Here is a 54,756-nt window from a genome sequence, read left to right on the forward strand (position 1 = left end):
GAACCGGGGATGCGGGTCGAGACCTTGAGCCGCTGGGGCGACACGAGCTGGATGATCGAGGGGGTCGTCAGCATTGAAGGGATTGCCCATGCCCGACTGATGCCGGTTGATCCGTCGCGCGATTCGATCACCATCGCGGTGTCGGCACTGGCTGACAAGCAGCGCTTCCGGGTGCATCCGATGGCAGCCCTCGCCGGCTGAAGCCGGTACTTGCCCGCGCAGGCTTCCATCGGGCCCTTTCCGCCGTCTGTACGCCACAGGCGGCACCCCGGCCGTGTTCCGCTCGCTCTCGCTTCGGCGGGGACTTGATCAGGTATTTCCCCTCTCCTACATAAGGCATGGCGGCGCCAATCGGGCCGCCGGCTTCAGGCGCCGCTTACCGGGCCTTCTGAAGCCGTCTCAAGACCGTCTCGCTCATCGGGAGGAGAGGAAGGTCGTATGACGCGCATGCCTGCATTCAACAGCCCGTTCCTTCTGGGCTTCGATCATTTCGAGCGGGCGCTGGACCGCATCAGCAAGGCGTCCACCGAAAGCTATCCCCCGTACAATATTGTGCAGACCGGCCCGAACGAGCTTCGGATCACGCTGGCCGTCGCGGGTTTCGGCCCCGAGGCGCTGGAAGTGCTCGTCGAGGGAAACCAGTTGCAGATTCGTGGCCGGCAGGTCGAGGAGACGGAGCGGGTCTTCGTTCATCGCGGCATTGCCACCCGTCAGTTCCAGCGCAGCTTTGTGCTTGCCGAGGGGCTGAAGGTCAGTGCGGCGACCCTGAACAATGGCCTGCTGCACGTCGATCTGGAACGCCCGGAGCCAGAAGCGGCGGTCCAGCGCATCGCGATCAAGACGGTATCTTAACCAATCATCAGTGATTTGCCCCCACTATGGGGCGTCCGGACCGGGCGCAGGCTGCTTGCCACAGGCCGCCCGGAGGAATATGGGATAGTGACCATGAACATGCTTCAGAAATTCCACCCGATGTCGCATCAGGATCTGGTCATGCTGGGTCTGAACGATGTGGCCTATATCCGCAGGGTCTCTTCAAAAGAGGGTCCGGCCAGCTTTGCCATCCATGCGGCAGATGGCACCGAAATGCTGGTCGTGGACAATGTCGCGCTGGCGATGGCGACGATCCGCCAGAACGACATGGAGCCGCTGCTGGTTCATTGATCGGGCCAGGGGATCGAATCAGAGCGCCCTTGCGGCGCCCGGTTCCAGCCTTTTAGGGCTCTCCGCTTCTCAGGCGGCGTGGCTGGCCGGCGCCTGGGTCAGCACGGCATAGAGCCCGTCCGCCGTGTCGCAGCCGCGCAGCTTGCTGCAAATGGTGCGGTCGCGCAGCAGGCGGGAGACGCGCGCCAGCGCCTTCAGATGATCCGCACCTGCCGATTCCGGCGCCAGCAGCAGGAAAATCAGATCGACCGGCTCGTCATCAATCGAATCGAAATCGATCGGCTTGTCCAGCCGGGCGAAGATGCCGTAGAGGCGCGTCAGCTCCGGCAGCTTGCCATGCGGAATGGCGATGCCATTGCCCACGCCGGTGGTGCCCAGGCGCTCGCGCTCCAACAGCACTTCGAAAATCCGCCGCTCCTCCAGACCGGTGAGGTCGGCGGCCTTGCGCGCAAGCTCCTGCAAAGCCTGCTTCTTGCTGGTCGCCCGCAGAGAGGCGATCACGGCATCTGGCGAGATCAGGTCCATAATTTCCATGATTGAAACGGCCCCGTTGTGTCTGTTGCGGGGCGGGCACGGCCCGCCCGTTCCTACATCTGGGGATCGATCCACCCTATATTGCCGTCCTCACGCCGATAGACGACGTTCAGCCGGCCGTTTGAAGCAAGGCGGAACATCAGTACCGGCTTGCCGCCAAGATCCATCCGCATGGCCGCATCACGCGGCGTCAGCGTGGGAATTTCCGTCTTCATTTCGGCGACGATCAGCGCGTCATCGCCGACAGGCTCCGCCCCGTCTTCTTCCGGTTCGGGCGCCAGAACATAGTGCTGTGCCGACAAGGCGTCTTCAGCCCTGGCCGCGTTCTTGTGGTGGTCGCGCAGCCGGCGCTTGTAGCGCCGCAACTGCTTGGCGATCCGGTCGCAGGCATTGTCGAAGGCGACATAGGCGTCATCCGCCTGGCCGCTGGCCTGCACGTCGATGCCCCGTCCGACATGCACGTCGATATCGGCGGTGAACATCACCGCATCGCGTGACATGACGACATTGGCTTCAAGCGCCGACCCGAAATACTTCTCGATCTCGGAACGCAGATTGCTGTCGATATGCTGGCGCAAGGCGTCGCCGACATCAATCTGCTTGCCCTTGACGGTGAGCTGCATCGAGCACCCCGTTTCTTGTGTTTATCCACTCCGCCGGTCCGCCGCCGATGCGGATTTTATCCGGCAAGAGGCGCGGACCATACTGCCCCCGCCTGAAGAGTCAAGCTTAGCCGCGCCGGCCTGGCAAGGCCTTGACAAAAGCAAAAATTGGGTTTGCCGGATCACAGTCCAAGGCTTTTTTCCCGACGGCGCTGGACCGATGAGGGAATGCGCATGGATTCCCGATACTTGGCGACCGTTCTTCGGGCGATATCTATGCCGCCATTCTGCAAGATCTCGACAATCCGGTCATCCGACAGCACGCCATCGGCGGGCTCCGCATCGATCAGCGACTTGATGCGGAAGCGCACCGCCTCGGCGGAATGGCTCTCGGCACCGTCCATCGCCGAGATCGCGGCGCTGAAAAAAAACTTCAGTTCGAACACGCCACGCGGGCCGGCGATGTACTTGTTCGCGGTGACGCGGCTCACTGTACTTTCATGCATGCCGATGGCGTCCGCGATGTCGCGCAGCACCAGCGGGCGCAGATGGCCAATGCCATGCCGGAAAAAGGCATCTTGCTGGCGGACGATCTCGCCCGCCACCTTGACGATGGTGGTGGCGCGCTGGTGCAGCGACTTCACCAGCCAGTTCGCCGATTGCAGCTGCTCCGACAGGTAATCCTTGTCCTCCCGGCGCAGGCCGCCGCGGCTGATCGCGGCATGGTAGCGCCGGTTGACCAGCACGCGTGGCAGGGTGTCGCTGTTCAGCTCGATCTCCCAGCCGCCATCGGCGGCCGGGCGCATCAGCACATCGGGAATCAGTGTCGGCGGTGCTTCATGCTCGAACCGCTCGCCCGGCTTCGGGTTCAGCGCCTTGATCTCCCCCACCATGTCGGCGAGGTCCTCATTATCGACGCCGCAGATCCGGCGCAGGGCTGCGAGGTCACGGCGCGCCAGCAGCTCCAGATTGTCGAGCAGCGCCTGCATCGCCGGGTCCAGCCGGTCCTTCTCGCGCAGCTGCAGGGCCAGGCATTCCTTCAGCGAGCGGGCGAAGATGCCGGGCGGGTCCAGCCGCTGCAGCCGGTCCAGCACAGACTCCACCTGTTCCAGCGTACAGCCGAGCGAGTCCGCCACGGTCTCGCAGCCGGCAGTGAACCAGCCGCAATCGTCCAGCAGCCCGATCATGTAGCTGGCGATGGCACGCTCCACCGGGTCGGCGAAATCCGCCCCGACCTGTTCGTTCAGATGGTCGGACAGGCTTTTCTCCGAGGCCAGCGTGCGGTCGCGCTGGTCCTCCTCGTCGCTGAAATCGCCACCGCCGCCGCCGGAGGTCTTCCAGTTCAGCGATTCGCCGTCGCTGCCCTCGCCGGTATATTCGTTGCTGCTCCAGAGATTCTGGTCGCCGGAGTCGGAATCCAGCGGCCCGTCGCCCTCGCCTGGCAGGGTGCCGCTGCCGGTCAGCAGGGAGGTGTCCTGCCGGTCGGAGGAGGCCAGGGGCATATCGTCGCGGTCGAGATCGGCGTCTATGCCACCCTCGATGCGGATGTCGCCATCGCCATCGTCGCGCTCCAGCAGCGGGTTCTGCTCGATCTCGCGCTCGATAAAGTCGGCCAGTTCCAGGTTGGAGAGCTGCAGCAGCTTGATGGCCTGCTGCAGCTGCGGCGTCATCACCAACGCCTGCGACTGTCTCAGGTCTAACCGCTGCGCCAATGCCATGACCGTTCCGCCCCGCCCGACCGGTTATGTACGCATCACAAGCTGAACCGTTCCCCGAGATAGACCCGGCGAACGTCGGCATCGTCCACGATCTCGGACGGCACACCCTCCATCAGCACACGCCCGTCATGCAGGATGTAGGCGCGGTCCACGATCTCCAGCGTCTCGCGCACATTATGGTCGGTGATCAGCACGCCGATCCCCCGGTCCTTCAGGTGCGAGACAAGGTCGCGGATATCGCCCACGGCGATGGGGTCGATGCCGGCCAGCGGCTCGTCCAGAAGGATGAAGCTGGGGCGCGAGGCGAGCGCGCGGGCGATCTCGACACGGCGGCGCTCGCCGCCGGACAGCGCCATGGACGGCGTGCGGCGCAGATGGGTGATGGAGAATTCCGCCAGCAGCTCGTCCAGCTGTTCCTCGCGCCGCGCCGGGTCGGCCTCGACCACCTCCAGCACCGCGCGAATGTTCTGCTCCACGGTCAGGCCGCGGAAGATCGAAGCCTCCTGCGGCAGGTAGCCGATACCGAGGCGCGCGCGCCGGTACATCGGCAGGTCGGTGATGTCCTCCCCGTCCAGGGCGATGGTGCCGTAGTCGGGCGCGATCAGCCCGGTGATGATGTAGAAGCAGGTGGTCTTGCCGGCGCCGTTCGGGCCCAGCAGCCCGACCGCCTCGCCGCGCTGCACGGAGACGCTGACGCCGCGCAGAACCGGCCGCTTCTTGTACTGCTTGCCGAGATTGACAGCGGACAGCCCCCGGTTGTCGGCGACCAGGCGCGGGCCTGCGCCGGTGCCGGTGGCCTCGCTCTCGGCGGCGGATCGGGGACCGTGCTGGTTCATCGCCATCCTTTCTTGCCCTTACTCTGGGGAGGGGCCTATTGCGTCCTGCGGCCGGGCAGCGAACTGCCCTCCTGCGGCACGAAGATACCTTTTACCCGGCCATCCCCGCCTGTGCCAGCCAGCAGCCTGCTGACGCCGGTGCGCAGATTCACCTCGGCGCGCTGGCCATTCAGCTGGTTCTTGCCCTGGGTGATCTTCACATCTCCAGACAGGACTGCCGTCTCATTGGCCACAGTATAGACGGCTTGCCGGCTGCGTGCGATTTCGTTCGGCGTGGTGATGACGACATTGCCATCGGCATCGACACGGGAAAGCTGCTGCTTGCCGGCCTTGTCCTCGGTGAAGCGCGCGGTCAGCGTATCGGCCCGGATTGTCCGGTCGCCGCGCTTGGCGACGGCATCGCCCACCGCGACGGCCCTCTTTTCCTGCTGGAAATAGTCGATGCGCTCGCGCGCCGTTACCGTGTCCTCGGCCGATACCAGCCGCAGATCCTGTCCGGTCAGGCGCATCCGCTGGCTGTCGATGTCATAGACCGCGCGGTCGCCATAGGCGGTTTCCGTCGGCGAGGCAATGCGCACATTGCCGTCGGCCTCCAGTTGGAAGATCTGGGTGCTGCCATCCGCCGCCTCGCGGTAGCTCGCGATCAGCCGGTCGGCGCGCACCGTCACCTCGCCCTGCGTCGCCCTTGCATTGCCACGCGCGATGTACTGGCGCGCATCGCGCAGCCATTCGATGCCGTTATCGGCCTCCACCGTCACCGGGGCGTTGCCGCCGCCAAGGGTGGACAGTGCCTGCGCGCCGGCCGGCGTGGCGGCGGGCAGGGCGGCAAGGCAGAGCAGCGCGGTGATGAGGGCGGCGGGCAGGACGGCGGGCAGGAGGGCGGACAGGAAGGACGGAAGGGAAAGCCTGGCGGATCTCGGCATTGTCGGGGTCATCCTCCCGCCGCGGGATACATGACGAGGCGCGACTTGCCGGTGAACAGGATGCGCGCGCCACGGTCGAGAATCTGGAAGCCTTCGGCCTCGATGTCGCCGCCGGGACCCTGCCCGGTGACTGTTTGCTCGCCGGCAGCCGTGCCGGCCTTCAGATCGATCAGGGCCGATTCCGAACGGAACTCGTAGCCCGAATCGTGGAAGATGTTCACCGCCCCCTTCAGGTCAATGGATTGCCGGTCGCGGTGATAGAGGCCGTCGCTGGCGGTCAGTGCGACCCATGAGCCATCCTGCAGCGCGATATCGGCCTTGGGATGATCCAGTGTCACTAGGTTGGAATTGCCGCTGGATTGCGTGGCGACGTCGGCGGTGACGTTGAAAGGCTGGTTGCGGTCGTCGGTACCGACATAGCGCGGGTTCACCATGCGCAGGGTTTCGGCATCGCGCTGATCGATGCGTACCGCGTTCAGCCGGAAGCGGCCATCGTCGGAGATCAGTTCCGGCCAGGCGATCACGAGCCCGACCAGGACCACCGCGATCGACGGCAGCAGCACCTTCATCAAGAAGACCATGCGGCTGTAGCCGGCGAGCGGCAGACGGCGCGCGCGCCTGCTCTTGGGCGGCATCGGGGCCGGCCAGTCGGCGTTTGCGTCCTGCGGAATGTGCGTCTGGCTGCTCACTGTCTCCCCTGGGGGATTTCCCCCGGTCTTCTTAATGCCGGTCTTCTTGCGCCCGTCTATCTTATGCCTGCGGTATCGGCGTGGCGCTCTGGCATCATGTTTGCAGGGCGCCGCCCGCGGATTATGGGCGGCAGACTCCTGACGGTCAACGAAACCGCGGATGTCCCTGTCAGATATGTCGGCTCAGATATGTGGACTCCGGCCCCCGAGGCCAAGAGTTATGCCAGGCGCAAGGCGCTAATGCGCGAAGATATCCTCTTCCGCCCAGCCGCCGAGATCGAGTGCGGCACGGGTCGGCAGGAAGCGGAAGCAGGCCTCCGCGATTTCCGTGCGCCCCTCGCGCGCCAGGCGCTCGTCCAGCACTGCCTTCAGCTTGTGCAGATGCAGGACGTCGGAGGCGGCATAGGCCAGCTGCTCCTGGGTCAGCTCATCAGCACCCCAGTCGGAGGATTGCTGCTGCTTCGACAGATCGACGCCCAGCAGCTCGCGGCACAGATCCTTCAGCCCGTGGCGGTCGGTATAGGTGCGCACCAGCTTGGAGGCAATCTTCGTGCAGTAGAGCGGTGCTGTCTCGACGCCCAGATAATGCCGGAACACGGCAATGTCGAAGCGGGCATAATGAAACAGCTTGGTGACCTTGCGGTCGGTCAGCAGCCGCTTCAGGTTCGGCGCGTCGTACTGGCCGGGCGCGAACTGCACCAGATGGCTCTCGCCATCGCCGGCCGAAAGCTGCACGAGGCACAGCCGGTCGCGGCCGGGGCGCAGGCCCATGGTCTCGCTGTCGAGGGCAACGCAGGTGCCGAGGTCGAGGCCGTCGGGCAGGTCGCCTTTATGAAGATGGATTGTCAACAGTACCTCCGGTCTCTGTCCGGCTGGCGCCGGTATGATGACCGCCGGCCTGTTTATGCCAGCTGCTCTTGCGACATGGTGCAAGAGATGGTGCCCAGGAGAAGACTCGAACTTCCACGACCTTTCGGCCACAGGTACCTGAAACCTGCGCGTCTACCAATTCCGCCACCTGGGCACGGCTTGGAGCGCCGTAAAATCGAGAAGAGACGGGCTTCTGTCAACACGATTCTTCATGGTTTTGAAAAATCTTTCGCGCCCCGTGCCCGCTTCCCGTGCCCGCCCCGGAAAAGAGCCGCTAAATAGATGCGCCGGGTCGATTTACCTGCCATGACCGGTGTAGTATGAGAGGCGCGCAGGCAATGTCGCGGGTGCACCCGCCAGGCTGAGGATTGGGCAATGAGCGATAAGGTGGTGACGGTTTTCGGCGGTTCGGGCTTTATCGGCCGCTATGTCGTCCAGCGGCTGGCCAAGACCGGCGTGCGCGTCAATGTCGCGGTGCGCCATGTCGAGCGCGCGAAATTCCTGAAGCCAATGGGCAATGTCGGCCAGATCACGCCGATCAGCTGCGACATCACCGACGCGGAGTCGGTTGCGCGCGCCGTGCAGGGCGCCGATGCGGTCGTCAATCTGGTCGGCATCCTGTATCCCTCGGGTCACGGTCACGGTTTCGATGCGGTGCATCACCAGGCGGCCCGGACCATTGCCGAGGCCGCGAAGGCGGCAGATGCCAGGGCGCTGGTGCAGATCTCTGCGATTGGTGCCGATGCCGAGTCCGACTCCGCCTATGCGCGTTCCAAGGCGGCGGGTGAGGCAGCTGTCCGTGAGGTTTTCCCGGAAGCCACGATCCTGCGCCCCAGCATCGTGTTCGGGCCGGAGGATGGCTTCTTCAACCGTTTCGCCGCGATGGCGCGGCTGTCGCCGGCCCTGCCGCTGATCGGCGGCGGCCATACGCTGTTCCAGCCGGTCTATGTCGGCGATGTCGCCGATGCGGTGCTGCGTGTCCTGTCCGATCCGAAGGCTCAGGGCAAGATTTATGAGCTGGGCGGTCCGAAGACCTACAGCTTCAAGGCGCTGATGGAGCTGATGCTGGCCACCATCGGCCGCAGCCGCCTGCTGGTGCCGGTGCCGTTCGGCATTGCGGAGCTGCAGGCCAGCGTCCTGCAGCTGCTGCCGGTGCCGCCGCTGACCCGCGATCAGGTGACGCTGCTGAAGCGCGACAATGTGGTTTCCGAAGGCGCGCTGACCCTGGCCGATCTCGGTATCGAGCCGACCACGGTCGAAGTCATCCTGCCGGCCTATATGGAGCGCTTCCGGCGGGGCGGGCATTACAGCCGCTACGCAGCGTAAGCCTCAGAGATAGATCAGCGCCAGCAGGGCCGCACCCAGCAGCATCCGGTAGATCACGAAGGGCGTGAAGCTCGCCCGGCGCAGCCAGCGCATCATCAGGGCAATCGCGATCAGCGCCGAGATGAAGGCGAGGCCGGCGCCGATCAGCGCATCCTCGGTCAGCCGCACATCGCCTGCCTCGACAAGGTCGAGCGCGCCCAGCAGCCCGGCGCCGGCGATCACCGGAATCGACATCAGCATGGAAAAACGCGCCGTGTCGGCGCGCTCATAGCCCAGGAAGCGGGCCGCCGTCATGGTGATGCCCGACCGGCTGGTGCCGGGGATGAAGGCCAGCACTTGCGCGAGGCCCAGCAGCAGGGCGGTGCCGATGTTCATGTGTTCGATGCGGCGGACCGTCATGCCGATCTTGTCCGCGACATAGAGCAGCACGCCGAAGCCGATGGTCGCCCAGGCAATGATCGCCACGCTGCGCAGCGCGTCGCCGGCATATTTGTGCAGCAGATAGCCAGCCAGGATGGCGGGGATGGTGGCGATCACCAGATGCACGATCATCCGCTGCCCCGGCGAGCGCTTGCCGCGCAGCGCCAGCATCAGGCCGCGCAGCATCTCCCAGACATCGCGCCAGAAATAGATCAGCACCGCCAGCAGCGTGCCGACATGCACCGCCACATCGAGCAACGGGCCCTGATCCTGCCAGCCGGTGACATAGGGCACCAGAATCAGATGCGCGGAGGAGCTGATCGGCAGGAATTCGGTAATGCCCTGCACCAGGGCGAGAACTATCAGATGAAGCAGCGGCAAGACAGCACCATGCAGGCGAGGAGAGGAGGCGCGGCCAGCCTGCCGCGGCCCTCAAGCGGCTGTCTGTATAGCATTTTGCGAAGGCGCCCCCCATCGTCAAAATAGGTCACTTGTGCGACCTATTTACAAATGACCTTCGCCGGATCAGAATCCGCTCTGATCGGGAAAGAATGAAATTCCTGTTACATAGGTAACAATTCGGCCCTAATCCTGATTTTTTACTCGCCATATGCGGGTTTCATGCGTATAGCAGTCCTCCGGACGGCCTCCGCGAGCAGGCCGGCGGAGGTGCGCGCGCCCTTCCGGCCCCAAAACGGACCGGAAGATGTGCAACGGGGGCAGCGCGCGCCGGAAATGAAGCAATAGGGAGCCAGCCCGATGGCAAGCAAGATGCTGAAGTTCGTCACCGTGCCGCAGAACATGCCCGAAAAGCGGGGTGTCGAGACGCGCCGGCAGGATTTCCAGGAAATCTATTCCCGCTTCGAGCCGAAACATGCCGCCGAGCAGGCCGCGCGCTGCTCGCAGTGCGGCGTGCCCTTCTGCCAGGTCCACTGCCCCTTGCAGAACAACATCCCCGACTGGCTGATGCTGACCGCCGAAGGGCGCCTTGAGGAGGCCTATGAGGTTTCCTCGGCGACCAACAACATGCCGGAAATCTGCGGCCGCATCTGCCCGCAGGACCGGCTGTGCGAGGGCAATTGCGTCATCGAGAAGGGCTTCGAGTCGGTCACCATCGGCTCGGTCGAGAAGTACATCACCGACACCGCCTGGGAGAAGGGCTGGGTGAAGGTACCGAAGCCGCGCCGCGAGCTGGAGCAGTCGGTCGGCATCATCGGCGCCGGCCCGGCGGGCATGGCGGCGGCGGAGCAGCTGCGCAAGAAGGGCTACCAGGTACATATCTACGACCGCTATGACCGTGGCGGCGGGTTGATGATCTACGGCATTCCCGGCTTCAAGCTGGAAAAGGAAGTGGTCGAGCGCCGCACCAAGCTGCTGCAGGATGCCGGCATCATCTATCACTTCAACTGCGATATTGGCCGCGACGTCACGATGGACGAGCTGCGCGAGCGCCATGACGCGGTGCTGATTGCCACCGGCGTCTATAAGGCGCGCGACATCAAGCTGCCGGGCGTGGGGCTGGGCAACATCGTGCCGGCGCTGGATTATCTGGTCGCCTCCAACCGCAAGGGGCTGGGCGACGAGGTGCCGGCCTATGACGATGGCTCTCTGAATGCGGCTGGCAAGAATGTCGTGGTGATCGGCGGCGGCGACACCGCGATGGACTGCGTGCGCACCGCCATCCGCCAGGGGGCCACGTCGGTGAAGTGCCTCTATCGCCGCGACAAGGCGAATATGCCGGGCAGCCAGCGTGAGGTGCATCACGCCGAGGAAGAGGGTGTGGAGTTCGTCTGGCTGTCGGCGCCTGAGGCCTTCATCGGCGACGACACTGTCACCGGCGTGCGCGCCATCCGCATGCATCTGGGCGTGCCGGATGCCACCGGCCGGCAGACGCCGCAGCCGATCGAAGGTTCGTCGGAGACTCATCCGGCCGACCTCGTCATCAAGGCGCTGGGCTTCGACCCGGAAGACCTGCCGGCCTTGTTCGGCGAGCCGGGGCTGGAAGTGACGCGCTGGGGCACGGTGAAGGTCAATCACCGCACCATGATGAGCAAGCTGGACGGCGTGTTCGCTGCCGGCGACATCGTGCGCGGGGCCTCGCTGGTGGTGTGGGCGGTGCGCGATGGCCGGGATGTGGCGGAAAGCATCCACCGCTATGTCCAGGCCAAGGCCGGTGCGGAAACCGAGAAGAGCGCGGGCGGCAAGTCGCTCGCCATGGCATCCTGAGGGAGGGCCGGATAATGGGTATCGAGAAGATCACGCAGGACAGCGGGCAGCAGTTCGTTTCCGAATATCGCCGCAACGCCGAAATCCTGGCCGAGACCGGCCTGTATGATCCGGCTGACGAGCATGATGCCTGCGGCGTCGGGTTCGTCGCCTCGCTGGATGCGACCGCCCGCCGCGACGTGGTCGAGGCCGGCATCAACGCGCTGAAGGCGGTGTGGCACCGTGGTGCTGTCGATGCCGATGGCAAGACCGGCGACGGCGCCGGCATCCACATCGAGATTCCGCAGGATTTCTTCCGCGAAGTCGTCGAGCGTCTGGGCTTCAGGACCGACAGCACGCGCATGGCGGTCGGCCAGGTGTTCCTGCCGCGTACCAGCTTCGACCAGCAGGAGACCTGCCGCTCCATCGTCGAGACCGAGATCCTGAATTTCGGCTATACCATCTATGGCTGGCGCCAGGTGCCGATCAGCATCGAGGTGATCGGCGACAAGGCGAACGCGACCCGCCCGGAGATCGAGCAGATCATGATCTGCAACTCCAAGGGCGTGCCGGAGACGACTTTCGAGCGTGACCTCTACATCATCCGCCGGCGCATCGAGAAGCGGGTGCTGGACGCGCACATCACCGAATTCTACATCTGCTCGCTGTCCTGCCGCTCGATCATCTACAAGGGCATGTTCCTGGCGGAGCAGCTGACGATCTTCTATCCCGACCTGCTGGACGAGCGCTTCGTCTCGCGCTTCGCGATCTATCACCAGCGCTATTCCACCAACACCTTCCCGACCTGGCGCCTGGCCCAGCCGTTCCGCGTGTTGGCGCATAATGGCGAGATCAACACGGTGAAGGGCAACATCAACTGGATGATGTCGCATGAGACGCGCATGGCCGCGCCGGCCTTCGGCGACCATGGCGAGGATCTGAAGCCGGTCATCCAGTCCGGTAGTTCCGACTCGGCAGCACTCGACGCGGTGTTCGAGCTGCTGTGCCAGGGCGGCCGCGAGCTGCCGATGGTGAAGACCATGATGATGCCGGAAGCCTGGGGCGAACATACCGACCTGCCGCAGGCGGTGAAGGACATGTACGCCTACTGCAACTCGGTCATGGAGCCGTGGGACGGCCCTGCGGCGATTGCCGCCTGCTTTGGCGACTGGGTGATCGGCGGCATGGACCGCAACGGCCTGCGCCCGATGCGCTACACCGTCACTGGCGACAAGCTGCTGATCGCCGGCTCCGAGACAGGCATGGTGAAGGTCGATGAAAGCCGCGTCCTGGAGAAGGGCCGGCTCGATCCCGGCGAGATGATCGGCGTCGATCTGGCCACCGGCCGGGTGTTCCATGACGGGCCGCTGAAGGATCATCTGGCCGGCAAGCGCCCGTTCGGCGACTGGATTGCCGGCTCGGTGAAGCTGGACAAGCTGATCCGCGGCGACCAGAGCGAGCCGGCCTACCTGTCGCGCGAGGAGCTGCGCCGCCGCGAGGTGGCCTATGGCTGGTCGCTGGAGGATTTGGAACTGATCCTGCAGCCGATGGTCGAGGACGCGAAGGAGGCTGTCGGCTCGATGGGCGACGACACGCCGGTCGCCGTGCTGTCGCAGACCTATCGCGGGCTGCACCATTTCTTCCGGCAGAATTTCAGCCAGGTCACCAACCCGCCGATCGATTCTTTGCGCGAACGCCGGGTGATGACGCTGAAGACCCGCCTGGGCAATCTTGGCAACATCCTCGACGAGGACCCGACGCAGTGCCAGCACCTGCTGCTGGAAAGCCCGGTGCTGTCCAGCGCCGAGTTCGAGGCGATGCGCGCCTACATGGGCGACATGGCGGTCGATATCGACTGCACCTTCGATGCCGGTGAGGATGGTGAGGAAGCGCTGCGCCAGGCCATCACTCGCATCCGCCGTGAGGCGGAGGAGGCGGTGCGCGGCGGCTGCGCCCATGTGATCCTGTCCGACGAGGCGATGAACGAGGATCGTGCGGCGATCCCGATGATCCTAGCCGTCGGTGCCGTGCACAGCCATCTGGTGCGGCAGAATCTGCGCACCTTCACCTCGCTGAATGTCCGCTCCGGCGAATGCCTGGACGTGCATTACGTCGCGGTGCTGATCGGCGTCGGCGCCACCACGGTGAACGCCTATCTGGCGCAGGAGGCCATTGCCGGCCGCCATGCCCGCGGCCTGTTCCCGGGCATGAGCCTTGAGGAATGCGTGCGGCGCTACAAGAAGGCGCTGGACGAGGGCCTGCTGAAGATCATGTCCAAGATGGGCATCTCGGTGCTGTCCAGCTATCGCGGCGGCTATCATTTCGAGGCCATCGGCCTGTCGCGCGCGCTGGTCGCCGAATTCTTCCCCGGCATGCCCAGCCGCATTTCCGGCATCGGCCTGCCCGGCATCCAGCGTCAGGTGCTGGCACAGCACGGGCGCGGTTATGCCGAGGACTTCACCGCCCTGCCGGTCGGCGGTTTCTACCGCTTCCGCCAGCGCGGCGAGACGCATGCCTTCGAGGGCTCGCTGATCCATATGCTGCAGCACGCCTGCGACAATGACAGCTACTCGACCTACCGGAAGTATGCCGAGACGGTGCGGCAGATGCCGGCGGTCAGCCTGCGCGACCTGCTGGATTTCCGCCCGCAGAAGGAGGCGATCCCGGTCGAGGAAGTCGATTCCATCACCGAAATCCGCAAGCGACTGGTTGCCCCCGGCATCTCGCTGGGCGCGCTCTCGCCGGAGGCGCACGAGACCCTGTCCATTGCCATGAACCGGATCGGCGCCAAGTCCGATTCCGGCGAGGGCGGCGAGGACCCGGCACGCTACAAGCCACGGCCGAACGGCGACAATCCCAGTTCCGCGATCAAGCAGATCGCTTCTGGCCGCTTTGGTGTGACGGCGGAGTACCTCAACAATTGCCGCGAGATCGAGATCAAGATGGCGCAGGGCGCAAAGCCCGGCGAGGGCGGCCAGCTGCCCGGCATGAAGGTCACCGGCCTGATCGCCCGGCTGCGCCACTCCACGCCCGGCGTGACGCTGATCAGCCCGCCGCCGCATCACGACATCTACTCGATCGAGGATCTGGCGCAGCTGATCTACGACCTGAAGCAGATCAACCCCGAGGCCAAGGTGTGCGTGAAGCTGGTGGCGCGCAGCGGCATCGGCACCATCGCCGCCGGCGTGGCCAAGGCGAAGGCTGACACGATCCTGATCTCGGGCCATTCCGGCGGCACTGGCGCCAGCCCGCAGACCTCCATCAAATATGCCGGCATCCCCTGGGAGATGGGGCTGTCGGAGGTGCACCAGGTGCTGACGCTGAATCGGCTGCGCCACCGCGTGACGCTGCGCGTCGATGGCGGCATCAAGACCGGTCGCGACGTGGTCATCGCTGCGATGCTGGGGGCGGAGGAATTCGGCCTCGGCACCGCCTCGCTGGTGGCGATGGGCTGCCTGATGGTGCGGCAGTGCCACTCCAACACCTGTCCGGTCGGCATCTGCTCGCAGGATGAGGAGCTGCGCGCCAAGTTCGAGGGCACGCCGGAGAAGGTGGTGAACCTGTTCAGCTTCGTCGCCGAGGAAGTGCGCGAAATCCTCGCCTCGCTGGGTGTGAACACGCTGAACGACATCGTTGGCCGGTCCGACTTGCTGGCCCAGGTCAATCGCGGCTCGTCCGACGTGGACGCGCTGGACCTGAACGCCATCCTGGCGCAGGCCGACCCCGGCGATTATCCGCGCTACTGCACGCTGGAAGGCCGCAACGAGGTGCCCGACACGCTGGACGCCAAGATGCTGGCCGATGCCAAGCCGTTCCTGAAGGACGGCGAGAAGATGCAGCTGACCTACAACATCTCGAACACGATGCGTGCCATCGGCACGCGGCTGTCCAGCCACATTGTGCGCAAATACGGGATGACGGGGCTGCAGCCCGGCCACCTGACGGTCCGCCTGCGCGGTTCGGCCGGCCAGTCGCTGGGCGCCTTCGCCGTGCAGGGCATCAAGATGGAAGTGTTCGGCGACGCCAACGACTATGTCGGCAAGGGGCTGTCGGGCGGCGCCATCGTGGTGCGGCCGATGACCTCCAGCCCGCTGGTGACCAACGAGAACACGATTATCGGCAACACCGTGCTGTACGGGGCGACGGCGGGCACGCTGTTCGCCGCCGGCCAGGCGGGCGAGCGCTTTGCCGTGCGCAATTCCGGCGCCGAGGCGGTGGTCGAGGGCTGCGGCTCGAACGGCTGTGAGTACATGACCGGCGGCACCGTCGCCATCCTGGGGCCGGTAGGCGACAATTTCGCCGCCGGCATGACCGGGGGCATGGCCTTCATCCATGACAGCGACGGTTCCTTCGAGCGCCGGGTGAATCCGGAGACGGTCATCTGGCAGCGTCTGGAGTCGCCCTACTGGACGGAGGTGCTGCAGTCGCTGATCCGCCGCCATGCGGAGGAGACACATTCCGCTTTCGCGCAGCGCCTGCTGATCGACTGGAAGCTGGAAGCCGGCACCTTCTGGCAGGTCGTGCCGAAGGAGATGTTGAACAAGCTGCCGCAGCCGCTCTCGGCCGAGCCGGCGGAACTGCGGGCCTGATGCTCCGGCTGTACGACTATCTCGATTCCGGCAACGGCTATAAGGTCCGGCTTTTGCTGGCCAAGCTGGGGCTGGCCTATGAGCTGGTCGAGCTGGACATTCTGAAGGGGGCGAGCCGTACGAAGGACTTCCTGGCGAAGAACCCGAACGGCCGCATCCCCGCGCTGGAACTGGAGGATGGTACGGTTATCGCCGAGTCGAACGCCATCCTCTTTTACCTTGCGGAGGGAACGCGCTTCTGGCCGGAAGACCGGCTGGCGCGCGCCCAGGTGCTGCACTGGATGTTCTTCGAGCAGTACAGCCACGAGCCCTATCTCGCCGTGCTGCGCTTCTGGTACCGGCACGGGCCGATGGACGCGGCCCGCCGGCAGCAGGAGCCGGACAAGCGGGAACGCGGCGAGGCGGCGCTGGAAGTGATGGAACGGCACCTGCTCAGCCGCTCCTACTTCGTCGGCAATTCCATGACCATCGCCGACATCGCGCTCTACGCCTATACCCACGCGGCGGAGGATGGCGGTTTCACCTTGTCGCGCTATCCCGCCATCGGGCTCTGGCTCGACCGTATCGCCAGCGATCACGGCCATGTGCCGATGCTGCCGGAGGGCTATGTGCCGGAACGGCTGGGCTGAAGTCTAGCGTTCGGCCAGCGTCCGGCCGGTGGGGCGGGCATCGGCGATTTCCCGGATCAGCTTCTTCAGCAGCGCGCGGTTCAGGTCGGCGCGGCTTTCCGCCACTTCCACGAAGGCGCCGAAGCCGCCGATCACGTCGCGCCGGTAATGCTCGTCCAGCGGCATGCCGCCGGGACCGCGCAGCATGCCGTCCTTGTTGTTGATCGCCAGCGCGTTGATGGTGATGTCCTCGTCGATGGCCTCGTTACGGATTCGCTCCAGCGGCATGCCGCCGATCTGCGGCCCGTCGCCCGAGACATCGATCACCTTGCGCGGCGCCTTCAGCCCGCTTTCGCGCATCAGCGTCGCGGAATAGGCGATGGCGTTGGAGATCGAGTTATAGCCGAAGGCCTTGCGCGGGGCGGCCAGGATGGCGGCGGCGAATCCATCGGCGCTGGCCTGATCCCGGATCACCGTCCATTCCACGATGATGTGTTGGGAGGTTGGTGCGCCCCATTCGATGAGGGCGACGGCAATCGCGCCGCCATAGCCGGACTGGATCGCCTGCACGACGCGCGGATCGCTGATTGCGGCGGCATAGCCCTCGCGCTGCAGCTTGAACTCGTCCTCATCAATGGAGCCGGAGCCGTCGGCGGCCAGCACCAGCAGCAGATCCAGATTATCAGCGCGCGCTGGTGTCGATGCTGGCGGGGCGGCGAGGAGGCAGATAAGGGCCAGCAGGGCGAGGAAGGTCCGTCGGGCAAAGCGGATCATGCGGCATCTCCCCCTCTGCATGTCCCGAAGAATGATGGCGTGCATATTAGCAGATGGCGCGGGGCCGGGGCGGGTCAAGAGGCTCACTGGCGTTACCTTGCGTGGTGATTGGCGTTTATCCACTCCGACCGTCATTCCCGGGCTTGTCCCGGGAACCCAGGGTTCAGCCCACTCGACCGACGATCCAGTAAGCGGAAGCCTGGACCCCCCGCAATAAATGCGGGGGTGACGGACGGTAAGGCGCGGTCTCTCTGCATCGGACCTGCGAAAGGAGGTCGAGCACCATGCTTTGACCTTGCGCTTTGGGAGGCCTATATCCGGCGGTAAGAAACCGGGGCCAGGCAAAACGGGAGAGGCGCGATATGGTGGTGGTACTGTTCGAGGTGTATCTCGACCCGGCGAAGGGCGACCGCTATTTCGAGATTGCCGCCAGCCTGCGCCGCGAGCTGGATCAGGTGGACGGTTTCATCTCGGTGGAACGCTTCAAGAGCCTGGTCACCGAGAACAAGTATCTGTCGCTGTCCACCTGGCGCGATGAGCAGGCGGTCGAGGCGTGGTATAAGGTGGCCAATCACAAGAAGGCACAGCAGGAAGGGATCGAGCTGCTGTTCACCGATTACCGCATCCGTGTCGCCGGCGTGTTCCGCGACTATGACATGGCCGCCGGCCGGCCCCGCGTGACGATGCCGTAAGGAGCCCTTGATGAGGATTGTCGCCGCCGCCCTTCTTACGCTTGCGCTGTCCGCCGGCATGGCGGTCGCACAGCAGCGCGAGCCGAGGCCGCCGGTGTACGATACCGGCAGCAATGTGCTGCTGCGCTCCACAGCACCCTACTGGCAGGTCGGGCGGCTGTCGGAAATGCATTCCACCCTGTGCGCCGCCGGGAGGTTCAACCAGGTCCGCAAGCATGCGCGGGTGCTGGAATTCATCGGCCGCAACGGCAATACCGTTTTGGGGGTGGCCAAGGGGACAGGCTGGAACCTGTACGACCCCGAGGGCCGCGCCGAGCGGGAGGCGGATTATTTCTTCCGCAATGACGGCACGACCAGCTGCGAGGTCTATTACTATAAGCCGGACCCGAACCGCCCGAGACAGAACGATCCCCTGCAACGATAGGCTGTCTCAGCCGGCGCGGATACCGTAGGGCGCGGCCCAGGCAAGCCCCGCCGCCGTGCCCTCCGGGCAGCGATATTCGAAGCCGATCCAGCCGCCATAGCCAAGTGCGTCGATTTCCGCCAGCAGCCAGGGGTAATTCACCTCGCCCTGGTCCGGCGACACCCGCGCCGGCGGCCCGGCGATCTGGATATGGCCGACGAGGTCGAGCACGCCTTCCAGCCGGCGCAGCACATCGCCCTGCTGCACCTGCGTGTGGTAGCAGTCGAATTGCAGGCGCACGGCCGCATGGCCGATGGCCGCCACGATCTCCGCCCCCTGTTCGGCGCGGTTCAGGAAATAGCCCGGCTGGTCGCGCCCGTTCAGCGGTTCGATCAGCAGCGTGATGCCGCGCTTCTCCGCCTCCGGCGCGGCGCGCTTCAGATTGGCGATCAGCGTGTCGCGCGCCGGTGCGCTGTCGGGGTCGATGCGGCCGGACAGCACATGGATTCGCCCCGCCCCGATGGCGGCGGCATAATCCAGCGCCTGCGCGATCTCCGCCTCGAACACCGCCTCATTGCCGGGGAGGGCGGCATGGCCCATCGTGCCTTTCTCCGGGTCGGTCGGGCTGTTGATCAGAACCGCCTCCACGCCTGCCGATGCCAGCGCTGCCTTCACTTCGGCGGCGGGCGTGGCGTAGGGGCGCAGCATCTCCACCCCCCTGAAGCCGGCCTTCGCCGCCGCCGCGATGCGGGAAGGCAGGCCGTCCTGCTCCAGGAACAGATAATCGAGATTGGCGTCGAAACGGGGCATGGCTCTCCTCATCGCAGGGGCGGGTCAGCATAGGCGGGCTGCTCCAGGGCTTCCAGCCCGCCATTGCCGGGCGCTTCCTCCCTCCGCTAAGCTGCCAGCCGAAAAGCAGAAATGCCGCAAGGGAGTTACCCATGTCCGCGCCCGTCTGGCCCGTTACCGGCATCGACCATATCCTGATCGCGGTGCGCGATCTGAAGCAGGCCCGCACGACCTATGAGGGGCTGGGCTTCCGGCCGACGCCGATGGGGCGGCATACCAAGCTGGGTTCGGTCAATCACTGCCTGATGCTGGAAAACGACTATCTGGAGCTGCTCGCCATCGACCCGGAGAGCAGCGTGCCGAACCGCTGGGCCGGGCTGCTGGAAGTCCGGCAGGGTGTCGGCGCGGTGGCACTGCGCAGCACGGATTCGAAGGGGGCGGCGGTGGCGCTGCGGGCCGCCGGGCTGAACCCCGGCGATGTCAGCGAATTCTCCCGCCCCGTCGAGCGGCCGGACGGGGTGAAGGATGCCTCCTTCACGGTGCTGCATATCGACCATGCCGCCACGCCGGGCCTGCGCGAATTCCTGTGTCAGCACCATACGCCGGAACTGGTCTGGCTGCCGGAATATCAGGGGCATCCGAATGGCGCGAAGGCGATCTCCGAGGTGATCGTGGTCGCCCCCGACCCCTCCGCCGTCGTCGCCGCGCAGGAGCGCATGTTCAACACCCGCGCCATGGGCAACAGCCCGCATGCCCGCGTGATCGAGACCGGCACCGCGACCATGATGGTGATGACGCCGGATGCCTTCCTGAAGCGCTTCCCGAAGGCCTCGCTGGTGAAGCCGGCACTGCCCTATGTTGCCGGCTTCTCGCTCAGGCTGCGTGACACGATGGCCAGCGCCGGCTGGTTTCGCAAGCAGGGTATCGGCTTCGAGCGCAGCGCCGATGGCCGCGCCTATCTGCCGCCGGAACGCGCCTGCGGCGTGACGCTGCAATTCGAAATGCCGGCCTGAGGGTAGGGGATATGGCGCTGGAACTGGGGATCGACCGCCGGCCCGTACTGCCGCCCTCGCTGTGGGCGAAAACCGCCGTACCCGCGCCGGATACAACGGTCCTGCAGGGCGATGTGCGCGCCGATGTCTGCATCATCGGCGGCGGCTATACCGGCCTGTCCACCGCGGTGCATCTGAAAGAGCGCGACCCGTCGCTGTCCATTGTCGTGCTGGAGGCGGCGGAACCGGGCTGGGGGGCGTCCGGCCGCAATAACGGGCAGGTCATCCCGGCGATGACCCGGCCCGACCCGACCGACATGCTGCGTGAATACGGGCCGGATCGCGGGGCGCTCTACGCTGCGATGATCCGCGATTCGGCATCGCTCACCTTCGACATGATCCGCCGCCACGGCATCGCGTGCGAGGCGGTGCAGAATGGCTGGGTGCAGCCGGCGCACACGCCGGGCCGCATGAAGATCAGCGAGAAGCGCTTCCGCGAGTGGGAGGCGCTGGGCGCGCCGGTCGCGCTGTATGACCGCGACGCCATCGGGAAGCTGGTCGGCAGCCCGCATTATGAAGGCGGCTGGGGCAATACGACCGGCGGCCATATCAACCCGCTGGGCTATGCGCGCGGGCTGGCGCGCGCCGCGCTTGCGGCAGGCGTTGCGGTGCACCGGATGAGCCCGGCGACCGGGCTGGAACGCCATCACGACGGCTGGCGCGTGACCACGCCGGGCGGGATCGTGACGGCAGGGTCGGTGGTGCTGGCGACGGCGGGCTACAGCCGCGACCTCTGGCCGCCGCTGGTGCGCTCCTTCGTGCCGTTCCGTAATTATCAGGCGGCAACCATCCCCATCGGCGAGAATCAGCGCGCCGGCATCGTGCCCGGCAACCAGGCGGTGTCCGACACGCGCGGCGACCTCTATTTCTTCCGCTTCGATGCGTTGGGGCGTCTGGTTACCGGCGGCAATTTGATCCTGCCCTTCTCCAGCACGGAGCGGCTGGAACGCATGCTGCCGGAACGGCTCGCCTGGCTGTTCCCGCAGCTGGCGGGCATCCGGATGGAGCATGTCTGGCACGGCCATTTTGCGGTGACAATGGACCGCTATCCGCGCCTGTTCGAGCTGGGGCCGGGTCTCTATTCCTTCATCGGCTGCAACGGGCGCGGCGTGGCGCTCTCCACCGCCATGGGCGGGGTGCTGGCCGGGCTGGTGCTGGGCGACGACCGTGCCAGCCTGCCGCTGCCGGTGACAGCGCCGCAGCCCATCGCCTTCCACGCCGTGGCCCGCCGGGTCGCCCAGTCGGCGCTCGCCTGGTACCGCTGGAAGGACCGACGGGAGGTTTAACGGGGGAGGTTTACCTCTTCCCTTCCGTTGATGGCGAAGAATTTGCGATTGCCCAAGGTGCCGCTTCTTTCCGACGTCATTCCCGGCCTTGTGCCGGGCATCCAGGGTTCAGCCCACTCGACAGATATCCAGCAAACGGAGGTCTGGACCCCCGCAACAAGTGCGGGGGTGACGGGTGGAGTGAAGGGGAATAGGCCCAGCTCTACTTGCCAACTCTTCTTGAATGCTTGCTCAGCAAGAGGAAATCAGCGCGACCGCCTGACCGCATGCGCGGTCCATAGCGCGGCGGTGAACAGCAGGAAGGCGCCGCCCTGATGCGCGGCCCCCAGCGACACCGGCACATGCGCCAGCAGCGTCATGATGCCCAGCAGATACTGCCCAACCACCGCCAGCGCCAGCAGGTTGGCCGGCAGCCGCACGGCAGGATCGGCATGGCGGCGCAGCTTCCACCACAGCGCCAGCGCGGCCAGCAGCGTCAGCGTCGCCACCAGCCGGTGGTTGAACTGGATCGCCGCCGTATTCTCCAGCAGGTTCATCCAGTAGGGCGTCAGCACGCCATAGGCTTCCGGCACCAGATGCCCGTCCATAAGCGGGAAGCTATTGTAGGCGCGGCCCGCATCGGTGCCGGCGACGAAGGCCCCGGTCACCACGACGAACAGGATCCATAGGGCCAGCGCCAGCGACCAGCCGGCGAGGGGCACGGCGGTTGCGGAGTGTGTTTCCGCGCCGATCCGTCCGCGGATCAGGTCCAGCGCGGTCCACAGCACCACGCCATGCAGGATGAAGGCGACGGTCAGATGCACCGCCAGCCGGTAGTGGCTGACATCCGGCTGGTCCACCAGCCCGCTCTTCACCATCCACCAGCCGATGCCGCCCTGTACCGCGCCGAGGGCGAACATCAGCAGCAGCGCCGGCAGCAGCGGGCGCTCGATGCGGCCCTTCACCAGGAACCAGAGGAAGGGGATGAGGAACAGCAATCCCAGCCCGCGTCCCCACAGCCGGTGGATATATTCCCACCAGAAGATCGTCTGGAAGTCGGACAGGGTCATCCAGAAGTTCTTGTGCTGGAACTCCGGCGTCTCGCGGTACAGGTCGAACAGCCGCTGCCAGGCGGCCTCGCTCATCGGCGGCACGGCGTCCAGGAAGGCGCGCCATTCCACCATCGACAGGCCGGATTCGGTCAGCCGCGTGATGCCGCCGATCACCACCATGACGAAGATGGCGGCCGAACAGACCAGCAGCCAGCGGCCAATCTGGCGGCGATGCGCGGTGCGGTCAGGCGCGAAAGCGGTGTCGGCGGCGGCGGTCATCGGGCGCGGCATCCCTGGCTGGACGATAGGGCTCTGGTCGGGACGGAATGTGTCGCGCCCGGCGCTTCCCGTCAAACCCCTGCGACCATTGGCCCCCTCGACCTTTGGGTGGGGCCTCAGGAGGCCAGCTTCACCGCCCCGTCCTCGATGGCCAGCGGCACGCGGGTCAGGCTCTCGCCCTGGCACGGTCCGGCGACGCATTCGCCATCCTCGATCTTGAACAGCGCGCCATGGGTCGCGCAGATGATGAACTGGCCGCTATCGTCGATGAAATCGTCGGGCATCATTTCCAGCGGTGTGAACAGATGCGGGCAGACATTCACATAGCCGAAGACCGCGCCGCCCTGGCGGACGAGCAGGATATCCCGCCCGTCCTCCAGCGTCAGGCCCTTGGAATCGCCGTCCGGAATATCCGTCAGCTGGCAGAGAAGATCGCTCACAGGCTGGTCTCCCCCATCTCCAGCAGGACATTCCAGTGTTCGTCGCTGACCGGCTGCACCGACAGGCGCGACTGGCGCACCAGCGCGATGTCGGTGAGGCGCGGATCTTCCTTGATGGCCTTCAGCGGCACCGGCTTCACCAGCTTCTTCACCGGCGCCACATCGACCATGCCGAACTTGCCGGCGGGGTCGCTGGGGTCCGGATAATATTCCTTCACGATCTTTGCGATGCCGACGATCTCCACCCCCTCGTTGGAATGGTAGAAGAAGGCGAGGTCGCCGACCTTCATCGCCTTCAGATTGTTGGCGGCCTGGTAGTTGCGCACCCCGTCCCAATGAGTGCGCCCGTCCTTCACCAGCTGGTCCCAGGAATATTTGAAGGGCTCCGATTTCATCAGCCAGTGCGCCATCGGCTTACTCCGCGAGGGCGGCGTTGAAGAACACCTTGCGCCAGGGCTTGATCTCGACATGCGCGAACAGCCCGGCCAGCGCATAGGGGTCGTTGGCGGCGAAGGCACGGGCTGCCTCGATGTCCGGCATCTCGACGATCAGGTGGCTGCCGGTCGGCTCTTCGCCATTGGCGCCGCCGCCCAGCACCGGGCCGCCGACCAGGATCTTGTCGGCCCGCTCCTTCAGATACTCCAGATGGGTCGGGCGGGTGGCCATGCGCAGCTCGACGCTGTTCGGCTTGTCCTGGCACACGATGGAAAACAGCATGGGGTATCTCCTCCGGGAAAGATAAATCGGGCGAGAGGCTAGCCGGTCAAGACCGCGCTGCCAATGGCGCGCTTTGGGCCGTCTTGACCGGCCGCGCTGTGGCACGCGGCTGCTTCGATATCGCATCCGGGTCCAGCGGCCAGCGCGGGCGCGGCGCGAAGTCGAGCCCATCGGTCAGGCCGAGGCGCAGCCGCTCGATGCCGGCCCAGGCGATCATCGCCGCATTGTCGGTGCACAGGCGCGGCGGCGGGGCCACAAAGCTGTAGCCATGATCGGCGCACAGGCCGGTCAGCGCTGCGCGGATGGTCTGGTTGGAGGCAACGCCGCCGGCCACCACCAGCGTGCGTACCTCGGGATGGCTGTCGGCCAGCGCCGTCATCGCGTTGCGGCAGCGGTTCACCAGGCTGGCGGCGGCGGCGGCCTGGAAGCTGGCGGCGAGGTCGGCCTGTTCCTGCACCGGCAGCGGGCGCGGCAGCGCCTCGGCGATATGGCGCACGGCAGTCTTCAGGCCGGAGAAGGAGAAGTCGCAGCCCGGCCGCCCCAGCATCGGGCGCGGCAAATCGTGGCATGTGGCGTCGCCCTGCAGTGCCGCCTTTTCCAGCGACGGGCCGCCTGGGTAAGGCAGGCCCAGCATCTTCGCGGTCTTGTCGAAAGCCTCGCCCACAGCGTCATCAATGGTAGAGCCCAGCAGCGCATAGCGCCCGACGCCCTCCACCAGCAGCAGCTGGCAATGGCCGCCGGACACCAGCAGCAGCAGGTAGGGAAAGGCGACATCGTCGGTCAGCCGGGCCGTCAGCGCGTGGCCTTCCAGATGGTTCACCGCCAGGAAGGGCAGGTCATGCACGGCGGCGATGGATTTCGCCGTCATCACCCCGACGATGACGCCGCCGATCAGCCCCGGTCCGCCGGTCGCGGCGATGCCGGACAGGTCGGCGAAGCCCAGGTGGGCTTCCTCCATCGCCTGGCTGACCAGCCGGTCGATATGGTCGAGGTGGGCGCGCGCGGCGATTTCCGGCACCACGCCGCCATAGGGCCGGTGCTCGTCGAGCTGCGACAGCACGACATTGGACAGAATTTGCCGATCCTCCGTCACGATGGCGGCGGCGGTCTCATCGCAGCTTGTCTCGATACCCAGAACGATCATGGCGCGCACCATAGCGGAGGCGGCGGTGGCCTCCAACGGACTTTCCTTCCGCCAGCGAACCGTCTATCTGTGGATTTGCCATGAAGAAAAAAAGCCTCGTCCGAATCGGCACCCGCGGCAGCCAGCTCGCCCTGGCCCAGGCCAGCGAGGTGAAAGCCCGTCTCGCCGCCGCCCATGAGGCGTTGCGCGATCCCGATGCGGTGGAGATCGTCGTCATCAGCACCACCGGCGACCGGGTGCAGGACCGTCCGCTGGCGGAGATCGGCGGCAAGGGTCTGTTCACCAAGGAGATCGAGGAGGGGTTGTTGGACGGCAGCATCGATATCGCCGTGCACTCCATGAAGGATGTGCCGACGGTGCTGCCGGATGGCCTTGTCATCGACTGCATTCTGGAGCGCGAGGATGCGCGCGATGCCTTCCTGTCCGGTAAGGCGTCGGGCATCGACGATCTGCCGGCGGGCAGCGTCATCGGCACCTCCTCGCTGCGCCGCCAGGCGCTGATTCTCAGCCGCCGGCCCGACCTGAAGGTGGTCAGTTTCCGGGGCAATGTCGGCACCCGCCTGCGCAAGCTGGAAAATGGCGATGTCGATGCCACGCTGCTGGCGATGGCCGGGCTGAACCGGCTGGCGATCCAGCAGACGGGCACCACGCCGATCCCGGCCGATGTCATGCTGCCTGCCGTTGCACAAGGCGCCATCGGCATCGAGCGGCGGCAGTCGGACGACCGGATCGCCGGTCTGCTTGCGCCGCTGAACCACAGCGAGTCCGCTATCCGGGTGACGGCGGAGCGCGCCATGCTGGCGGAGCTGGATGGTTCCTGCCGCACACCGATCGCCGCCCATGCGGTGCTGGCCGGCGGCAGCCTGTCGCTGAAGGGGCTTGTCGTGCTGCCGGACGGCACGCAGCGCCATGATGCAGCGCTCGACGGGGCGCCGGGCGATGCCGCGGCCCTTGGCCGCGAGGTCGGGCTGCAGCTGCGGCGCGAGGCCGGGCCGGAATTCTTCCGGCTGCTGGGGCAGGGCTGATGCGGGTCCTGCTGACCCGGCCCGAGCCAGAGTCAGCGGCGCTTGCGGAGCGCCTGAAACAGGACGGAATCGACAGCGTCACCGCCCCGCTGCTGGAGATCGTGCCGCGCGATCCCGGCCCCCTGCCGGTGCCGATTGAGGATGTGCAGGCGCTGCTCGTCACCTCCGCCAATGCGGCAGCGCGGCTGCCATCGGTGACGGGCCGCCGCGATCTCCGCGTTCTGTGTGTCGGCGAGGCTACCGCAGAGGCGGTGCGGGTGCAGGGCTTCGCTGCCGTGGATAGCGCCGATGGCGCCATTGAGGAGCTGACCGCGCTGGCGCTCGGCACGCTCGATCCCAAGGCCGGGCCGGTGCTGCATCTCGCGGGCGAGACGGTGGCCGGCGACCTGGCCGGCATGTTGCGGCTGGCGGGCTTCGAGGCGCACCGGCTGGTGGTCTATGAGGCAAGGCCGGCGGAGGCGCTGGCGCCGCGCGCACTGGCCGAGTTGAAGCGCGGGCGGCTGGATGCCGTCCTGTTTTTCTCTCCCCGCACGGCGGAGACCTTTGTTAGGCTGGTTAACGCGGCGGGGCTGGCGGAGAAGCTTGGCGATGTCGTGGCGGTCGCGATCAGCGACAAGGCGGCGGATGCCTGCCGCACCCTGCCCTGGCGCGATATCATCGTCGCAGCTTCGCCCGATTTGCCGGGCATGTTGGCGGCCCTGGCCCAGATGGAAAAGGCCACCAAGATAGAAAAAGCCCAGGCGAAACCGGTGGATGGTTCGATGAGCGAACAGGATAAAAACCAGAAGGACAAGGCAGCACCGAAGCCGGAGTCCGCGAAAGCCGACGCCGCGAAGCCGGCTGAGCCGAAAGCCTCACCCGCCGGTGCGGCAGGGGCCAAGCCGGAGGAGAAGAAGCCTGACCCGCAGAAGCCGGGCAGCCCTTCCGCTGCCGCTTCTTCTCCTGCCACCAAGCCGCGCCGCAGCCGGGCGAAGCTCTATGCCTATGGCGTGCTGACGATCGCTATGCTGGGTGTCGTCGCCTTCGGCACGCTGCCGCTGTGGCGGCCCGCCGTGCAGCCCTATCTCTCGCAGATCGGCATCATCCTGCCGGATCTGACGCCGGCCACGGCGGAGGATGGCCGTCTTGCCAGTCTGGCGGACCGGGTCGCGACGCTGGAGAACGCCCCGCGCCCGGATGCTGGCGCGGCACCGGACGCGCTGAATGCGCTGCGCCAGGCGCTGGAAGCCCGGATCACGCAGGTCGAGGACCGGCAGAACGCCCTGTCGGAGGAAATCCGGCTGGTGCGGGAGATGCTGGCTGGCGAGGGGAACGGCAATGCCGTGGCCTTGCCGTCGCAGCCCTCCCCGGAGATCATCGAACGGCTGACGAAGCTGGAGGCCGAGGCGCGGGCGCTAACTGACGCACAGGCCGGGCTGGATGTCGAGGCGCTGCGCGGGCGTGTCAGTGCCCTGGAAACCCGGCAGGCCGAGATGCCGCGCACCGATCCGCAGGAGGTCAGCCGCCTGCGCGAGGATCTGGGGGCGCTGAAACAGTCACTGTCGGAGATCCAGGCCGGGGCCGGCCAACGCGAGGCGCTGGTGCTGGCGGCAGCACAGCTTGCCGGGCCGCTGCAGCAGGGGCTGCCCTACGAGATCGAGCTGGCGGCGTTGCAGCGTACCGCCGATGCCGACCCGCTGGTGGCGGAGATTGCGGCACAGCTGAAGCCGCGTGCGGGCGGAGGCGTGCCGACGCTGGCAACGCTGCGTCAGCGCTTTCCCGACGTGGCGGGGGCAGCCGTGCGCGCCGCGCGTGTCGGCGAGAGCGACAGCGTGGTCGGCCAGACGCTGAACCGCATCGCCGGCCTCGTCTCGCTGCGCCGGATCGGCTCGGTCGAGGGCGAGACGCCGGAGGCGCGCATTGCCCGGGCCGAGGCGGCGGTGAGTGCCGGCGATCTGGCGGCGGCGGTTACGGAACTGGATGGCTTGCCGGCTGACGCGGCGGCGGCGGTGGCGGACTGGCGCGCCGATGCCGAGGCGCGGCTGGCGGCGGACAGGGCGTTGACGCGCTTGCGCGATCATCTGCTGGCCGGGCTGGCGCAGCCCGCGGCGAAGCCGTGAGTAGCCGCCGATGATCCGCGCAATCCTGTTCTTCGTGAAGCTGGCGCTGCTGGTCGCGGTGGCGGTGTGGCTGGTCGAGCATCCGGGGCTGGTGCGTGTCGATTGGCAGGGCTACCGGCTGGAAACCTCCTTCGGCATCCTCGTCCTGATGCTGCTGGCGCTGGCCGTGCTGCTCTATGTGCTGGTGCGTTTCTATGGCTCGGTGCTGAAGGCTCCCTTCACCTTCATGCGGGCGCGCAACGAACGCAAGCGGCGTCAGGGCTATCTCGCCCTGACGCAGGGGATGGTGGCGGTCGCCGCCGGTGACCCGGAGGAGGCGAAGCGGCTGGCCCGCAAGGCCGACTCTCTGCTGGAAGACCCGCCGCTGACCATGCTGTTGTCCGCCCAGGCGGCGCAGCTGAATGGCGACGACGATGCGGCCGAGCGCTATTTCACCGCCATGCTGAAGCGCCCGGAAACCGAATTTCTGGGGCTGCGCGGCTTGCTGAACGCCGCCGTGCGCAAGCAGGATTCCGCGAAGGCGCTGACGCTGGTGAAGCGGGCGCACGAAATCCGGCCGCAGACCGACTGGGTGCTGCGCACCCTGTTCGACCTGCAGGTGAAGGACGCCCGCTGGACCGAGGCGCTGTCCACCGTGCAGGAGATGGCGCAGGGCAAGCTGCTGTCCGTCGAGGCGGCGAACCGCCACCGCGCGGCGCTGCAGACCGAACGCGCGCGGGAAGCCGCCGGCAAGGGCGATACGGCGGAAGCGCTGGACCGGGCCAAGCGGGCGCTGGGCCACAAGGCCGATTTCGTCCCGGCGGCGCTGGAGAAGGCGCGTCTGCTGATCGAGGGCGGCAAGCACAAGCGCGCGGCGAAGCTGGTCGAGAGCGTATGGGCGGTGCGTCCGCACCCTGGCCTTGCCGCCCTGTATGAGCGCTGCTGGCCGGGCGAAAGCGCCCTGCAGCGCATGCGCCGCTTCCAGTCCCTGGCCGCCCTGAACCCGCAGGCGGTGGACAGCCATGTCGCCGTCGCCAAGGCAGCGCTCGACGCCCAGCTCTGGGGCGAGGCGCGTGGCCAGCTCGACAAGGCGATGGTGGCCGGGGCCTCGGCGAACGCCTACCGGCTGATGGCCTCGGTCGTCGAATCCGAATATGGCGATGTCGCAAAGACGCGCGACTGGCTAGCAAAGGCCGCCGCCGCCCCGGCCGATCCGGTCTGGATCTGCGGCAATTGCGGTGCACAGGCCGAACGCTGGCATGCGGTCTGCGGCCATTGCGGCGCGTTCGACAGCCAGGAGTGGCGCCTGCCGCCGCGCGCCGAGCCGCTGGCACTGCCGGCGATTGATGGGGAAACCGCACCGGACCAGCGCCCGTCGCCGGTCATCCTGCCGCCCGCCGCGCGGCAGGCAGCACCCGAGGTCACGCCGCCCCGCCCGGATTGACGCACGCACTGACGCGCCTGGGCTGACGCGCCTGGATTCTATGTGTCAGGATTGACGCGCCGTTGCGTCTCGGCTACGAGGCCCGGCCTTTTCGCTTCAGCGCTTCCGCGAGGTTCCGACATGTCCGCCCATCCCAACTTCCCGAACCTGCATGTGCTCGATCACCCGCTGATCCAGCACAAGCTCTCCAAGATGCGCAGCCGCGAGACGACGACGATCAAGTTCCGCCTGCTGCTGAAGGAGATCGCGCTGCTGATGGGCTATGAGATCACCCGCAACCTGCCGATGACGACGGAGCGGGTGGAAACGCCGCTCACCACCATGGATGCGCCGGTGATCGATGGCCGCAAGCTGGCTGTGGTGTCGATCCTGCGCGCCGGCCTCGGCATGGCGGACGGGCTGCTGGAGCTGGTGCCGGCCGCGCGGGTCGGGCATGTCGGCCTGTATCGCGACCATGACACCAAGCAGCCGGTGGAATATCTGGTGAAGCTCCCTTCGGCGGAGGGGCGGCTGTTCGTGCTGGTCGATCCGATGCTGGCGACCGGCAATTCCGCCGTGCATGCCGTCGATGTTTTGAACCGGCATGGCGTGCCGGACGAGAATATCCGATTCATGGCGCTGGTCGCAGCCCCCGAGGGTGTGGCGCAGTTCAACAAATCGCACCCCAACGTGCCGGTCTATGTGGCGTCGCTGGACGAGAAGCTGGACGAGAATGCCTATATCGTCCCCGGCCTGGGCGATGCCGGCGACCGGATTTTCGGCACCAAGTAGTGTAAGGGAAGGGAGCAGGCCATGCCTCTGTCCGAACCGGCAGCACGCGAGAAGCTGCATACCCGCACCGTCACCTGCGAGGGGTTCCGGCGCGCGGACGGGCTGTGGGACATCGAAGGCCACATGACTGACGTGAAGAGCTATGGCTTCGACAACAGCTGGCGCGGCCGGGTCGAGCCGGGCGAGCCGCTGCATGGCATGTGGCTGCGCATCACCATCGACGACGATTACACGATCCGCGCTGCCGAGGCCTTCACCGAATACAGCCCCTATGAGGTGTGCGGCGCCATTGCACCCAATTTCAAGGCGCTGGAAGGGCTGACCATCGGGCCGGGCTTCACCCGCAAGGTGAAGGAACTGCTGGGCGGCACACGCGGCTGCACCCATCTGGTGGAACTGCTGGGGCCGATGGCGACGACCGCCTACCAGACGCTGGTCGGCCAGCGCCGGAAGAAGCCGGAAGCGCCAGCGCAGGACGCGCCGCCGCGCAAGCCCTGGCACATCGATACCTGCCACGCGCTGGCCAGCGACGGCCCGATCGTGAAGAAGGACTGGCCGGACTTCTATACCGGGCGCTGACTCAGACCGGCCTTTGGGGCCGCTCCGCCACGATCTGCTGGCGCGTCAGCCCCAGGGCCGCATCCAGCGGCTGTGGCGTGGTCATGGAATGGTGGCCCGGGGCGGGCTCGTCCAGATTAGCCGCGACCGAGCGGAAATAGGCCAGGGCGAAGACCCGGACCGCAGAGGTGAGGCTGGACCGGTCGCGCACCTTGTTCACCAGCGAACAGAGCTGGTTGATGCTGAGATTCTCGCGCAGCGAGATGTCGCGCAGCGCCTCCCACATCTCAGGCTCCAGCCGCATGCTCGTGCGGTGCCCGTTCACGACGACATTATGGCTTTTCAGGCTGGTGCCCATTTGCCCTTCGCGGTTGCTGCGCCGCCGCCGCCGGGGCGCCGGACGATTATCTTCGTATGTCACTGTAATGGAGCGGTCGTTGAATGCAACCATGAAATGTCTTTCTTTAAGAAGCACCCTCAATGGTTGATGCGCTCAGCGCGGCGTTTCGCCGGGCGCCTGGGCGGACAGGGACAGGGCGTGGATTGGCCCGCTAAGCTCTTCCGCCAGCAGCGAATGGATGATGCGCTGGCGTTCGATGCGTGACTTGCCGGCGAACTGCGCGGAGACGATCTCGACACGGAAATGGCTTTCCCCACCCGGCCGGTGCCCGGCATGGCCGACATGCCGGTGCGATTCGTCGATGACCGTCAGGCTTTCCGGGGCGAGTCCCTGGCGCAGCTTCGCCTCTATCGTCTGGGCAACTGTCATGGAAGATCCTTACTGCCTGTGGTTGCGCCGGTCTGGCAATTAACCATTACCGTGATACGAAGAGTAACGTCCGTGCACAAACGATAATTCGACAACCCCCGTCTCAAAACCGCGCGGGAGCGGTCCTGCGCCGCTGCATGCGGGCCATGTCTTGTGGTCTCGGCGCTTGCCGGGGATGGACCGCGTGACCATAATTCCTGACATGGCACGCACGAAGACAATTGATCCTTGGGAACAGGAGTGGCGCCGGCGCTATGCCGAGGCGCAGGCTCATGGTCCTGTGCATCGTCCGTGCGAGCATCCCGGCTGTACCGAGCGCGGTGAGTTCCGTGCGCCGCGCGCGCGCGACAAGCTGAACGAATATCGCTGGTTCTGCCTCGATCATGTGCGCGCCTACAACGCCGCCTGGAATTATTTCGCGGGCATGAGCGAGCCTGAGGTGGAGGCGCATATCCGCCGCGATATCACTTGGGACCGGCCGACCTGGCGGCTGGGCGACGGCCAGCGCGTGAAGGAGCCGAAGCGCGGCTGGAAGGTCTATGACGATTTCGGAATCTATGAGGAAAATGTCGGCCCGGATGCCGAGCAGGCGGAGAAGGCGAAGCGCCAGGCTCGCCAGCCGGCCGCCTCACCGGAGGCCAAGGCCGCCGCGGAGCTGGGTCTGGAACTGCCGGTCACCTGGCAGGAGGTGCGGGTGCGCTACCGCCAGCTGGTGAAGGAAAACCACCCCGATGCGCATGGCGGCGACAAGGCTGCCGAGGAGCGCCTGAAATCCATCAATCATGCCTATTCGATTTTGCGAAAGTTCTTATGTTAAAAAACGCGGTGCGTAACCCTCTCCGATTGCGCTAGCCTGCTCCCCGAATTGGCCTGACCGGCTGGCAAGGCTCCCTTAAAACAGAACGGAAGTCACCTTCTCATGGCTCAAGCTACTGCGTCCGCCATTCCCGCATCGACCGTCGCGGAGACTCCGCGCGCCCATCCGATGGACATGCCGGACATCACCGTCTCGGTGCGCCAGACCTTCGGCATCGACGTCGATATGGACGTGCCCGCCTTCTCCGTCGGCAGCGAGTATGTGCCGGACCTGGACAAGAGCTACCAGTTCGACCGCGCGACCACGCTCGCGATCCTGGCCGGTTTCGCGCATAACCGCCGCGTCATGATCCAGGGCTATCACGGCACCGGCAAATCGACGCATATCGAGCAGGTCGCCGCGCGCCTGAACTGGCCGTGCGTGCGCGTGAACCTGGACAGCCATATCAGCCGTATCGACCTGATCGGCAAGGACGCCATCGTGCTGCGCGACGGCCATCAGGTGACTGAATTCCGCGAGGGCATCCTGCCCTGGGCGCTGCAGAACCCGGTGGCGCTGGTGTTTGACGAGTATGATGCCGGCCGTGCCGACGTGATGTTCGTGATCCAGCGTGTGCTGGAAGTCGAAGGTAAGCTGACGCTGCTGGACCAGAACCGCGTGATCCGCCCGCACAAGGCGTTCCGCATGTTCGCCACCGCCAACACGGTCGGCCTCGGCGATACCACGGGCCTCTATCACGGCACACAGCAGATCAACCAGGGCCAGATGGACCGCTGGTCGATCGTCTCCACGCTGAACTACCTGCCGCATGACGACGAGGTGAACATCGTCGCCGCCAAGCTGCCGGACTATGGCAGCAAGGAAGGACGCGAGACGCTGTCCGCCATGGTCCGGGTCGCCGACCTGACGCGCGCCGGCTTCATCAATGGCGACATCTCCACGGTGATGAGCCCGCGTACCGTCATCACCTGGGCCGAGAATGCGAAGATCTTCGGGGATGTCGGGATGGCCTTCCGCCTGACCTTCCTGAACAAGTGCGACGAGGTGGAGCGCAGCGTGGTGGCTGAATACTACCAGCGCAGCTTCGGCAAGGATCTGGAGGATACCGGCATCCGCGCCACCCGGAAGAACTGAGCCCATCCAGAGGCAGGTTAAGGCAGGATCGACATGTCGAGCGGCGAAACCCCGGTCGAGGAATTCAAGCGCGCCACCGCAGCCGCCTTGCGGGCGATCGGTCGTGCGCCCGAGGCCGAGGTGACCTATGGCGTCGAGCAGCCCGGCATCGTCGCCGGGCGGGTTCGCCTCCCGGTGCCGGCCACCGACCTCAACCCGCATGAGCGCGCGCTGGTGCGCGGCGAGGCGGATGCGCTGGCCCTGCGCCTGCGGCATCACGACGAGGCGGTGCATCAGCGCCGCACGCCGGGCAGCGGCGTCGCCAAGGCGATCTTCGATGCCATGGAGCAGGCCCGCTGCGAGGCCATCGGCGCCAGCCAGATGGCCGGCGTCGCCGACAATCTGGCGCAGGCGCTGGACGAGCGCTGCAAGCGCAAGGGCTTCGAGCACATCACCGAGCGCAACGAGGCAAACCTCGCCGATGTGATGCGGCTGATCGCCCGCCAGGAGATCAGCGGCGAGACCCCGCCGCCCAGCGCCCGCCGGCTGGTCGATACCTGGCGCGGCTGGGTGGAGGAACGCTGCGGCGGCGACCTCACCTCGCTGCGCGAGCACCTGCTGGACCAGGATTCCTTCGCCAAGGCGGCGCGCCAGCTCATCCGCGACCTGGATCTCGATCCGGGCGAGGAGGGCGATGGCGACGACAACGACATGGACGACAGCGAGGGCGGCGAGGACGGCGAGGCCGAGCAGCAGGACGACAGCGACATGCAGTCGGCCTCGGACAGTGCCGACGGCGAAGACAGCATGCCGCAGGAGATGCAGGCCGGCGAGGAAGGCGACGAGACTGGCGAGCAGGCCGAGGGCGAGATGATGCCCGGCAGCAGCGAGGAGGAGTCGGAGGAGCCCGGCACACCGCAGCAGCGCCGTAACCAGGCCGGTGCCGGCGACAACCGTCCCTACCAGCCCTATGTCACCGAATTCGACGAAGTGGTGATGGCGGACGAGCTGTGCGATTCCGAGGAGCTGACGCGCCTGCGCAAGCTGCTGGACCAGCAGCTGACCCACCTGCAGGGCGTCATCGGCAAGCTGGCCAACCGGCTGCAGCGCCGCCTGATGGCGCAGCAGAACCGCACCTGGGAGTTCGATCTGGAAGAGGGCATGCTGGACACCGGGCGGCTGTCGCGCGTGGTGACCAACCCGACCTATCCGCTGTCCTACAAGATCGAGAAGGAAACCAATTTCCGCGACACCGTCGTCACGCTGCTGATCGACAATTCCGGCTCGATGCGGGGCCGGCCGATCACCATCGCGGCGATGAGCGCTGACATCCTGGCGCGCACGCTGGAGCGTTGTGGCGTGAAGGTGGAGATTCTGGGCTTCACCACCCGCGCCTGGAAGGGCGGCCTGTCACGCGAACGCTGGATTTCCGGTGGCAAGCCGGCCAATCCGGGCCGCCTGAACGATCTGCGCCACATCGTCTACAAGGCTGCCGACGAGCCGCTGCGGCGGGCGCGCAAGAATCTGGGGCTGATGCTGCGCGAAGGCATCCTGAAGGAGAATATCGACGGCGAGGCGCTGCTGTGGGCGCATAACCGCCTGCTGGCCCGCACCGAGGAACGCCGCATCCTGATGGTGATCTCGGACGGTGCGCCGGTGGACGATTCCACGCTGTCGGTCAATCCGGGCAATTACCTGGAACGCCATCTGCGCGAGGTCATCCATTTCATCGAGACCCGCTCGCCGGTGCAGCTTGTCGCCATCGGCATCGGCCACGACGTGACGCGGTATTATCGCCGCGCGGTCACGCTGGTGGATGCCGAGCAGCTGGGTGGCACGATGATGGAGCAGCTGGCCTCGCTGTTCGACGAGGATCAGGGCGGCCGCAAGGGGCGGCGCGCGGCGTAATCAGCCTTTCCGGCCCGTCCGGGCGAGCGGATGGTGTTGCTCGACCAGCCGGCGCAGCCTTTCCTCCACCACATGGGTGTAGATCTGGGTGGTCGAGATGTCGGCATGGCCCAGCATCTGCTGCACGCTGCGCAGATCGGCCCCGTGATCCAGCAGATGCGTCGCGAAGGCGTGGCGCAGCACATGCGGCGACACCTTCTCGTGGTCGATGCCGGCGGAAATCGCCAGTTCCTTCAGCAGCTGCGCGAAACGGTGTCGCGTGAGGTGCCCGCTCTCCCCGCGCGAGGGGAACAGGAAGGGCGATTTCTGGCCCTCCTTCAGGAAGGCATCGCGATCCTCCCGATAGGCCGCAACCGCGCGGATCGCAGCCTCGGTCAGCGGCACCATGCGTTCCTTGCCGCCCTTGCCGCGCACGATCAGCATGCCGGTGTCGCGCGTCACCGCCGCCAGCGGCAGGCCGACCAGTTCGGAAACGCGCAGGCCGCTGGCATAGAGCAGTTCCAGCAGCGCCAGCATGCGCGCGCCCTCTGGTCCCGGCAGGGCGGAGGCGGCATCCAGCAGCTTTTCGACTTCCGCCTCACTCAGGATCTTCGGCAGGGGTCGGCTGCGGCGCGGCGCATCGACCACGGTGCAGGGATTATCCTCGCGGAAGCCCTCGGCATGCAGGAATTTGTGGAACTGCCGCAATGCGGACAGCCGCCGGGCAGAGGTGCTGGCCGCCATGCCGGCACGCGACAGCCCGGCCATATAGTCCCGGATATCGCCGGTGCTGGCCGCATCGGCGCTGCGTTTCCGCCGGGTCAGGAAATCCGTGAAATCCTCCAGGTCACGCCGGTAGGCCTGCAGCGTATTGGCGGCAATGCCGCGCTCGGCGACCAGCATTTCCAGGAAGGTTTCGACAGCATGACCGGCGGTCATCGCCCGTGTTCCGGCTAGAAACCGTGCGCGATGGCGGCTTCCAGCGCCAGCTGCCGCGAGGCTTCTGGCTGGCTGGCCTGGCGCAGCGCCTGCACGATACGGCGCAGCGGCACGGTATCCACCTGTTCCAGAGGCTCGCTGCCCGCGGCGACCAGCGCCAGCGCCAGTGTCTCTCCGGTGCGGCCTTCCTGGCCAGCGCTGTCCAGAGCGAACCACAGCGTCGGCGAGGGCAGGGCGGTGGCCTGGCTGTACGGGCCGTCCAGCCAGCCGCGCCACAGTGTGGAGGGCACCGGCTCGCCACTGGCATCCAGCAGCGCTGTCAGCAGGGTGGCACGTGCCGGTCCTTCGTTCGGGCGGGCGGCAATCAGCGCGTTCAGGGACGCTTCCAGTGCGGTGTTTTCCCAGACCGTAGCGGTATCGTCGCCGGCCAGCCGCGCCAGCGGCCAGAGCCGCAGCCAGGCTGTCGCCGCCATCTCGTCGAAGCGGCCGCGATCCCGGATCGCCAGCAGCCAGGGACGGGCCTCTTCGGCTTTGCCGGCGGCATAGAGCGCATGCGCTGCCGGTTCGGCGAACCAGATCATCTCGCCGGTCGGCTGCATGCCGGCGATCAGCCCCGCATACAGCCGCGCGGTCGCTGCATAGTCACCGCTGTCCTGGGCGATGCGCAGCGCGGCGGCGATGGCCTCCGTCCGGGCGAGCGGTACGCTCTCCTCGCTGGCGAGCCGGAACAGATGGGCGCGGCTGGCGATGTCGGACTTCTTCTCGGCCGCCGCGATGGCGCCGGCAAGCTGCGCCGGGGTCGCGGGATAGGCCTTGTACAGGGCTGCCAGCCGTTCGGCGGGGACGATGCCCAGCGCCAGCCCGCGCTCGGCGGCGGCGATGCTGATCTCGGCGGCGGGATAATCGCTTTTGGCCAGTGCGGCCAGCACGGCCGGCGGCGCGTCCGCCACGGCGTCAGCCGGCACCGGCATGTTCGCCGCCTTCAGCAGCGCCAGATGCAGCGCGGTTGGCGCCGGCAGGCTGTCCAGCACCACCGTGTGGCCCATGACGGCATCGATCAGCCGGTTGAAGGCGCGGTCTTCCGGCACCCGCATCTCGCGCAGCACGGTCATGCCCAGATCGACCCGGCCGCTTTCCCGCGCCAGCGCATCGCAGACGATCTGCGCGCGGCGCCAGAAGGCGCTGCCATAGGTCCCGCCGACATTGCGGGCAATGGCGCAGGCCTGATCGTCCTGCCCGCGCAGCAGGTGGGTTTCCAGCGACAGCCGGCTCAGCCCCTCGCTCTGCGCGCTCCGCGGCAAATTGTCGAGCAGTGCGGAGAGATCATCCAGCGCGCCCATCTCACGCAGGGCCTGCGCGCGGATCGTCAGCACGGTGCCTTCCGGCCCTTCCTCGGCGGCGGGCGGAGGCAGCAGGGCGGGCGAGATCAGCAACCGGCGCTGTACCGAATGGAGCGTGTGGCTGCCGGGCATTTCCGGCAGGGATTCCAGCAGCCGCTGCGCCACGGCGCGCGGCGTACCGTTCCAGATATCCTGTCCGAATCCCTGCCCGGCCGTGCCCAGCGAATCGAGCGTGGGGGCTGGCAGCATATTGCTGGACACCGGGACCGGCATCGGGACGCGCAGCGAGGGCGTGCCGTCCGTCTGCAGGGGAGTACCTTGCAGGGGGCCGGTTTGCGATGGCGCAGCCGGCGCGGCACGGTCGGTTGCCGAACCCGGCAGGGTTCCCGGAGAAGGGCTCTGGGAGGGCTGCGGTGCCGCCGTCGGCGGGCGCTCATCCTGACCCGGCAGCGGGAACAGGCGCAGCGGCTGGCCGCTGCTCTGCGCCAGGGCCGGCAGGGCAGCAAGCGCGAGGGCGAGCGCCAGGCCGGACGCCCGTGCGGCGCGGCTAGTTCTTGAAACGGTCATTCGGGATCACCTTCTCGACCGGCGTGGTCGGCGGCGCGACATTGCCTGAAACCAGAAAGGCGCCGCCGCCAACGATGAGAAGCAGAAGCAGGACGATGAAGACGAGAAGAGCCTTGAGCATGGAAACCGATGCGCTGTGCAGATAAAGGCGAAAAAGCTGCCGGGATGGATAATTGCGACTATATATACATGCTCAATGGCATTTTCGCGGCATATCCATTCATGAACGCCACTTTAACGGCGCTGGCACGGGCTTTCAACGAAGCCCCCACCAGCAGGCCAGTCGGCAGGCTCTGCGCCCTGGCGGGAGAGTCTCTTGCCATGCGCGCCGCATTGCCGATGATATGCAGATGACCATGGTACCGAAGCATATCCCCAAGACCATTGCGCTGGTTGGCCTGATGGGCGCCGGCAAATCGGCCGTCGGCCGCCGCCTCGCCGCGCGGATGGGCCTGCCCTTCATCGATGCGGATACCGCGATTGAGGAAGCAGCGGGCTGCACCATCGAGGAAATCTTCGCCCGTCACGGCGAGCCGGAATTCCGCGATGGCGAGCGGCGCGTGATCCAGCGGCTGCTGGAAAGCGAGCCCCTGCATGTGCTGGCCACCGGTGGCGGCGCCTTCGTGAACGTGCAGACCCGCGCCCGGCTGAAGCAGCATGCCGTCACCATCTGGCTGCGTGCCGATCTGGAGACGCTGCTGGAGCGTGTCGCCAAGCGCAGCAACCGCCCGCTGCTGAAACAGGGCGACCCGCGTGCCGTGCTGGAAAAGCTGATCGCGGACCGCTATCCGATTTACGCCGAGGCCGATATTGTGGTCGATACGGCCCCCGGCCCGGTCGAGGAAACGGTGGACCGCGTACTGGCCGCGCTGACCGGTTTCCTGGACCGCGAAGAGACCCTTACCGAACGGACTGCCGCCTCGTGACCGCTCTTTCCAACGCTGCCTCGTCCGCCGCCGCCGATTACGACACGCTGTCGGTCGATCTGGCCGGCCGCGCCTATGACATCCAGATCGGCGAGGGGCTGCTGGCCCGGGCTGGCATGCTGTCGCGCCCGGTGCTGCGCCAGCCGCGTGTCATCATCGTCACCGACAGCCATGTGGCGCCGCTGCATTTGAAGACCGTTGAGGAGAGCTACCGCGCTGCCGGTATCGACACGGCCTCGGTGATCGTGCCGGCCGGCGAAGGCAGCAAGCGGTTCGACCGGCTGCAGGCGCTGCTCGACGATCTGCTGGATGCCCGCATCGAACGCCGCACCACACTGGTGGCGCTGGGCGGCGGCGTGATCGGCGACCTGACCGGCTTCGCCGCGGCGATCCTGCTGCGCGGCATCGACTTCATCCAGATTCCGACCACGCTGCTGGCCCAGGTGGACAGCTCCGTCGGCGGCAAGACCGGCATCAATACCCGCCATGGCAAAAATCTGGTCGGCGCCTTTCACCAGCCGCGTCTGGTGCTGGCCGATACCGGCGTGCTGGACACGCTGCCGCGCCGCGAGTTGCTGGCCGGCTATGCCGAGGTGGCGAAATACGGGCTGCTCGGCGATGCGGAGTTCTTCGCCTGGCTGGAGGCGAACGGCGCCACCCTCGTTGCCGGCGATATGGAAAAGCGCCGCCATGCGGTGAAGATCAGCTGTGCCGCCAAGGCCGCCATCGTCGCCCGCGACGAGAAGGAGACAGGTGACCGCGCCCTGCTGAATCTGGGACACACTTTCGGCCATGCGCTGGAGGCGGAGACCGGCTTCGGCGAGATGCTGCTGCATGGCGAAGCGGTTGCCATCGGCATGGTCATGGCGTTCGACCTGTCGGCCCGGCTGGGCCTGTGCCCGGCGGAGGATGCGGTGCGCGCGCGCCGGCATCTGCGCGATGTCGGCCTGCGCGTCAGCCCGCTGGAGGTCGCCGGCCGCCAGCACTGGTCGGTGGACAAGCTGCTGGGCCACATGGCCAAGGACAAGAAAGTCGCGGATGGCCGGATCACCTTCATCCTGGCGCGGGGCATCGGCAAGGCCTTCATTACGCAGGACGTGGATGTCCAGGCGGTCCGCGACATGCTCGCCACTTCCATCGAAAGCTGACCGGAAATGACTCCCGAGCTTTGGCTCAACCTCGCCGCCATCGTTGCCCTGCTGCTGCTGTCTGCCTTCTTCTCCGGCAGTGAGACCGCCTTCACCGCGGCATCGCGGGCGCGCATGCATCAGCTCGCCAAGAAGGGCAGCAAGCCGGCAAACATCGTCAACACCCTGCGCGCGCAGAGCGAACGGCTGATCGGCGCCATCCTGATCGGCAATAATCTGGTCAATATCCTGGCGGCCTCGCTGACCACCAGCATCATGATCACGCTGTTTGGCCCAGAGGGCGTGGCCTGGGCAACGCTGATCATGACGGCAGTTGTCGTGGTGTTCTCGGAAGTGCTGCCGAAGACCTTCGCGCTGAACAATGCCGACCGTCTGGCGCTGCTGGTTGCGCCGGCGATCCGGCTGGTTGTGCTGCTGTTCGCCCCGGTATCGCGCACGGTGCAGTTGCTGGTGCGCGGCATCTTCCGGTTGTTCGGGGTGCCAATCACCGGCGATCTGGGCTCCGACGCCAGCGAGGAGGAGCTGCGCGGCGCCATCGAGCTGCATCAGGGCGAGGAAGGCGAGGGGCATCACGAGCGCGCCATGCTGCACAGTGTGCTCGACCTTGGCGATGTCGAGGTCGGGGAGATCATGACCCACCGCAAGAATGTGGTGATGATCGATGCCGATTTGCCGCCGGACGATATTATCGACCAGGTGCTGAACAGCCCCTATACCCGCATCCCGCTGTGGCGCGAGGACCAGGACAACATCATCGGTGTGCTGCATGCCAAGGCGCTGCTGCGCGAGCTGCGCGGCCATGGCGGCGACATGAAGGGCATCGACATGGCGGCGCTGGCCAGCCCGCCCTGGTTTATCCCCGACACCACCACGCTGCTGGACCAGTTGCAGGCTTTCCGTACGCGCCGTGAGCATTTCGCCCTTGTGATCGACGAGTACGGCACGCTGATGGGTATCGTCACGCTGGAGGATATTCTGGAGGAGATCGTCGGCGAGATTTCCGACGAGCATGATGTCGCCGTGGTCGGCGTGCGTGCGCAGCCCGACGGGTCCTTCCTGGTCGATGGCACGGTCACGCTGCGTGATCTCAACCGGGAGTTCGACTGGAACCTGCCGGACGAGGAAGCCTCCACCATCGCCGGCCTCGTGCTGCAGGAATCCCGGCAGATACCCGAGGTCGGCCAGGTCTTCACCTTCTATGGCTTCCGCTTCGAGATATTGCGCAAGCAGCGCCACCAGATCACGCTCATGCGCGTCTCGCCGCCGCCAAAGAGTGCGGCCTGATCGCCCGATAACGACTCGCAGGCTATCAACTTCAAAGCGATCCTTGCCCACGTTTGATACGCAGGGTTGTGCCCCTGTGTCGATTGCTGCAAAGTAGCCCTACGATTGTGTGCAACTCTGGGCCGCGCCTAAAAAGGGGCGTTTGGCCGCGATGGGGTCGGGGCGATGCGCAAGGGGCGACGACACGGGGACGGGTCGGCGGACGGCACGGCAGACGGTGCGGGACAAGACCGTCGGAAGCGGAAGACAGGGCTGAGTTTCGGCGGGGAAGGCAGCCTGCGCAATGGCGCACGGGTGCGCCGCAATGTCCGGGTCGCCGCCCGCCGGACCAGCGTCAGCCTTGAGGTTGCGATCTGGGATGCGCTGGCGGATATCTGCGCACGCGAGGAAATGGCAATCGATGCGGTCTGCGATGCGGTGGAGTCGCGGCGCAACAGCGACAGCCTTGCCTCGTCCCTGCGGACGTTTTCCCTGCTGTATTTCCGGCTTTCAACCAGCCGGTGGGAAAAGGCGGCGGCCAGACCGGGCAATGGATCGGTCTCCGACGGGCCGCAGCACGGATTTCCGACGATCTTCGAGGAAGCGCTGAGCCGGTTCGAGTCAGCTCGCGCCGTCCAGGGCGATCACGGGGATGATCAGTCGCCGGCACCCTGATGGGCAGCCGATACCTGCTGGCGGTCCAGCTTGCTGCGGTTGGTGACCATGCGGCCATGCAGTTCGGTGATCGCCATCGAGCCTGTCTTCACGCACAGGAACGGGAACACCCCGTGGATGAAACAGGCCAGCCCGGCGACGAGCATGCGCCCGGAGAAGGAGAAGGCCATCCCCATATGCTCGAAATAGCTCTCGCCGACCGATTTCGGATGTTCGGTAAAGAGGGTGCGCAGGGACATGAAGGCCTCCTAGAAGCTTGTTTCTGATAGGATATCCCAGCGCTCGCAAAAGAATTTGCGAATTTCCGTCAGATTTTGGCTGATTGTGGAAAATTTTTCTTCATAATTCTCCATATGAAGAAAACTGTACCCCTGGATGATCTGGACCGGCGAATTCTTGCTGTGCTGCAGGAAGATGCCTCGCTGTCTCTGGCGGAAATCGCACGCGAGGTCGGGCTGTCGCCCTCGCCCTGCTGGCGGCGTATCCAGCGGCTGGAGGAGGCGGGCGTGATCCGTGGCCGGGTGGCGCTGCTCGACCCGGAGAAGCTGAATGTCGGAGTGACGGTGTTCGTTGCGGTGCGCACCAGCCGGCACGATGCGGAATGGCTGGAGAGTTTCTCGCGGGCCGTGCGCGACTTCCCGGAAGTGGTGGAGTTCTACCGGATGAGCGGCGAGATCGACTATCTGCTGCGTGTGCTGGTGCCCGATATCGCGGCCTATGACGCCTTCTACAAGCGGTTGATCCAGCGCGCGCAGATCACCGATGTCAGCTCCAGCTTCGCCATGGAGGTCATCAAATACACCACTGCCGTCCCGCTCGATTACGCGGAGTAGGCTGCCTTCAATCGACGATGAAGATCTTCGCCCCGGTGCGGGTCGAGGAACGGTGCGGGGAGTCGCCGAAGTCGGAGACCTGATAGCCCATGCCCGGCGTCAGCACATTCTTGCGGCCATCCTTCAGCTCGCTTTCCAGCTCGCCCTCCAGCACCAGCAGGATATGGCCGCGGTCGCACCAATGGTCGGCCAGATAGCCCGGCGAATACTCCACCATGCGGATGCGGATGTCGCCGACCTCCAGCGTGCGCCATAGCGCCTCGCCAGTCTCGCCGGGATGGCGGGTGGCCGGCACCTTGGACCAGTCGGTCGCCGTGAAAGGCAGGGCGGGGATTTTCATCGGGTCTTCCTTTCAGCGTGCGGCAGTCAGCTTGATCTCGACCAATATGTCCGGGCGGGCCATGTCCGCCCGGCAGCAGGTCAGGGCCGGCGGATTCGCCGGATCGACCCAGCGGTTCCACGCCGCCACCATGCCGGGATAATCGGCCATCCGACGCAGCCAGATCGTGGCGGTCAGCAGCCGGGACTTGCCGGTCCCGGCCTCTGCCAGCAGCCCGTCCAGCGTTGCCAGCACCTGGGCGACCTGGCCCTCGATGCCGGCACTGGTGTCGGACGGCACGGTGCAGACCGAGACAAAACCGCGATGGGCGGTGCCGAGGCTGATCGACAGCTGCTCCGTCGCGATGATGCCGAAGCGTTCGGGCAGGCTCACTTTACCGCCGTGACCATGATCTCGACCAGGATGTCGGGGAACGCCATCTCGGCATTCACGCAGGCACGCGCCGGCGGGTTCTTCGGATCGACCCAGGCATTCCAGACCGAATTCATCGCCTGGAAATCCTTCATGTCCTTCAGCCAGAGCTGCGCGGTCAGCAGCTTCGACTTATCGGTGCCGGCCTTGGCGAGATAGGCATCGATGGTGTTCAGGATTTCCTGCGTCTGGCCCTTCACGTCGGCGGAACGGTCCTTGGCAGTCAGTCCGCACAGATAGACCATGTCGCCATGGATAACGGTGCGGCTCATGATCGGGCCAGGGCCGGTGGTGATGTCGATACGTTCGATGCTCATTGGAACCTCCCTTGGTTAAGCGTTCGGGAGAGAGGCTAATCCACGGCGCGCACCAGATACAGCGCATCCTCGCCATAGCTGGCCAGCTTCGCGGCGAGCACGGCATCGGGCTGATGGGGGGTAAAGCCCTGGCGCTGCCAGTAGCCGGCGGAATTGTTCACCGCCGTCAGGGCCAGCAGGGGGAATCCCTGTACCTTCGCCAGTCCCAGCAGCCGGGCGACCAGCGCCGCCCCCAGCCCTAGCCCGCGCGCCGTCGGCAGCAGGGCGATGTCGTGGAGATACAGGCAATCCGGCCTCTCCGGCAGGCTGCCCAGCAGCGAATCCAGCGCCGGCGGCCGGCCAAGCAGCGCCGGATGGCTTACCGCATAGCCCAGCAGCTGCCCGTCCCGTTCCGCTACCAGACAGCCGGCGGGATAGAGCATCAGCCGCTCCGCCGCTACCGCAGGCGATTCCGGATAGAGCGGATGCACGATCTCTCCCGCCGCCTGCACGGCGGGCAGGTCGGCAGGAGTCATGAGGCGCCAGAGGTCGGTTGCGGTCATGTGATCCGAATACGCGAGCCGGATGCACGGCCCAAGAAAAATAAATGAGATTTATTTCCGCCTGCTGGGAAAACCGGCTTGTCAGCCTGTACCGTTGGCTTAGAACAACGCCATGAAACAAGCCGGATGGAGGCGGGCATGATCGAGCGTGTCGAGGTCGGCGGTCTTAAGATCGCCAGGGTACTGTACGATTTCGTGAATGACGAGGTGATCCCGCAGACCGGGCGCAAGGCCGCCGATGTCTGGGCCGGGCTGGACGCCATCGTGCACGATCTGGCGCCGAAGAACCGCGCCCTGCTGGCGAAGCGCGACGAGATGCAGGCGAAGATCGATGCCTGGCACAAGGCGCGCAAGGGCAAGCCCTTCAACCTGGCCGACTACAAGGCCTTTCTGCAGGAGATCGGCTATCTGCTGCCGGAGGGGCCGGACTTCGCCGTCTCCACCGAGAATGTCGATCCGGAGATCGCCCGGATCGCCGGCCCTCAGCTGGTGGTGCCGGTGATGAATGCCCGCTATGCGCTGAACGCGGCGAATGCGCGTTGGGGCAGCCTGTACGACGCGCTCTACGGCACCGATGCGATTTCGGAGGAGGATGGGGCGACCCGTTCCGGCGGCTATAATCCGAAGCGCGGCGAGAAGGTGATCGGCTATGCCCGTACCTTCCTGGATGACAGCTTCCCGCTGGCCTCAGGCTCCCACAAGGATGCCACCGGTTATGCGGTCGAGGGCGGCCGGCTGACGGTCGCCATGACCGGCGGCAGCAAGACGGGTCTGAAGGACCCGGCGCAGTTCGCTGGTTATCAGGGCGAGGCCGACGCCCCGTCCGTGATCCTGCTGTCGCATAACGGGCTGCATGCGGAAATCCGCATCGATGCCAGCCACCCCATCGGCAAGACCGATCCGGCGAAGATCGCCGATGTCGTGCTGGAATCGGCCGTTACCACGATCCAGGACTGCGAGGATTCCATCGCCGCAGTCGATGCCGAGGACAAGGTCGCCGTCTATCGCAATTGGCTGGGCCTGATGAACGGCACGCTGACGGCGGAGCTGGAGAAGGGTGGCAAGACCGTCGTGCGTCGTCTGAACCCGGACCGCACCTACAAGACCCCGACTGGCGGCGGCCTCACCCTGCCGGGCCGCAGCCTGATGCTGGTGCGCAATGTCGGCCATCTGATGACCATCGATGCGGTGCTGGACAAGGATGGCAAGGAAGTGCCGGAAGGCATCCTCGACGGCGTGATGACCGCGCTGATCGCCATCGTCGATCTGGAGCGCAAGGGCGGCCTCGCCAACAGCCGCGCCGGGTCCATGTACATCGTGAAGCCGAAGATGCACGGGCCGGAGGAAGTCGCCTTCGCCAACGAGCTGTTCGGCCGTGTCGAGCAGGTGCTGGGCCTGAAGCCCAACACGCTGAAGATGGGCATCATGGACGAGGAGCGCCGCACCACCGTCAATCTGAAGGAGTGCATCCGCGCCGCGAAGGACCGGGTGGTGTTCATCAATACCGGCTTCCTCGACCGCACCGGCGACGAGATGCATACCTCGATGGAGGCCGGCCCGATGATCCGCAAGGCCGACATGAAGGCTACATCCTGGATCAAGGCCTATGAGGACTGGAACGTCGATACCGGCCTGGCCTGCGGGCTGCGCGGCCGGGCGCAGATCGGCAAGGGCATGTGGGCCATGCCGGACATGATGGCGGAAATGCTGAAGCAGAAGATCGGCCACCCGATGGCCGGCGCCAACACCGCCTGGGTGCCCTCGCCGACGGCGGCCACCTTGCACGCCATGCACTATCACAAGGTCGATGTGGCGGCCCGGCAGGAGGCGCTGAAGAGCCGCCCGCGCGCCAGCCTGAACGACATCCTGACCATCCCGCTGGCCGACCGGCCGAACTGGTCACCCGAGGAGGTGCAGCAGGAGCTGGACAATAACGCGCAAGGCATCCTGGGTTATGTCGTGCGCTGGATCGACCAGGGTGTGGGCTGCTCCAAGGTGCCGGACATCAACAATGTCGGGCTGATGGAAGACCGCGCGACGCTGCGCATCTCCAGCCAGCACATTGCCAACTGGCTGCATCACGGCATCGCCACCGAGGCGCAGGTGATGGAGACCATGAAGCGCATGGCCGCCGTGGTCGACAAGCAGAATGCGGGCGATCCGCTGTATCGCCCGATGGCGCCGGATTTCGACGGCAGCGTCGCCTTCGCCGCCGCCTGCGACCTGGTGTTCAAGGGCCGCGAGCAGCCAAATGGTTATACCGAGCCCGTGCTGCACCGCCGCCGCATTGAGGCCAAGGCGAAGTTCGGGAGGTAGGGGTACAGGGTACAGGGTGAGGACTTGGTGCTTGGCCCCCCTCACCCAGCTCCGCCTAGCTCACTTCGCTCACAAGGCTGCGCAACCCTCTCCCTCCAGGGGAGAGGGAAAGAAATTGGAATCACCTGCGGCGCCGTTCCTCCAGCCGTCATTCCCGCACTTGTTGCGGGAATCCAGGGTTCAGTCTGCTCGGGCGGGCATCCAGCAAGCGGAGGTCTGGACCCCCGGCACAAGGCCGGGGGTGACGGGTGGAGCTGAATGCGGGTGGCGTGGATGACAGGTGAGGGGAGAAAATTCCCTATCGTACCTGCTTGATCGCCTCGACGGCCAGCTTGTCGGCGCGTTCATTCTCCGGGTGGCCGGCATGGCCCTTCACCCAGTGCCAGGTGACGCGGTGCGGTCCCAGCGCCGTCTCCAGCCGCTGCCAGAGATCGACATTCTTCACCGGCTTCTTGTCCGCGGTAAGCCAGCCGCGCTTCTTCCAGGACGGCAGCCATTTCAGGATGCCGTCGCGCAGATAGGTCGAATCGGTATAAAGCTCCACCGTGGAGGGCCGCGTCAGCGCCTCGAGCGCCATGATCGCCGCCGTCATCTCCATGCGGTTGTTGGTGGTCGCAGGCTCCGCGCCGGACAGTTCCTTCTCGTGCCGTCCATAGCGCAGGATAGCCCCCCAGCCGCCCGGTCCCGGATTGCCGCTGCACGCACCATCCGTGTAGATCTCGACGATGGGCTGGCTCATTGCGCGGCGGCTGCGGCGGTGATGCCGTAATCGCCGGGGCCGCTCGCGCGCTGGTGGAAGCGCAGCTTGTGGGCATATTCCATCGGGTCCTTCGGCTTCACGAAGGCGCCCTCGGGGTGGTTCAGCCAGTCATAGAGGCGGGTCAGCAGGAAGCGGATCGCCGCCCCCCGGCACAGTACGGGCAGCGCCGCAATCTCGGCCTCGCTCGGCTGGCGCAGCCGCGCATAGGCGCTCAGCATGAGGCGCGCCTTGGTGATGTTGAAGCTGCCATCCGGCTCGAAGCACCAGGCATTCAGGCAGACCGCGATGTCATAGGCCAGCGCGTCGGTGCAGGCGAAGTAGAAGTCGATGACGCCGCTCAGCTCCGCGCCCTTGAAGAACACATTGTCGGGAAACAGGTCGGCATGGATGACGCCGCGCGGCAGGTCGCGCGGCCAGTGCGCCTCTAGGTAATCCAGCTCCCGGCGCAGCATGTCGGCGAGGCCGGGGCAGACCTCGTCGGCGCGGGCTTCCGACTTCTCGAACAGCGGCCGCCAGTCTTCCAGCGTCAGCCCGTTGCGGCGGGTCATGGTGAAATCGGCCCCGGCGGTGTGCAGCTGGCCCATCGCGATGCCGACCCCCGTGCAGTGCTGCGGCTGGATGCGGCGCGGCCACATGCCGTCCAGGAAGCTGATGATCGCCCCCGGCTTGCCGTTCAGCGTCCGCAGGGTGCGGCCCTCGCGGTCGTGCAGCGGTGTCGGACAGGCCATGCCCTTGGCCGCCAGATGCTCCATCAGCCCCAGGAAGAACGGCAGATCCTCGGGATTCACCCGCTTTTCGTAGAGGGTGAGGATGTAGCTGCCGGTGGTGGTGCGCAGCATGAAGTTGGAATTCTCAACGCCCTCGGCGATGCCGGCGAAGCTGGTCACCTCGCCAATATCGTAGCTGGCGACGAATGCCTGCAAATCCTCGTCGGAGACGGCGGTATAGACGGCCATGGATCAGCGCACGGTGAAGGAGACGGGAGCGATGTGCCGGAGCCCAGTCATGCGCTGAGCGCCTTGGGCAGCTTGAAATGGATATCTTCCTCCGCCGTGATCACCTCCTCGACCGTCACGTCGAAGCGCTGGCGGCAGGCATCGATCAGTTCCTCGATCAGCACGTCGGGCGCGGAGGCGCCGGCGGTCACGCCCAGCCGCGTCACGCCGTCCAGGAAGGACCAGTCCATCTGGTCGGCGCGCTGCAGCAGCATGGCTTTCGGGCAGCCCGCGACGCGCGCCACCTCGACCAGCCGCTTGGAGTTGGAGGAATTCGGCGCGCCGATCACAAGGATCGCCTCACAGCGCGCGGCAATCGCCTTTACTGCCTGCTGCCGGTTGGTGGTGGCGTAGCAGATATCCTCCTGCTTCGGCGCGGCGAGCTGCGGGATGCGCTTGCGCAGCGCCGCGATGATTCCGGCGGTATCGTCCACCGACAAGGTGGTCTGCGTCACATAGGCGATCTCGCGGTCGGCCGGCAGCTCGATGGTCTCGGCCTCGGCGACGGTCTCGATCAGCCGCACCGCGCCGTCGGGTAGCTGGCCCATCGTACCGATCACTTCCGGATGGCCGGCATGACCGATCAGCAGGATCAGCCGCCCCGCCGCGAAATGCCGCTCAGCCTCGCGGTGCACCTTGCTGACCAGCGGGCAGGTGGCGTCGAGATAGACCATCTTGCGGCGCTCCGCCTCGGCCGGCACCGATTTCGGCACGCCATGGGCGGAGAACACGACCGGCGCGTCCACCGGCACCTCGTCCAGCTCCTCGACGAAGACCGCACCCTTCTTTTCCAGGGATTCGACGACGAACCGGTTATGCACGATCTCGTGGCGCACATAGACCGGCGCGCCGAATTTCTCCAGCGAGCGTTCGACGATCTGGATCGCGCGGTCAACCCCGGCGCAGAAGCCGCGCGGGCCGGCAAGCAGGAGGGTCAGGGGCGGTTTTGTCATCTCATTCATATGGTGCGTGACCTGGCGCCACCCTAATACAGCCGGCCCAAGGGTGAAACCGGGTTTTGCGGCGAAGCGCGGGACAGGCTATAGAGGGGCGGTCCCTTTTTCGCTCCAGCCATGGGCAGCGCCGTTACATGACCCGACCGACCAATTTCCCGCGCCTCTTCGCCATCGTCGCGCTGCCGGCCCTGCTGCTGGCCGGCTGCGGTTCGCTGTTTGGCCCGTCGGCGCCGCCGCCGGCCTGCCCGGATGCGCGTGTCGTCGCCAATCTGGACCGGGTGACGCAGTACCGCCCGGGGGAAGGGCGCGACCTAACCGATGTGCTGTTCGAGGCCCGGATCGGCGATCTGGCCGGCGAATGCGTCTATGACGACGATGCCCTGCGGGTGGCGATTACCATCCCGATCCAGATCGCCCGCGGCCCGGCCAATCAGGAACGGGTTGTCCGCCTTGAATATTTCTCGGCCATTCAGGCGCCGGACGGCGCGGTGGTGGCAAAGCGCGTCTTCCCGGTCGAGGTGACGTTCGAGGGCAACCAGAGCCGGGCGCTCTTCACCGACGCGCTGGAGCAGCGCATTCCGCTGGCCGACCTGAAGCAGGGGCCGGCCTACCGCGTGCTGCTGGGGTTCCAGCTCAGCGAGGCGCAGGTGCAGGAAAATATGCGCCGCACCCGGCGCTGACTTTCCCCTTCATCCCCGCGTTTCCAGACGGCCCCGGCACCCCGCCGGGGCCTTTTCGTTTCAGGGCCGCTTGATAATCAGTATCTTTAATTGCAACTAAAACTAAGAATCAGTTGCAATTAAATCATTCCCTTCATAGGGTCGCTGCAACGCGGCGGGGGCCGCGATCCTGGAATTGGAGGGGCTGACGAAATGAAGCGCATGGTTAAGGCAACCGGCAAGGCTGCCTTCCTCGCCTGCCTGGCCGGTACGGCGGCGGCGGAGACCTATAATCTGGAGCCTGTGGTGGTCGAAAGCGGCACCATCCACAGCTCGCAATCGGTCCGGCAGAGCGTCGAGTCGGCCGGCGAATCGACCCGCAGTAACAGCTATGTCGATGGTTCGGTCATTCAGAACCTGAACCCGGTGAACACTGGCGATGCGCTGCGCTATTCCACGCTGGGCATCATCAACCCGCCGGGCACCGGCGACCGTTTCGGCGGCGGCAGCAAGATTCGCACCTCCGGCGACTGGGGCGCCTCGCGCTCCATCGACGGGCTGCCGGCCTTCAAGGCGGCGGACCAGGAAGGCGGCGGCTACACCAACACCACCATTCCTTCCATTGCCATCGAGAGCATCGGGGTGCTGCGCGGCGGGCGCGCCGTCGGCTATGGCGATGGCACGGATGGCGGCGTGCTGGAGACGCGCATCAAATCCGGCCGCGGCTACAAGGATCATGCGGCAGTGTCGCTGGACCTGAGTTCCGCCATGGAGGCCAACACCCAGGCGGAAGTCGCACATGGTACGGAGAAGTGGGATTATTACGTCGCCGGGAGCTGGCTGCAGGCCGCCTATGATGGCGATCCCGAGAATCTGGACGCGCAGCATGTGCGCGGCGGCCTCGGCAAGTTCGGCTACAATTTCAGCGAGGATACGCGAGTCGAGCTGCTGGGCATCATGAACCGCTCCGAGCCCGACATCATCCGCAGCGGCAATGAGGAGGCAATCCGCTCCTCCTCCAACGTGCTGGCGCTGACCGCCGACCATCGGCTGTCCGACACACAGAGCCTCCGCGCCGGCCTGTTCCACAATGACAGCCACACGCTGTGGGCCGCGCGCAGCCGCGACCGCGAGATCAACAACAACATCCTGTTCGCCGATCATTATCTGGACGTGCCGCTGAGCGACCGCGTGCAGTATCTCGGCACGGTCGGCGGCGAGCTGAAGCGCACCGAATATCTGCGGGACAATCAGTGGGATGCGAATTTCACCGATGTCGCGCTGAAATCGATCAACACGCTGCGTTTCGACGACAATCTGGCGGTCACCGCCGGTGTGCGCCACACCTGGTTCGAGAACGACGTGAAGCTGAACGGCGTGGAACAGGCGGATACGCTGGCCGAGGACAGGATCTGGTCCTACGAGCTGGGCGCCGCCTACAGCGTGCTGCCGGATACGCGGGTGCGGGCTTCCGTCGCCACCGGCTATAACCGCTTCTTCGAGAAGTACGGCAATTTCGGCAGCGATGCGCTGAATTCCGTGGGTGCCGGTGACGAGATCGTCGAATCCCTGACCTACGAGATCGGCGTGCGGCAGGATTTCAGCTTCGGCCATCTCGACGTCGCGCTGTTCGACACAGAGCAGGACGGCGTGCCGCGCCGCAATGCCGGCGCCATCGAAAGCATGACGGTGGACCAGCAGGGGCTGGAGGTTGAAGCGCTGTGGCGTGCCAGCAAGAAGCTGACCTTCACCGCCAATTATTTCCAGATCCTGGACATGAAGGCGACGCGGGCCGATGGCAGCGACGCCAATGGCAACATCTTCTTCGGCACCAATGGCGTGTCGCTGCCGGACTATCAGCTGAGCGTCCAGGCGACCTATGCCCTGACCGACAAGGTTACCCTGTGGGGGCTGGCCTATAACACCGGTGGTTACGAGGCGGAGAATCTGGACGGCACCATCACCGAGCGCGAGGGCTTCACCAAGCTCGATATCGGCGGTTCCTGGAAGGTGCAGCCGAACTGGGCACTGCGCGCCAGGGTCGAGAATGTGTTCGACGAACGCACTTTCGGCTCCACCATCGTCGGCACCACGGCCAATGATGGCGGCAATCTCGGCACCGTGTTCTGGATCGGCACCGACTACACCTTCTAGCCTTGCTGACAGGGCGGGGTGAGAGTCGATGCGGCTTCCAGACTCGCGTTGACTTTCGCCCCGCCCCGTCACATCTTGCCCGCAGTCCGCTGAACCCTGCGGGAGAGATCGGCAGCGCGTTTGCGTAGCCGGCGCCGAAGGAGCAATCCACCCCGGAAACTCTCAGGCAGAAGGACCGCAGGGGAAGGACTCTCTGGAAAGCAGGCGCGCAAAAGGCGGCGTGCCTCACCCAAGGTGAAAGCCGCGTTCCGTCCTGAGGGCGGAGGCGGTCAATCTCTCAGGTCCGACGACAGAGGGGGTGCCGGTCTGGAAAAGGCGCTGTCCGCGCCGACCGGTACTATGACCTGTCGGGAAGGACCTGTTGCCCATGAGCGCCGAAACCCTGCTGACCACGCCGCTGAACGCCCTGCACCGGGAACTGGGCGGCAAGATGGTCGAATTCGCCGGCTACGAGATGCCGGTGCAGTATCCCGCCGGCATCATGGCCGAGCATCTGCATACCCGTGACAAGGCCGGCCTGTTCGACGTCTCCCATATGGGCCAGGTGAAGCTGTCCGGCGAGGGCGCCGACAAGGCGCTGGAAACGCTGGTGCCGGGCGAGATCCAGGCGCTGAAGCCGGGCCGCCAGCGCTACACCCTGTTCACCAACGAACAGGGCGGCATCCTGGATGACCTGATGGTCACGCGCTTCAACGATCATCTGTTCCTGGTGGTGAACGCCGCCTGTAAGACCCAGGACATCGAACATATGCGCGCGCACCTGCCGTCCGGCGTCACGCTGGAGGTGATGTTCGAGCGCGCGCTGATGGCGCTGCAGGGACCGGCGGCCAGTGCCGTCATGGCGCGGCTGGGGCCGGCGGCCTGCGAGCTGACCTTCATGGGCGGCGCGCGGGTCGAGATTCGCGGCATCTGGTGCACCGTCACCCGTTCCGGCTATACCGGCGAGGACGGATTCGAGATTTCCGTCGATGAGGACAAGGCCGATAAGCTGGCCCGGCTGCTGCTCGACCAGCCGGAGGTGATGCCGATTGGTCTGGGCGCGCGCGATTCGCTGCGCCTCGAAGCCGGCCTGTGCCTCTATGGCCATGACATCGACACCGGCACCACGCCCATCGAGGCCGACCTCGCCTGGGCCATCGGCAAGCGCCGGCGCGAGGAAGGCGGCTTCCCCGGGGCCGATATCATCTTCGACCAGCTGAAGAACGGTACCGCGCGCAAGCGCGTCGGCATCCGCCCGGAAGGCCGCGCCCCGGCGCGTGAGCATACCGAGCTGACGGATGCCGAGGGCCGCAGGATCGGCGAGATCACCAGCGGCGGCTTCGGCCCCAGCGTCGGCGGCCCGGTCGCGATGGGCTATGTCGAGACGGCTTTCGCATCCGAGGGCACGGACATCAACGCCATGGTACGCGGCAAGGCGCTGCCGGCCAAGGTGGCGTCCATGCCCTTCACCCCCCATCGTTATCACCGCGGCTAGGAGTTGCGCAGCATGACCAGGAAATACACTGAGGACCATGAGTGGGTCGAAATCGCCGGCGACATCGCCACTGTCGGCATCACCGACTATGCGCAGCAGCAGCTGGGCGATGTCGTGTTCGTGGAGCTGCCGGCCCCCGGCAAGAAGGTGACCAAGGGCGGCGAGGCGGCCGTGGTCGAATCCGTGAAGGCGGCCAGCGAGGTCTATGCCCCGCTGACCGGCGAGGTCACCGAGGCCAATGGCGATCTGGAAGCCGCCCCCGGCACGGTGAACGAGGACCCGCACGGCAAGGGCTGGTTCTTCAAGATGAAACTCAGCAACACCGGCGAGCTGGATGGTCTGATGGACGAAGCCGCCTACAAGGCCTTCGTGGAAGGGCTGTGATCCCATGCGCTACCTACCGCTGACCGAGGCCGACCGGCGGGCCATGCTGGCCGCCATCGGCGTTCCCTCGGTCGATAGCCTGTTCCGTGACGTGCCGGAGGCCGCCTGGCTGAAGAAGCCGATCGAGGGGCTGCCCAATCACATGGGCGAGTTGGAGGTGGACCGCGCGCTCTCCGCCATGGCGGCGAAGAGCGTGACCGCCGG

Annotated in this window: 58 protein-coding genes, 1 tRNA gene and 2 riboswitches (2 of these 61 cut by a window edge); of the genes, 30 read left to right on the forward strand and 29 right to left on the reverse strand. The window is 66.1% G+C overall.

The genetic code is table 11. From position 1 onward, the window contains the following. The 3 genes from P24_RS06750 to P24_RS06760 all read left to right on the forward strand — a co-directional run. A protein-coding gene (locus P24_RS06750) for a hypothetical protein (protein WP_008943950.1) crosses the window boundary here: on the forward strand, window positions 1–201 show its 3' portion. 30 nt of this gene lie to the left of the window's left edge; 201 of the gene's 231 nt are visible here — the last part of the coding sequence; the start codon falls outside the window, past its left edge; it ends in the stop codon at window positions 199–201. 237 nt (window positions 202–438) lie between these two features. Next, complete coding sequence (locus tag P24_RS06755) at window positions 439–852, forward strand: Hsp20 family protein (protein ID WP_008943951.1); 414 nt, start codon at window positions 439–441, stop codon at window positions 850–852. Between the two features lie 93 nt (window positions 853–945). Next, entirely contained in the window at window positions 946–1,164 is a 219-nt protein-coding gene (locus P24_RS06760; RefSeq protein WP_008943952.1) for a DUF1150 family protein, read from the forward strand. A gap of 69 nt (window positions 1,165–1,233) precedes the next feature. Here the strand turns inward: P24_RS06760 and ptsN are convergent, their stop codons facing one another. The 8 genes from ptsN to P24_RS06800 all read right to left on the reverse strand — a co-directional run bounded on the left by ptsN (window position 1,234) and on the right by P24_RS06800 (window position 7,490). Next, complete coding sequence (gene ptsN / locus P24_RS06765) at window positions 1,234–1,698, reverse strand: PTS IIA-like nitrogen regulatory protein PtsN (protein ID WP_008943953.1); 465 nt, start codon at window positions 1,696–1,698, stop codon at window positions 1,234–1,236. A gap of 53 nt (window positions 1,699–1,751) precedes the next feature. Further along, window positions 1,752–2,321 (reverse strand): ribosome hibernation-promoting factor, HPF/YfiA family, encoded by a 570-nt coding sequence (gene hpf / locus P24_RS06770; protein WP_008943954.1) that lies wholly within the window; start codon window positions 2,319–2,321, stop codon window positions 1,752–1,754. Window positions 2,322–2,482: 161 nt separating this feature from the next. Next, entirely contained in the window at window positions 2,483–4,018 is a 1,536-nt protein-coding gene (rpoN, locus tag P24_RS06775; RefSeq protein ID WP_040706845.1) for an RNA polymerase factor sigma-54, read from the reverse strand. Between the two features lie 35 nt (window positions 4,019–4,053). Then, complete coding sequence (gene lptB / locus P24_RS06780; RefSeq protein ID WP_040706887.1) at window positions 4,054–4,854, reverse strand: LPS export ABC transporter ATP-binding protein; 801 nt, start codon at window positions 4,852–4,854, stop codon at window positions 4,054–4,056. Between the two features lie 35 nt (window positions 4,855–4,889). After that, window positions 4,890–5,777 (reverse strand): LptA/OstA family protein, encoded by an 888-nt coding sequence (locus tag P24_RS06785; RefSeq protein ID WP_008943957.1) that lies wholly within the window; start codon window positions 5,775–5,777, stop codon window positions 4,890–4,892. Between the two features lie 8 nt (window positions 5,778–5,785). Further along, entirely contained in the window at window positions 5,786–6,466 is a 681-nt protein-coding gene (lptC, locus tag P24_RS06790) for an LPS export ABC transporter periplasmic protein LptC (protein ID WP_008943958.1), read from the reverse strand. A 237-nt stretch (window positions 6,467–6,703) separates the two neighbouring features. Beyond that, window positions 6,704–7,315 carry a ribonuclease D gene (locus tag P24_RS06795; protein ID WP_008943959.1) on the reverse strand — a complete coding sequence of 204 codons (612 nt, stop codon included), beginning with the start codon at window positions 7,313–7,315 and terminating at the stop codon, window positions 6,704–6,706. A gap of 88 nt (window positions 7,316–7,403) precedes the next feature. Further along, window positions 7,404–7,490: transfer RNA gene (locus tag P24_RS06800), tRNA-Leu, on the reverse strand. 221 nt (window positions 7,491–7,711) lie between these two features. Between P24_RS06800 and P24_RS06805 the strand changes: the two genes are divergently transcribed. Then, the gene (locus P24_RS06805; RefSeq protein ID WP_008943960.1) at window positions 7,712–8,662 is read left to right on the forward strand and encodes a complex I NDUFA9 subunit family protein; all 951 of its coding nucleotides are present in this window, start codon (window positions 7,712–7,714) and stop codon (window positions 8,660–8,662) included. A gap of 3 nt (window positions 8,663–8,665) precedes the next feature. On the opposite strand, the gene P24_RS06810 is transcribed toward P24_RS06805, so the two are convergent. Beyond that, on the reverse strand, window positions 8,666–9,463 hold the full coding sequence (locus P24_RS06810; protein ID WP_008943961.1) for an undecaprenyl-diphosphate phosphatase: 798 nt from the start codon (window positions 9,461–9,463) through the stop codon (window positions 8,666–8,668). A gap of 378 nt (window positions 9,464–9,841) precedes the next feature. Between P24_RS06810 and P24_RS06815 the strand changes: the two genes are divergently transcribed. Genes P24_RS06815 through P24_RS06825 form a run of 3 tightly spaced genes read left to right on the forward strand, consistent with a single transcriptional unit; the run spans window position 9,842 to window position 16,505 of the window. Next, a complete protein-coding gene (locus P24_RS06815; RefSeq protein ID WP_008943962.1) occupies window positions 9,842–11,308 on the forward strand; it encodes an NAD(P)-dependent oxidoreductase in 1,467 nt (488 codons plus the stop codon). Between the two features lie 14 nt (window positions 11,309–11,322). Continuing rightward, entirely contained in the window at window positions 11,323–15,876 is a 4,554-nt protein-coding gene (gene gltB, locus P24_RS06820; RefSeq protein WP_008943963.1) for a glutamate synthase large subunit, read from the forward strand. Beyond that, window positions 15,876–16,505, forward strand: coding sequence for a glutathione S-transferase family protein (locus tag P24_RS06825; protein ID WP_008943964.1), 630 nt, complete (start codon window positions 15,876–15,878; stop codon window positions 16,503–16,505). The genes gltB and P24_RS06825 overlap by 1 nt, the downstream gene beginning before the upstream one ends. A 3-nt stretch (window positions 16,506–16,508) precedes the next feature. Here the strand turns inward: P24_RS06825 and P24_RS06830 are convergent, their stop codons facing one another. Then, window positions 16,509–17,258 carry a DUF1194 domain-containing protein gene (locus P24_RS06830; RefSeq protein WP_008943965.1) on the reverse strand — a complete coding sequence of 250 codons (750 nt, stop codon included), beginning with the start codon at window positions 17,256–17,258 and terminating at the stop codon, window positions 16,509–16,511. Between the two features lie 362 nt (window positions 17,259–17,620). On the opposite strand from P24_RS06830, the gene P24_RS06835 reads away from it, so the two are divergent. Continuing rightward, window positions 17,621–17,950: an antibiotic biosynthesis monooxygenase family protein gene (locus P24_RS06835; protein ID WP_008943966.1), complete on the forward strand. Its 330-nt coding sequence runs from the start codon at window positions 17,621–17,623 to the stop codon at window positions 17,948–17,950. Window positions 17,951–17,960: 10 nt separating this feature from the next. Then, window positions 17,961–18,374, forward strand: coding sequence for a hypothetical protein (locus tag P24_RS19125; protein ID WP_008943967.1), 414 nt, complete (start codon window positions 17,961–17,963; stop codon window positions 18,372–18,374). A 6-nt stretch (window positions 18,375–18,380) separates the two neighbouring features. On the opposite strand, the gene P24_RS06845 is transcribed toward P24_RS19125, so the two are convergent. Next, entirely contained in the window at window positions 18,381–19,163 is a 783-nt protein-coding gene (locus P24_RS06845; RefSeq protein WP_008943968.1) for a hydroxypyruvate isomerase family protein, read from the reverse strand. A 131-nt stretch (window positions 19,164–19,294) separates the two neighbouring features. Between P24_RS06845 and P24_RS06850 the strand changes: the two genes are divergently transcribed. Together P24_RS06850 and P24_RS06855 are read left to right on the forward strand one after the other, a co-directional pair. After that, the gene (locus P24_RS06850; protein ID WP_008943969.1) at window positions 19,295–20,155 is read left to right on the forward strand and encodes a VOC family protein; all 861 of its coding nucleotides are present in this window, start codon (window positions 19,295–19,297) and stop codon (window positions 20,153–20,155) included. Between the two features lie 11 nt (window positions 20,156–20,166). Then, window positions 20,167–21,480 carry an NAD(P)/FAD-dependent oxidoreductase gene (locus P24_RS06855; RefSeq protein ID WP_008943970.1) on the forward strand — a complete coding sequence of 438 codons (1,314 nt, stop codon included), beginning with the start codon at window positions 20,167–20,169 and terminating at the stop codon, window positions 21,478–21,480. Window positions 21,481–21,725: 245 nt separating this feature from the next. On the opposite strand, the gene P24_RS06860 is transcribed toward P24_RS06855, so the two are convergent. The 5 genes from P24_RS06860 to tsaD form a co-directional block, all read right to left on the reverse strand. Continuing rightward, complete coding sequence (locus P24_RS06860) at window positions 21,726–22,790, reverse strand: COX15/CtaA family protein (RefSeq protein WP_008943971.1); 1,065 nt, start codon at window positions 22,788–22,790, stop codon at window positions 21,726–21,728. Window positions 22,791–22,906: 116 nt separating this feature from the next. Then, complete coding sequence (locus P24_RS06865; RefSeq protein WP_008943972.1) at window positions 22,907–23,230, reverse strand: Rieske (2Fe-2S) protein; 324 nt, start codon at window positions 23,228–23,230, stop codon at window positions 22,907–22,909. After that, entirely contained in the window at window positions 23,227–23,640 is a 414-nt protein-coding gene (locus P24_RS06870; protein ID WP_008943973.1) for an EVE domain-containing protein, read from the reverse strand. The genes P24_RS06865 and P24_RS06870 overlap by 4 nt, the downstream gene beginning before the upstream one ends. A 4-nt stretch (window positions 23,641–23,644) precedes the next feature. After that, window positions 23,645–23,947 carry a YciI family protein gene (locus P24_RS06875; RefSeq protein ID WP_008943974.1) on the reverse strand — a complete coding sequence of 101 codons (303 nt, stop codon included), beginning with the start codon at window positions 23,945–23,947 and terminating at the stop codon, window positions 23,645–23,647. A 46-nt stretch (window positions 23,948–23,993) separates the two neighbouring features. Continuing rightward, a complete protein-coding gene (gene tsaD, locus P24_RS06880; RefSeq protein ID WP_051013102.1) occupies window positions 23,994–25,091 on the reverse strand; it encodes a tRNA (adenosine(37)-N6)-threonylcarbamoyltransferase complex transferase subunit TsaD in 1,098 nt (365 codons plus the stop codon). A gap of 80 nt (window positions 25,092–25,171) precedes the next feature. On the opposite strand from tsaD, the gene hemC reads away from it, so the two are divergent. From hemC to P24_RS06905, 5 genes are all read left to right on the forward strand, one after another. After that, window positions 25,172–26,116 (forward strand): hydroxymethylbilane synthase, encoded by a 945-nt coding sequence (gene hemC / locus P24_RS06885; RefSeq protein WP_008943976.1) that lies wholly within the window; start codon window positions 25,172–25,174, stop codon window positions 26,114–26,116. After that, the gene (locus P24_RS19130; RefSeq protein ID WP_008943977.1) at window positions 26,116–28,215 is read left to right on the forward strand and encodes a uroporphyrinogen-III synthase; all 2,100 of its coding nucleotides are present in this window, start codon (window positions 26,116–26,118) and stop codon (window positions 28,213–28,215) included. Before hemC ends, P24_RS19130 begins: the two co-directional genes overlap by 1 nt. Before the next feature lie 10 nt (window positions 28,216–28,225). Then, window positions 28,226–29,638 (forward strand): heme biosynthesis protein HemY, encoded by a 1,413-nt coding sequence (locus P24_RS06895; RefSeq protein WP_008943978.1) that lies wholly within the window; start codon window positions 28,226–28,228, stop codon window positions 29,636–29,638. Window positions 29,639–29,758: 120 nt separating this feature from the next. Further along, entirely contained in the window at window positions 29,759–30,409 is a 651-nt protein-coding gene (upp, locus tag P24_RS06900; RefSeq protein WP_008943979.1) for a uracil phosphoribosyltransferase, read from the forward strand. Between the two features lie 21 nt (window positions 30,410–30,430). Then, a complete protein-coding gene (locus tag P24_RS06905; RefSeq protein ID WP_008943980.1) occupies window positions 30,431–30,988 on the forward strand; it encodes a DUF2889 domain-containing protein in 558 nt (185 codons plus the stop codon). Between the two features lies 1 nt (window position 30,989). Here the strand turns inward: P24_RS06905 and P24_RS19135 are convergent, their stop codons facing one another. Both P24_RS19135 and P24_RS06915 read right to left on the reverse strand, forming a co-directional pair. After that, window positions 30,990–31,325: a ribbon-helix-helix domain-containing protein gene (locus P24_RS19135; RefSeq protein WP_008943981.1), complete on the reverse strand. Its 336-nt coding sequence runs from the start codon at window positions 31,323–31,325 to the stop codon at window positions 30,990–30,992. Window positions 31,326–31,460: 135 nt separating this feature from the next. Then, entirely contained in the window at window positions 31,461–31,736 is a 276-nt protein-coding gene (locus tag P24_RS06915; protein WP_008943982.1) for a BolA family protein, read from the reverse strand. Window positions 31,737–31,920: 184 nt separating this feature from the next. Between P24_RS06915 and P24_RS06920 the strand changes: the two genes are divergently transcribed. From P24_RS06920 to cobT, 3 genes are all read left to right on the forward strand, one after another. After that, complete coding sequence (locus P24_RS06920) at window positions 31,921–32,553, forward strand: J domain-containing protein (protein ID WP_237740172.1); 633 nt, start codon at window positions 31,921–31,923, stop codon at window positions 32,551–32,553. A gap of 168 nt (window positions 32,554–32,721) precedes the next feature. After that, window positions 32,722–33,687: a cobaltochelatase subunit CobS gene (gene cobS, locus P24_RS06925; RefSeq protein WP_008943984.1), complete on the forward strand. Its 966-nt coding sequence runs from the start codon at window positions 32,722–32,724 to the stop codon at window positions 33,685–33,687. 33 nt (window positions 33,688–33,720) lie between these two features. Then, a complete protein-coding gene (gene cobT, locus P24_RS06930; RefSeq protein WP_008943985.1) occupies window positions 33,721–35,574 on the forward strand; it encodes a cobaltochelatase subunit CobT in 1,854 nt (617 codons plus the stop codon). On the opposite strand, the gene xerD is transcribed toward cobT, so the two are convergent. The 3 genes from xerD to P24_RS20265 are packed head-to-tail and all read right to left on the reverse strand — an operon-like array spanning window position 35,575 to window position 38,520. Further along, entirely contained in the window at window positions 35,575–36,492 is a 918-nt protein-coding gene (xerD, locus tag P24_RS06935; protein ID WP_008943986.1) for a site-specific tyrosine recombinase XerD, read from the reverse strand. A 14-nt stretch (window positions 36,493–36,506) separates the two neighbouring features. Continuing rightward, window positions 36,507–38,399, reverse strand: a complete 1,893-nt coding sequence (locus tag P24_RS06940) for a hypothetical protein (protein WP_156816208.1) — start codon at window positions 38,397–38,399, stop codon at window positions 36,507–36,509. Next, window positions 38,380–38,520, reverse strand: a complete 141-nt coding sequence (locus P24_RS20265; protein WP_183077986.1) for a hypothetical protein — start codon at window positions 38,518–38,520, stop codon at window positions 38,380–38,382. The genes P24_RS06940 and P24_RS20265 overlap by 20 nt, the downstream gene beginning before the upstream one ends. Window positions 38,521–38,743: 223 nt before the next feature. Here P24_RS20265 and P24_RS06945 point away from each other — a divergent pair, with 223 nt between their 5' ends. From P24_RS06945 to P24_RS19140, 4 genes are all read left to right on the forward strand, one after another. Continuing rightward, on the forward strand, window positions 38,744–39,325 hold the full coding sequence (locus P24_RS06945; RefSeq protein WP_456319863.1) for a shikimate kinase: 582 nt from the start codon (window positions 38,744–38,746) through the stop codon (window positions 39,323–39,325). Beyond that, the gene (gene aroB / locus P24_RS06950; protein WP_008943990.1) at window positions 39,322–40,473 is read left to right on the forward strand and encodes a 3-dehydroquinate synthase; all 1,152 of its coding nucleotides are present in this window, start codon (window positions 39,322–39,324) and stop codon (window positions 40,471–40,473) included. The genes P24_RS06945 and aroB overlap by 4 nt, the downstream gene beginning before the upstream one ends. A gap of 6 nt (window positions 40,474–40,479) precedes the next feature. Next, entirely contained in the window at window positions 40,480–41,757 is a 1,278-nt protein-coding gene (locus tag P24_RS06955; protein WP_008943991.1) for an HlyC/CorC family transporter, read from the forward strand. 165 nt (window positions 41,758–41,922) lie between these two features. Next, on the forward strand, window positions 41,923–42,411 hold the full coding sequence (locus P24_RS19140) for a ribbon-helix-helix domain-containing protein (RefSeq protein WP_083859600.1): 489 nt from the start codon (window positions 41,923–41,925) through the stop codon (window positions 42,409–42,411). On the opposite strand, the gene P24_RS06965 is transcribed toward P24_RS19140, so the two are convergent. Continuing rightward, window positions 42,393–42,650, reverse strand: a complete 258-nt coding sequence (locus P24_RS06965; protein WP_008943993.1) for a DUF6356 family protein — start codon at window positions 42,648–42,650, stop codon at window positions 42,393–42,395. The genes P24_RS19140 and P24_RS06965 overlap by 19 nt on opposite strands. Window positions 42,651–42,764: 114 nt before the next feature. Between P24_RS06965 and P24_RS06970 the strand changes: the two genes are divergently transcribed. Then, window positions 42,765–43,244, forward strand: a complete 480-nt coding sequence (locus P24_RS06970; protein WP_008943994.1) for an Lrp/AsnC family transcriptional regulator — start codon at window positions 42,765–42,767, stop codon at window positions 43,242–43,244. A 7-nt stretch (window positions 43,245–43,251) separates the two neighbouring features. On the opposite strand, the gene P24_RS06975 is transcribed toward P24_RS06970, so the two are convergent. The 4 genes from P24_RS06975 to P24_RS06990 are packed head-to-tail and all read right to left on the reverse strand — an operon-like array spanning window position 43,252 to window position 44,854. Next, a complete protein-coding gene (locus P24_RS06975) occupies window positions 43,252–43,584 on the reverse strand; it encodes a DHCW motif cupin fold protein (RefSeq protein WP_008943995.1) in 333 nt (110 codons plus the stop codon). A gap of 12 nt (window positions 43,585–43,596) precedes the next feature. Further along, complete coding sequence (locus P24_RS06980; protein ID WP_008943996.1) at window positions 43,597–43,956, reverse strand: RidA family protein; 360 nt, start codon at window positions 43,954–43,956, stop codon at window positions 43,597–43,599. Continuing rightward, entirely contained in the window at window positions 43,953–44,312 is a 360-nt protein-coding gene (locus tag P24_RS06985) for a RidA family protein (RefSeq protein ID WP_008943997.1), read from the reverse strand. Before P24_RS06985 ends, P24_RS06980 begins: the two co-directional genes overlap by 4 nt. Window positions 44,313–44,347: 35 nt before the next feature. Next, complete coding sequence (locus tag P24_RS06990) at window positions 44,348–44,854, reverse strand: GNAT family N-acetyltransferase (protein WP_008943998.1); 507 nt, start codon at window positions 44,852–44,854, stop codon at window positions 44,348–44,350. A 138-nt stretch (window positions 44,855–44,992) separates the two neighbouring features. Here P24_RS06990 and P24_RS06995 point away from each other — a divergent pair, with 138 nt between their 5' ends. Beyond that, entirely contained in the window at window positions 44,993–47,170 is a 2,178-nt protein-coding gene (locus tag P24_RS06995; protein ID WP_008943999.1) for a malate synthase G, read from the forward strand. Between the two features lie 298 nt (window positions 47,171–47,468). On the opposite strand, the gene rnhA is transcribed toward P24_RS06995, so the two are convergent. Genes rnhA through ispH form a run of 3 tightly spaced genes read right to left on the reverse strand, consistent with a single transcriptional unit; the run spans window position 47,469 to window position 49,887 of the window. Beyond that, the gene (rnhA, locus tag P24_RS07000) at window positions 47,469–47,909 is read right to left on the reverse strand and encodes a ribonuclease HI (protein WP_008944000.1); all 441 of its coding nucleotides are present in this window, start codon (window positions 47,907–47,909) and stop codon (window positions 47,469–47,471) included. Further along, window positions 47,906–48,886, reverse strand: coding sequence for a homoserine kinase (locus tag P24_RS07005; RefSeq protein WP_008944001.1), 981 nt, complete (start codon window positions 48,884–48,886; stop codon window positions 47,906–47,908). The genes rnhA and P24_RS07005 overlap by 4 nt, the downstream gene beginning before the upstream one ends. Window positions 48,887–48,933: 47 nt before the next feature. Then, window positions 48,934–49,887 (reverse strand): 4-hydroxy-3-methylbut-2-enyl diphosphate reductase, encoded by a 954-nt coding sequence (gene ispH, locus P24_RS07010; protein WP_008944002.1) that lies wholly within the window; start codon window positions 49,885–49,887, stop codon window positions 48,934–48,936. Window positions 49,888–50,015: 128 nt separating this feature from the next. Between ispH and P24_RS07015 the strand changes: the two genes are divergently transcribed. The 5 genes from P24_RS07015 to gcvPA form a co-directional block, all read left to right on the forward strand. Next, window positions 50,016–50,561 carry a hypothetical protein gene (locus P24_RS07015; RefSeq protein WP_008944003.1) on the forward strand — a complete coding sequence of 182 codons (546 nt, stop codon included), beginning with the start codon at window positions 50,016–50,018 and terminating at the stop codon, window positions 50,559–50,561. Window positions 50,562–50,753: 192 nt separating this feature from the next. Further along, window positions 50,754–52,694: a TonB-dependent receptor gene (locus tag P24_RS07020; RefSeq protein ID WP_008944004.1), complete on the forward strand. Its 1,941-nt coding sequence runs from the start codon at window positions 50,754–50,756 to the stop codon at window positions 52,692–52,694. An 89-nt stretch (window positions 52,695–52,783) separates the two neighbouring features. After that, a riboswitch (glycine riboswitch) is annotated at window positions 52,784–52,882 on the forward strand. Window position 52,883: 1 nt separating this feature from the next. Beyond that, window positions 52,884–52,991: riboswitch (glycine riboswitch) on the forward strand. Window positions 52,992–53,061: 70 nt separating this feature from the next. Next, window positions 53,062–54,168: a glycine cleavage system aminomethyltransferase GcvT gene (gcvT, locus tag P24_RS07025; protein ID WP_008944005.1), complete on the forward strand. Its 1,107-nt coding sequence runs from the start codon at window positions 53,062–53,064 to the stop codon at window positions 54,166–54,168. A 12-nt stretch (window positions 54,169–54,180) separates the two neighbouring features. Further along, window positions 54,181–54,552 carry a glycine cleavage system protein GcvH gene (gene gcvH / locus P24_RS07030; RefSeq protein WP_008944006.1) on the forward strand — a complete coding sequence of 124 codons (372 nt, stop codon included), beginning with the start codon at window positions 54,181–54,183 and terminating at the stop codon, window positions 54,550–54,552. 4 nt (window positions 54,553–54,556) lie between these two features. After that, window positions 54,557–54,756, forward strand: partial view of an aminomethyl-transferring glycine dehydrogenase subunit GcvPA gene (gcvPA, locus tag P24_RS07035; RefSeq protein ID WP_008944007.1) — the start only. 1,141 nt of this gene lie beyond the right edge of the window; the window shows 200 of its 1,341 coding nt (coding positions 1–200); the start codon lies at window positions 54,557–54,559; the stop codon falls past the right edge of the window.

The sequence above is a fragment of the Oceanibaculum indicum P24 genome (assembly GCF_000299935.1).
Classification (GTDB): Bacteria; Pseudomonadota; Alphaproteobacteria; order Oceanibaculales; family Oceanibaculaceae; genus Oceanibaculum; species Oceanibaculum indicum.

What these genes read in the sequence shown, in the direction of transcription:
- P24_RS06755 (WP_008943951.1), top strand. Translation starts at nt 439, where the DNA reads ATGACGCGCATGCCTGCATTCAACAGCCCGTTCCTTCTGGGCTTCGAT.
- P24_RS06760 (WP_008943952.1), top strand. Translation starts at nt 946, where the DNA reads ATGAACATGCTTCAGAAATTCCACCCGATGTCGCATCAGGATCTGGTC.
- ptsN (WP_008943953.1), bottom strand. Translation starts at nt 1,698, where the DNA reads ATGGAAATTATGGACCTGATCTCGCCAGATGCCGTGATCGCCTCTCTG.
- hpf (WP_008943954.1), bottom strand. Translation starts at nt 2,321, where the DNA reads ATGCAGCTCACCGTCAAGGGCAAGCAGATTGATGTCGGCGACGCCTTG.
- rpoN (WP_040706845.1), bottom strand. Translation starts at nt 4,018, where the DNA reads ATGGCATTGGCGCAGCGGTTAGACCTGAGACAGTCGCAGGCGTTGGTG.
- lptB (WP_040706887.1), bottom strand. Translation starts at nt 4,854, where the DNA reads ATGAACCAGCACGGTCCCCGATCCGCCGCCGAGAGCGAGGCCACCGGC.
- P24_RS06785 (WP_008943957.1), bottom strand. Translation starts at nt 5,777, where the DNA reads ATGCCGAGATCCGCCAGGCTTTCCCTTCCGTCCTTCCTGTCCGCCCTC.
- P24_RS06805 (WP_008943960.1), top strand. Translation starts at nt 7,712, where the DNA reads ATGAGCGATAAGGTGGTGACGGTTTTCGGCGGTTCGGGCTTTATCGGC.
- P24_RS06815 (WP_008943962.1), top strand. Translation starts at nt 9,842, where the DNA reads ATGGCAAGCAAGATGCTGAAGTTCGTCACCGTGCCGCAGAACATGCCC.
- gltB (WP_008943963.1), top strand. Translation starts at nt 11,323, where the DNA reads ATGGGTATCGAGAAGATCACGCAGGACAGCGGGCAGCAGTTCGTTTCC.
- P24_RS06825 (WP_008943964.1), top strand. Translation starts at nt 15,876, where the DNA reads ATGCTCCGGCTGTACGACTATCTCGATTCCGGCAACGGCTATAAGGTC.
- P24_RS06830 (WP_008943965.1), bottom strand. Translation starts at nt 17,258, where the DNA reads ATGATCCGCTTTGCCCGACGGACCTTCCTCGCCCTGCTGGCCCTTATC.
- P24_RS06835 (WP_008943966.1), top strand. Translation starts at nt 17,621, where the DNA reads ATGGTGGTGGTACTGTTCGAGGTGTATCTCGACCCGGCGAAGGGCGAC.
- P24_RS19125 (WP_008943967.1), top strand. Translation starts at nt 17,961, where the DNA reads ATGAGGATTGTCGCCGCCGCCCTTCTTACGCTTGCGCTGTCCGCCGGC.
- P24_RS06845 (WP_008943968.1), bottom strand. Translation starts at nt 19,163, where the DNA reads ATGCCCCGTTTCGACGCCAATCTCGATTATCTGTTCCTGGAGCAGGAC.
- P24_RS06850 (WP_008943969.1), top strand. Translation starts at nt 19,295, where the DNA reads ATGTCCGCGCCCGTCTGGCCCGTTACCGGCATCGACCATATCCTGATC.
- P24_RS06855 (WP_008943970.1), top strand. Translation starts at nt 20,167, where the DNA reads ATGGCGCTGGAACTGGGGATCGACCGCCGGCCCGTACTGCCGCCCTCG.
- P24_RS06860 (WP_008943971.1), bottom strand. Translation starts at nt 22,790, where the DNA reads ATGACCGCCGCCGCCGACACCGCTTTCGCGCCTGACCGCACCGCGCAT.
- P24_RS06870 (WP_008943973.1), bottom strand. Translation starts at nt 23,640, where the DNA reads ATGGCGCACTGGCTGATGAAATCGGAGCCCTTCAAATATTCCTGGGAC.
- P24_RS06875 (WP_008943974.1), bottom strand. Translation starts at nt 23,947, where the DNA reads ATGCTGTTTTCCATCGTGTGCCAGGACAAGCCGAACAGCGTCGAGCTG.
- tsaD (WP_051013102.1), bottom strand. Translation starts at nt 25,091, where the DNA reads ATGATCGTTCTGGGTATCGAGACAAGCTGCGATGAGACCGCCGCCGCC.
- hemC (WP_008943976.1), top strand. Translation starts at nt 25,172, where the DNA reads ATGAAGAAAAAAAGCCTCGTCCGAATCGGCACCCGCGGCAGCCAGCTC.
- P24_RS19130 (WP_008943977.1), top strand. Translation starts at nt 26,116, where the DNA reads ATGCGGGTCCTGCTGACCCGGCCCGAGCCAGAGTCAGCGGCGCTTGCG.
- P24_RS06895 (WP_008943978.1), top strand. Translation starts at nt 28,226, where the DNA reads ATGATCCGCGCAATCCTGTTCTTCGTGAAGCTGGCGCTGCTGGTCGCG.
- upp (WP_008943979.1), top strand. Translation starts at nt 29,759, where the DNA reads ATGTCCGCCCATCCCAACTTCCCGAACCTGCATGTGCTCGATCACCCG.
- P24_RS06905 (WP_008943980.1), top strand. Translation starts at nt 30,431, where the DNA reads ATGCCTCTGTCCGAACCGGCAGCACGCGAGAAGCTGCATACCCGCACC.
- P24_RS19135 (WP_008943981.1), bottom strand. Translation starts at nt 31,325, where the DNA reads ATGGGCACCAGCCTGAAAAGCCATAATGTCGTCGTGAACGGGCACCGC.
- P24_RS06915 (WP_008943982.1), bottom strand. Translation starts at nt 31,736, where the DNA reads ATGACAGTTGCCCAGACGATAGAGGCGAAGCTGCGCCAGGGACTCGCC.
- cobS (WP_008943984.1), top strand. Translation starts at nt 32,722, where the DNA reads ATGGACATGCCGGACATCACCGTCTCGGTGCGCCAGACCTTCGGCATC.
- cobT (WP_008943985.1), top strand. Translation starts at nt 33,721, where the DNA reads ATGTCGAGCGGCGAAACCCCGGTCGAGGAATTCAAGCGCGCCACCGCA.
- xerD (WP_008943986.1), bottom strand. Translation starts at nt 36,492, where the DNA reads ATGACCGCCGGTCATGCTGTCGAAACCTTCCTGGAAATGCTGGTCGCC.
- P24_RS06940 (WP_156816208.1), bottom strand. Translation starts at nt 38,399, where the DNA reads ATGACCGTTTCAAGAACTAGCCGCGCCGCACGGGCGTCCGGCCTGGCG.
- P24_RS20265 (WP_183077986.1), bottom strand. Translation starts at nt 38,520, where the DNA reads ATGCTCAAGGCTCTTCTCGTCTTCATCGTCCTGCTTCTGCTTCTCATC.
- P24_RS06945 (WP_456319863.1), top strand. Translation starts at nt 38,744, where the DNA reads ATGCAGATGACCATGGTACCGAAGCATATCCCCAAGACCATTGCGCTG.
- P24_RS06955 (WP_008943991.1), top strand. Translation starts at nt 40,480, where the DNA reads ATGACTCCCGAGCTTTGGCTCAACCTCGCCGCCATCGTTGCCCTGCTG.
- P24_RS19140 (WP_083859600.1), top strand. Translation starts at nt 41,923, where the DNA reads ATGCGCAAGGGGCGACGACACGGGGACGGGTCGGCGGACGGCACGGCA.
- P24_RS06965 (WP_008943993.1), bottom strand. Translation starts at nt 42,650, where the DNA reads ATGTCCCTGCGCACCCTCTTTACCGAACATCCGAAATCGGTCGGCGAG.
- P24_RS06970 (WP_008943994.1), top strand. Translation starts at nt 42,765, where the DNA reads ATGAAGAAAACTGTACCCCTGGATGATCTGGACCGGCGAATTCTTGCT.
- P24_RS06975 (WP_008943995.1), bottom strand. Translation starts at nt 43,584, where the DNA reads ATGAAAATCCCCGCCCTGCCTTTCACGGCGACCGACTGGTCCAAGGTG.
- P24_RS06985 (WP_008943997.1), bottom strand. Translation starts at nt 44,312, where the DNA reads ATGAGCATCGAACGTATCGACATCACCACCGGCCCTGGCCCGATCATG.
- P24_RS06990 (WP_008943998.1), bottom strand. Translation starts at nt 44,854, where the DNA reads ATGACCGCAACCGACCTCTGGCGCCTCATGACTCCTGCCGACCTGCCC.
- P24_RS06995 (WP_008943999.1), top strand. Translation starts at nt 44,993, where the DNA reads ATGATCGAGCGTGTCGAGGTCGGCGGTCTTAAGATCGCCAGGGTACTG.
- rnhA (WP_008944000.1), bottom strand. Translation starts at nt 47,909, where the DNA reads ATGAGCCAGCCCATCGTCGAGATCTACACGGATGGTGCGTGCAGCGGC.
- P24_RS07005 (WP_008944001.1), bottom strand. Translation starts at nt 48,886, where the DNA reads ATGGCCGTCTATACCGCCGTCTCCGACGAGGATTTGCAGGCATTCGTC.
- ispH (WP_008944002.1), bottom strand. Translation starts at nt 49,887, where the DNA reads ATGAATGAGATGACAAAACCGCCCCTGACCCTCCTGCTTGCCGGCCCG.
- P24_RS07015 (WP_008944003.1), top strand. Translation starts at nt 50,016, where the DNA reads ATGACCCGACCGACCAATTTCCCGCGCCTCTTCGCCATCGTCGCGCTG.
- P24_RS07020 (WP_008944004.1), top strand. Translation starts at nt 50,754, where the DNA reads ATGAAGCGCATGGTTAAGGCAACCGGCAAGGCTGCCTTCCTCGCCTGC.
- gcvT (WP_008944005.1), top strand. Translation starts at nt 53,062, where the DNA reads ATGAGCGCCGAAACCCTGCTGACCACGCCGCTGAACGCCCTGCACCGG.
- gcvH (WP_008944006.1), top strand. Translation starts at nt 54,181, where the DNA reads ATGACCAGGAAATACACTGAGGACCATGAGTGGGTCGAAATCGCCGGC.